Origin of the sequence: Streptomyces sp. NPDC050704 (assembly GCF_040654355.1) — a bacterium.
Lineage (GTDB): Bacteria > Actinomycetota > Actinomycetes > Streptomycetales > Streptomycetaceae > Streptomyces.
Genome location: NZ_JBFAHW010000081.1, coordinates 1 through 47284, shown reverse-complemented (window position 1 = coordinate 47284; position 47284 = coordinate 1). Strand labels below are relative to the sequence as shown.

Genomic DNA, 47284 nt, shown 5'->3' with positions numbered 1-47284 from the left:
CTTGTCCGGCCACAGGTCGGCCTCGTCGAGCAGCACCTTGCCGCCCTCGGCGACCAGCTTGGACGCGGTCGGCTCCGGCACCCAGGCGCCGTCGATGGAGCCGGACTTGAAGGCGTCCGGGGTCACCTTGTTGTCCGTACGGATGACCGAGACATCGCCTCCGCCGCTCTCCGCGTCGACCTTCCAGCCCTTCTCCGCGATCCAGTTGAGGAACGCCACGTCCTGGGTGTTGCCGAGCTGCGGAGTCGCGATCTTCTTGCCCTTGACGTCGTCCAGGGACTTGATCCTGTCCGGGTTGACGACGAGCTTCACGCCGCCGGAGGCGGACCCGCTGATGATGCGCAGGTTCTTGCCCGCGGACTTGGTGTAACCGTTGATGGCGGGGGACGGGCCGATCCATCCGATGTCGATGGAGCCGGCGTTCAGCGCCTCGATCTCGGAGGGCCCGGCGTTGAAGGTGGACGCCCTGATCGTGGTGCCGCCGAGCTCCTTCTGGAGCAGCCCCTCCTGGACGCCCACCAAGGCGGTGGCGTGCGTCAGGTTGGGGAAGTAGCCGATCTTCACCTCGTCGGCGGAGAGCTTCTTGGCGTCCGCCGCGACCCCGGTCTGCCTGTCGTCGTCGGTGGACTCGGCACCGTAGCCGCAGGCGGTCAGCAGGAAGGGAAGCGCTGCTATGACGGCGACGGTGCGCAGAGTGGTGAGCGGTCTTGCGGCAGACACGGAGGTGTCCTCTCGGAGAGTGGGTCGATCAGGGAGATGCGGAAAACGCGAGGCTGAAGCCCAGGGGGACGCGCCGGCACTCCACTCGCAGGCCCTCGGCGGCAGGAGTACTGCCGCGCGTTCGAGAGCGGAGGTGGCGCGGTGACGCGGTGACGTCGTGACGAGGAGGCGCGCATGGCGCTGCCGGCCGAAGGAAGTTCTACGGACGGTCTCAGGCAGGCCGACAGATGGCGCTGGACTTACGGCCGAGGTCGATGTGGCGACGCGAGGTCAGCAGGGGGAGTGACCGGTCTGCGCCGTTGAACGCTCTCATGGTCATCCGACACCCCGCAGATCCCTAGTTTTCCTACCTGGTTGATAGGGATCGTGGCAGAAGGTTTCACTCCCCCCAAGAGGGAGTTCACATGGTGGACGTGGCTATCTCGCTTTTTGGGATCTTCGGCCGACGGTCCAGCGTGTCAGGGGTTGACCCAGGCTCCCGGAGCGTCGGTCAGTGCGGATACGTCGGCGGGCAGTTGGGCCGATGCGACATCGGCGAGCGACACGCCCTCGAGGATCTCGCGCACATTGGACCGCAGCGCGATCCACAAGGGGAGCAGCGACTCGGCGGGGCCGGTGTAGGAGAGGTCCGGTGGGCGGACTCCGCGCACCGAGACCAGCGGTCCGTCCACCACGCGGATGACGTCGGCGATGCTGATGGACTCGGCGGGCTTGGCCAGCCGGTAGCCGCCGTTGCCGCCGCGCTGGCTGAGGACGAGACCGCCCCGGCGCATGTCGTTCAGGATGCCTTCGAGAAACTTGTGCGGGATGCCCTGGGCGTCGGCGATGGCCTCCGCCTTCAGTGGCCCGTCATCCCGTGACGCGGCGAGTTGCAGTGCGGCACGTACCGCGTAGTCCGCCCTGGCTGAGATCCGCATGCGTGCATTATCCCGTATGGCTTCGGTCGGTGTCCGCTTCGGGCGGGCCGCCGGGCAGGCGCAGGTGTCCCTTGCCCTGCCCGGCGGCCGCGAGGCTCAGGCCGCGGCGGCGGTGTAGTGGGAGGCGTCGTCTCCCTCGATGATGTGGCTGAGGGTGCCGTCGACAGCGGCGGGGACGTCGCCGGCGACGGTCACCCGGTGCAACAGGCGCGGCAGGTCGCCGTAGTCGTCGGGTGCGTAGTGCTGGGTGATGCGGTTGTCGAACAGAACGAGGTCGCCCGGCGTCCAGGCCACGCGAACGATGTTCTCCGGGCGGGTGACGTACGACTGGAAGATGCGCAGCAGGTCGCGGGAGTCGGAGGGGCCGAGGCCGACGATGCTCTGGGCGAAGCCGCCGATGAACAGCCCACGCTCCCCGGTCTCGGGATGGACGCGGACGACCGGGTGGGCGGTGCGGTACTCGCGGGAGACGAACCGGCTGCGGTACTCGGCCGCCTTCTCGCTCCTCGGGGCGGCGTAGGCGGCGTAGTCGAAGGTGTTCGTGTGCACAGCCCAGAGTTTGTCGGCCAGCTCGCGCAGCGGCTCGGGCAGGTCCCGGTAGGCGGCGGCCGAGTTGGCGATGAGGGTGTTGCCGCCGTAGGGCGGGACCACGATGCCGCGCAGCGTGGACGCCTTCGGGGGCGTACGGACGAACGTGACGTCCGTGTGCCATTGGTTGGCCCGGATGCCCTCGTCGCTGTCGACGGGCAGGATGTGGGGCTGGCCGTCGACAGAGGGGACGGTGGGGTGTGCGGTGGTGAGTTCGCCGAAGAGGGAGGCGAAGCGGAGCTGGCCGGCATCGTCGAGGTGCTGGTCGCGGAAGACGAGCGCCTTGTGTTTCAGGAGCGCGGAGTTGATCTCGGTGACGACGGCGGGGTCGAAGTCGGTGGAGAGATCCACACCGAGGATCTCGGCGCCGATACGGCCGCCGATCCTGCGGATGTCGAATCCGGTGCCGGTGGTCATGTGTGGGTGTTCCTTTCAGAAGGTGATCAGCAGGGAGGCCCATCAGGAAATGACCGGCGCTCGCATACTCCGGCGCCGTGGTCTTCTCGGTGGCTGTGCCGGTTGACGACGGTCTTGCCCCTGCGCCGCCATATGCACAGCAGTTCATCCTGCAGCGAATCCCGGAATGAACCAGGGATTCCTGCGAGGGGATTAGTGATTTACGGACAACAGCGGCATGGCCGTAGCAGTCGACCGTGAAATGGGGCGGGAGAGAGCAGCGCCCGTCAGCGGGTCCGGCGACCGGCGGAACAGATGGCGCTGGCCTGACGTCGCAGATCGACGTGCAGGCGCGCGGCGAGGTTCTCGGACTTGCTCACGTGCAAGAGAATTACAGCGGAATCCGGCCAAGTCAATGTCACGTGCGCGTCCGTCTCATGTTCTCAACGGGCCGAAAGGTGAGTGAAGTACGGCGTTCATAATTGCCTGTATATCGGCTGGCGTGGCGAGTTCCGCTCATGTCGAGCCGGTCGGGGAAGACGGCGTGCCCAATTCATTTGGGAGCATGCGCCTGCTCTTTCGCCGAACCACTGATGCTCCGGATCCTTACGGTCAGACAGGCAGGACGAACGGAGGATGCGCACCGTTGAGGAAGTAGTCCCCGACATCGCGGAGCCGGTGGGAGACGGGCTCGTACAAGGTGTGGGTCCGGGCATTGCGCCAGAAGCGGTCGAAGCCCAGCCGCGAGGACGTGGAGCGGGCGCCGATGATGTCGAGGGCGCGGGCGGTGGACTCCTGGGCAGCCTTGACGGCAGCGGCTTCGGACATCGCCACGAGGACGGAAATCTCCGCGTACTCGTCGTAAGTGAGGTCTTCACCTCGTGCCAGCCCGGCGTGCATGGCGCTCAGTGCTTGATCGGTGAGTGCGGACGCGGAGCGGGTGAGGACTGTGAGTTCTCCGTAGGCGGTCAGTACGTGTGGGTCCTGGGGAGAGCCGGCCGGCCAGGCGGGGTGCCAGGGCGAGTGGCCGGCCCTGCTGTACTCGCGGGCTTCGGCGAGCACTCCCTCGGCCATGCCGAGACAGAGCTGGACAGAGAGGAGACGCCCGACCGGCGACAGCAGAGAGGCCCGGGGGGACAGGTCGTCCTCGTCCACGGGCAGGGAGCCGAGTACGTCGTCGGCGGCGACCGGTACGGCGTCGAACTCCACACTCCCGCCGGCCGCGAGCCGCTGGCCGAAGGTGTCGGCGTCGCCGTCGACGCCCACGCCGTGACGGGCGGGATCGACGAGGACGGCGAGTGGTTCGCCGGTGTCGGCTCGTACGGCCCGCACGGCGAGGCGGTCGGCGACCAGGGCCCCGGTGGCGTAGCTCTGCCGGCCGTCCAGCACATATCCGTTGGTTGTCCTGGTTATGGTCAGCGGCGGTTCCCGGCGGGCGAAACCGCCACCCCAGCACCACTGCTCCGCTGCGGACTGCCGCTCGATCCGAGTGGCCGGCGCGGACTCGGTGAAGGACCGGGCGCTCCACGACAGGAAGTAGTGACAGCCGAGCAGTTGACCGATCGCGCCGTCCGCGCCGGCGATCTCCCGGACGACGGCATAGGCCGTGGGCCAGTCCGCGCCGCCTCCTCCGAGCTCGGCCGGTATGAGGAGCGACAGCAGTCCCGCCTCACGCAGCCGGGACACCTCGTCGAACGGGGCCTTGCCTGCCTGCTCCCTGGTCACCGCATCCGTGGCCAGGTCGTCCGCCGTCTCGCGGGCCACGCGCAGCCAGTGGGCACGGTCAGGCACGGTCCGGTCGGATTCCCAGGCGGGGCCGGACGGCGCAGTGGCAACGCCCATGGTGGTGGTCTCCTCAAGGTCGGCGGCAGGGTGCGGTGTTGGGGTTTTCCTGCTGGCCGGGCACGTACTTGTAGCCCACGCGCCTCACGGTGACGATCCGTTGCCGGTGAGCCCTGCCCAGCTTGCGGCGCAGCCGCGCGATGTGGACATCCACGGTGCGGCCGTCGCCGATGTGGTCGTAGCCCCAGATGCCGGCCATCAACTGCTCGCGCGAATGCACGTGGTGGGGATGCAGGACGAGATGGGCCAGCAACCCGAACTCCAGGTAGGTGAGGTCGAGTTCGCGTCCGTCCAGTTCTGCGACGTGTCGCGTGGGATCGATGCGGACGCCGCCGCCTCCCGTCTGCCGCGCGGGAGGTGAGTCGGTGTGGGCGACCGGTCGGATCTCCGGCAGTGTCACGTCCTTGGCGAAGAGCTGGGCGGGATCGGTGCCCTCGGGGACGAACACGAGATAGCCGACGAGGGGAGCGGAACCGTGTCCCTCATGGCCGCCCTGGGCGGTGTCGTCCACGAGGCGGAGACGGCGCATGCCGGGGAGAGGTGGATCCGATGGAGTGGCCTGGGCCGGAAGTGCGGTGGTCATGGCGGTCGTCCTTCAGAAGTACGTCGGGCCATCAGGCGCAGTGGGTGGGTTCGCCTGATCGCCTGGGATGCCTGGGATGAGAGAGAATGAGCGGAGCGGCACGCGCAATGTGTGAGCCGCGTGCCTACACGCGACAGCAGGCGGCGCTGACGACGTGACCAAAGTCGACATGCCGACGACGAACGAGTCGTTGCTGCGTGTGGGGCATGTGCTTCATCCTGCGCACCTGTTGGGGTGTCGTCAACAGTTTCCTAGTAAGTCGATAGGAAATGTAGGGAAGGCAACACCGAGGGCGGGCTCATCGGTCACCGTTGACCGCCGGGCGGGCGTCGGGAGCGGTTGCCCTGTTCAGCCGGGCACGAAGCGCGGCCGGCGCAATGGCGATGCCCGTGCCGGGAGAGACCTGGGAAGGCCCTCTTGACGTGGCGCGAAGGCCGCCTGACACTTCAAGTCAGAGATCCCTAGTGAATTAGTAGGAAATAATGGAGCGTCTGGACTCGCCCGCCGACCGTGCCGTGCTCGCGGTTCGGCCGTCCCTCCTCCTGACCTCCCGCCGCCACATCGATCTCCTGCGTGTCTGCAGCGCGGCGAGCCTTCTGCGCTGAACCCGAGGTGCCCACCGGCACCTCGTCCCCGCCGCGTACGGGTACGCGTCGATGCCGCCGCGCGCCCATCACCCCGTGTGCGCCGCCGCCGCACCTCGGAGAACCAGAAGCCGGATCCGGACCCAGGGAGACACATGCCCGCCGCACCCCTGACCACCGTCCCCTCCCTCTCCTCCCCGCCGTTGTTCCGGGGCAGGATCGGCTGTGACGCGAGCAGTGGCTACTACGCCGTGTCGCGCCGTTACCGCCTCCACCTCGCGCTGTCCTGCCCCCACTGTCTGCGGATCGCCATCACCCACAGCCTGCTCGGGCTGGAACAGGCCCTCCCAGTGGCCCTGTTGCCGGCCGTGCCCGAAAGCCCCGACGGTGGACACTCCGCTCTGCGCCCGTTGTACGAGGCCAGTTCGCACCGGCATCCCGGACCGGCCACCGCACCGGTGCTGAGTGACGACTGGACGGGACGGATCGTCAGCACGCACACCCCGGACATACTCCGGGACCTGGCCCGGCACTTCGGCGGTCACGGCTCCGACCGGCCCGTCCTCTACCCGCAGGGCGAGGAGGAGGAGATCGAGGCCGTCTCACGCCTCTGCGAGTACCGCATCAACGAAGCCGCACAGCGCGCAGGGCAGGCCGGCGCCGACGCCATGGTGCGTCAGGCCGCAGTTGGTTCCCTGCTCCGCACCCTGGGCTCACTGGAGTGGCGGCTCGCCACCCAGGACTTCATCCTCGGCGACGAAATGACCGCCGCCGACGTGCAGTTGTGGGTGACCCTGGTGCAACTCGACACCGTTCACCGCCTGCACCTGGACGCCGCCACGGTCCACCGCGTCGCCGACCATCCGCACCTGTGGGCCTACGCACGGCGACTGGCCGCCCACCCCGACTTCGGCCAACACCTCGACCTGGACGGCATTGCCGACCGGCACCACGCCCACTGCCGAGGGCTGGAGGCCGCAGGGGCGGCGGTGCAGATCCTGGACTGGGCGGCTCATGTCGCGGACGGGGCCACCGCCCAGCGGTCCCAGGAGGGTCCGGACACTTTCCCGGCACCGCAAGACGCGCTCCACCTCCGTCCGTCCACCTCCGTCCATCCAGCTCCGCCCAGCCTGCGGACGGCATGAGAAATGCCGTCTGACCCGTGGTTGTTCGCCGGTCCGTAGTCCCGGCAGGTCGGCGTCGGTGGCGAACTGCCCCGCCTGCCGGGTCCGCTCACTGAACGACGAACGGGCGGCGGCCGCCGGGATCCGGGCCTCGACGTAATCGGGAGGTGGTACGGGCGCGGGATGCGGAACACTTCGCCGGGTGATCGTGATGCAGCCCGTCCTGGAGATATACGCACCTGACGGCTTTGACCTCTGGCCTGTCGCCGAGATCAAGTCGTTCGACTTGCTGCCCCTCAGCGGTGAGCTCTCACCTGCTGAGGTCGGGACGGCCATGATGTGCATCGCCGGCTGCAATGACATTGACCCCGACGGCGATCGGCCGCCTCGGCCGGCCGCGGCACTTGACTCGTTCCTTCACGGGCTGCTGACCTTCGACAACCTCTTCGCGGCCGGCGGCCTGCGGGTCACCGACCACTCCACAGGGGTCACCTTCCTGCCAGGTTGCTGCGACGGGCTGGAGGACTGGCGCGACTGGCACCGGTTCGTCGACGACGGCAGCCTGCTCGGATTCGGCCATGACCCCGTGTCACCGATTGCGGAGCGCTTCGTCGACACCGTCCGGCTTACTGTCAACGCCGAGCAGAGCGACAGCCCGGTGATCGAACTGTGCGTAACCGAGCTCCGCCACCTGCTCACCGGTGCCGAGCGCGACTTGGCCGACTTCCTCACGCTGGCAACCGACTGGTCCTCCAAGCACCTGCCTGACCACTGCGCTCCCGTCACAGCCGCCCTCGCCCGCGTTCTCGACCTTCCAGCGCCGACCATGCCGCCGGAGCCGTAGGACGGCACGGGCTTCGCCGACCACGAAGGCGAGCCCCTGGACTGTCATCGTGTGCGACGCGGCGAAGACGTTCGTGTGTACCTGCCTGGGCAGGGCGGCCGGGTATGGCTGGTCTGGTGCTCCGGCAGCCGGCGTGGCGGCACGTTCCTGACGCGGATCATCCCCTCCACTGGTGAGGTGACGAGCTGGCCCAGCTCTGTACGGGATCCGGACGGATTTGCCGTGCGTGGCCATCGGGCAGTTCTGACCAAGCGCGTTCACAACCAACGGGCCACCGTAGTGGTCCTGGCTGAGCTGGTCGGCGATACGTGGAGTGTGACCGAGCGGCGCAAGGTACGAGTGCCCGGTCGGGTGGTCATGCGCTGTGGTCAGGGGCGTGATGGCTTTCTGTGGCTTCGAGCCGGTGACACCTGGCTTCGTATCGAAGCCTGACAGCCGCCCCTCACAGCGTCGAGGATCTCAGCGCGCTGCTGACCTCGGCGGGGGAGCGCTGAGGTCGAGACAGTTACCGCTTCCGGACTGCGTAGGTCAGGTGGGTCACCCGCTGTGTCGGTTCCGCGCGGACCGGCTCCAGGGCCACGCGGCCCGCGTCCACGCCTTCGAACAGGCGGATTCCGGAGCCGAACAGCACGGGGGAGAGCGCGATCGAGAACTCGTCGATCAGGCCGGCGTTCACGTACTCCAGGATCGTTGCGCCGCCGCCCGCGATGCGGACGTCCCGGTCGCCGGCAGCCTCGCGGGCCTGGTCGAGTGCGGCCTCGATGCCGTCGTTGACGAAGTGGAAAGTGGTCCCACCCGGCCGCTCCCAGGGGTCACGCTTGTCGTGCGTCACGACGAACACCGGCGTGTGGAACGGCGCCTCCTCCGGCCACGCCCGCTCGCCGAGGTCGAACATGCGCTTGCCCATCACGCTCGCGCCGGTGCGCTCGAACGTCTCCCGCGCGATGTCGTTGTCGCGCCCTTCCTCGCCGCCCTCGCCGAGCTTCAGGTTCTCCCGGAAGAACCGCAGCGGGAAGATCCACTGCTGCAGTTCCATCCACTGCGCCGCCCAGCGCTGGACTTGCGGGTCGTCCTGCCGCTCAGGCGAGATGACCCCCTCCAGCGACTCCGGCGCGATGAAGCCGTCCAGCGACATCGACACGCTGAAGAACACTTTCCCGGCCATCAGCCCTCAGCTCCCTTGCGGACGGTCTCGGTGACGTAGGCAGCCAGGTTGCTCAGGGTCTGCCGGCCGCCCTCGATCGCGTGGTACTTCTCGACCGCCTCGTCGCGCAGCTCCTTGGTGGGGAACACCGTGCGCATCTCGATCCGGGTCGCCGCGCCGTCGGGCGCGAACACGATGACCGACTCGAAGGCGTTCGGGTCGCCTCGGGACTCACCGTGCAGCAGCGCGATCCGCTCCGGCGGGGCGATCTCGGTCCAGGAGATCCACTCCTGGTAGTCCGTCCCATCCGGTCCGTGCAGCACGAAGTCCCACTCCCCGCCGACGCGGAACTCGAAGGACCGCGTGGTGGTGGTGAACCCCTCCGGTCCCCACCATCGCGACAGATGCCGGACTTCGGTGAACGCCTCGAACACCAGCTCCCGTGGGGCGTCGATCACCCGGGAGATCACGATCTCGCGGTCGGCCGTCGCGGATCGCGCCGGCGCTCCTCGTCCTGTCGCGCTCATCGGCTACTCCTCCTGCTTTGTCTGCTTGAGGTCCTGCACGTACGCGTCCAGCCGGTCGAAGCTCTCGTTCCAGAACTGCTCGAACCCGCCGGTCCACTCGTGGACCGGTCGCAGCCCGCGGGCGTCGAGGCCGTACAGGCGCTGCTTGCCTGCCTTGCGGTCCCGCACCAGCCCGACCTCCCGGAGCACCCGCAGGTGTTTGGATGCCCCCGGCTGGGTCATCCCCAGCTCCTGGGCCAACTCGGTCACCGGTCGCTCACCCGCCCGCAGCAGTACCAGGATCTCCCGGCGCTGCGGCTCGGCGATCGCGTTGAAGACGTCCGACGTCGTCGCTGCTCGTGCCATGGCAGCCATCGTATGCCCATATCGGCATGCGTCAAGTCGAGAGGAATCAGGGCCCGGGGATTGCACGGGTGACGGCGTCAGAAGGGCGAGGGGCGAGCAGTACGCCACCGACCGGTGGCCGACGCCACGGTCGGCGTCACGCCAACCCGATGTCGGGCCGCGACGCCCGGCGGCTCGTCGCGAGCGCGTCCGTGTTCCCCAAGGATGACCGTGGTGGCCCGCCCGCCTGCATGGATGCAGCAGGCCAAGAACCGCGACGATGTGCTGCGGGCCATCGCCCGCATCCACGCCTCACTGCTCCACGCCTTACCGGTTCGCGCCGTACCGCTCCCGCACCTGACGCAGGAACACTGGGCTTGTCGCCGCCGGCGTCGTCCCCGGCGCCGACTCCTTTGGTCCGACTGTCGCCCAGGGGCAGGCCCCGCGCAGGGCTCCCTCCCGCTCAGGCCAGCAGGACATCCTCGCCCGCCGTCACGGGAACGACGTGCTCGGCCGATGGCGCCTCGGCCTTCACCGGCGTCCCGAAGTCCGACAACGTCATCGTCGTCGTGGCCCTCATGCCGCCGAAGTAGGACAGCCGGGCCTGGACGGCGCGCCCTTTCCCGTCGACCCACACGTCCGCGTAGACGGGCACGTCGTCGCCCAGCTTCTCGCGCAGGTCGTTCAGCCCCTGTTTCGTCTTCGTCGTCATCCGGAGCGTCGCGGTGGCGTGGTCGATCGTGCCCCGGTAGTGCACCGCGGGGGCGTCGTTCACCTGCTCCTCGCCCTCGTTCGAGACCTGCCGCATCGCCTTCATCTGGCGGAGCAGGTGCTCGGGGTCGTTTAGCGGCGCCCGCAGGAAATAGCTGGTCAGGGCCTCACTCCGGACGGCCGAGGCCCACTTGCCCTCGCCCACCGCCCGCGAGCCCCGCACGTAAACGGTGTCGTCGACGAAGACCTCCTCGACGGGGTCCATGCCGCTGTCCTCAAGCTCCACCGTGAGCCGGCCCCTGTCACCCCCAAGGTCGAAGGCGCCGGCGATCGCGAACACGTACGTCGTGGGGCTGTCGGCGGACCGCAGCTCGATCTTCTCGTCCACGCGGGCGCTGTCCGCGCTCGTCCTCTCGATCGCGGCGCGCACGGCTGTCCCGTGATCCACGGCCTTCTCCGCACTCTCCCCCGACTCATTGTCCGGACCGCCGGAACAGGCGGTGCAGAGCAGGAGGACAGCAGCGGAGAGGAGATGGGCGCGGCGCATGGGCTCTCCGGGGAATCGTTACTGCGGCAGGGGGAGCTCGATAGGGCCTGTAGATCTTCGCACGAATCCAGTGACGGGGCCCGAGGGTTTCGGACGTGACGTCCTGTCCTTCAAGAGACTGATCAGGCGATGGGCAGCCCGGGGAGGTCGTAGGTCGAGACGGGGCGTGGATCGTGGCCGCCGGGCAGGTGGTCGACCTCCAGACGGATCAACGTGCCCTCGATGACGGGGAGTTCGCCGGTGTGGTTCAGACGAAGGCCGCTCCAGCGTCCGGCGAACGCCCAGGTGAGCGACCTGGGTCGAGGAGCATTTCGACTCATCGATAGCCTGCGTCATCATGACGCGCACTTGGATCTTGCCGATACTGCTTGTGTTCTGCGGCTCAGTCGTCGCGACCGGGATGGTATTCAGCGGGAGCCTCGGTGAAGCCGCGGCACTCCTGCTGGTGTTCGTGCTGCTCGCAGGCGTGAACTCGCCTCTGGTCTTCCCGAGATCAATCGGTGCGCTGGAGGCACAACGCCGCAGCGCGGTCGACGGCCGACCGGTCGTCTACTGGCGGTCAGGCTGCAAGTATTGCCTGCGGCTGCGCATCCGACTGGGCCGTAGCGCTCACCAGTTGCATTGGGTCAACATCTGGCGTGACCCGGCTGGAGCGGCAGCGGTGAGAGCGACCAACGATGGCAACGAGACGGTGCCGACCGTCGTCGTGGCGGGCCGGCCGCACACCAACCCCGATCCTGAATGGGTGCGCGAACAGCTCTCCCCTTCCGCGTGATCGGGAGCGGTGCCATATCGGCGAGGCGCCGGCACTCAGAACTAAGGCTGCCTGGGTGGGGTGTTGAGGAGGCCGGTACCGAGGGTGGTGGGGCTGTGGAGTGCCGTGTTGCGGTGCCCAACCGTGCGGATCAGTCCGGCTTCGTGCGGCGTGGTCGCGTGTTCGCCGGCGCTGGGAGGGACGAGGCCCGTGAGGGTGGCGAGTTCCTTGGTTGAGCAGCCGGGGTGCTCGGCGATGGTGTGGAGAACAGCGGCCCGGGTACGGCCCAGCCGCGAGGCCAGCGGTGAGCGGGGTCCGGGCGGGGCCGGAAGTGTTGGCAGGGCCAACAAGGGCACTGGACCTGAGACCTGATGGCTTGGCCGGCAGGGGCGAACATCCCGGGTGAGGTCCTGCGGGGCGCGGTGGCCAAGGTCGGAAGCGGTGCGGTCACCCTGCTCATCCTGTGATGGGAGACCCGCCACCGACGCCGACGGCGGGCCCAGCTCGGTGGGCCCGCCGCATCTTCGTCAACACGCCGTTCGTGGACGGCAATCGAGCAGACCGAGCTCCCCGATGGCAGCCGGCCATCCGCCTGGATCAGTCGACTGAATGCCCGCTGAAGGCCCTGGCCGGCTACCAGTTGATGAGCATGACGCCGCTGCTGGCACCGCTGGCCAAGCCGAAGACCGCTGTTTTCGTGCCTGGGTGCAGTCGGCCCTGTTCTCGGGCGAGGGCGAACTGGAGGGGGAGTGTCGCGGCGCCCATGTTGCCGGTGCGGTGGAAGGTGGGCATGACAGCCCCCGGCCGGACGCCCAGGCGTTCGCAGATCATGCGGACGAACGGGACCGACGGCTGGTGGACGCAGACCAGCGGAAGGTCGCCGGGATCGGTCTGCTGCTCCTTCAGCCACTGCCTGGCCTGAGTGTCCAGACCGAGGAAGGAGGCGAGCAGTTGCTCGGAGTCGATGTGGAGTCCGGTCGGCTGAGCCGGAGCCTGGTGGGGGTTGAACAGGGTTGCCGCGGACCAGCCCGCGGAGTTCGCCATGAAGGTGCTGGCGACGATCCCCGGCGTGGCGCCGGCCTCGACGAGCAGTGCGGCGCCCATGTCTCCGCCGGTCAGGGAGGCAAGTCCGGTACGCAGTTCGTGCGGACCGAGCGTCCAGCGGCTGAGCCGGCTCAGGGTCTCACCGCACGCGATGAGAACCCTCCGGTACCGGCCGCAACGGATGAAGGCGTCGGCGACCTCCAACGCGTTCAGGACGCTGTTGCAGGCGTTGGACACATCGAACACCGGGCAGGTGAGGCCGGTATCGGCCGCCACGACGTGACCGTTGGCGGGCTCTTGCACGTCGGCGCTGACAGCGGCGAACAACAGCAGGTCGACGTCGCCCGGCTCCACCTGCGCTTGCTTCAGAACGCGGTCGACGGCGCGTGAGGCCAGGGTGGACGGCAGGTCACCGTCATCGGCTACGACCCGCTCCTCAAGGCCGTAGAGCCGTCGCAGCAGCCCGGCCGGGATCCGCAAGTCCGGACTGTGCTCACGCAACCGGTCCTCGATGGCATGGGAGGTTTGCCGGCCGGCGGGCAGGTGGATGGCGACCTGCGTGATACGGCTGAAGGCACTCATGCCGTCACCCCGCTCAGCCCCGCCGGCCCCGACACCGCGCATGGCAGAGCATCGATCGCGTCGGTGAACCAGGGGGGTGGCATCGCCCCGCTCGCCGCCATCACCAATCGGTGCTGCGACAGGCGGTCTGTCAAAGTACTCACTAACGCCATGAGGCCCCCGCGATTTTCCAGCCGGCCGGCGTGCCCTGCGCACCACCAGCATCCATCGATCAACGACTGAGGCAGCCTGCAGTTGCGGCGCCCTCCCGCGCTTCGCCGACGGCGGCGGCCGGGATGCGACCCGGTCGGGCGAAGGCGCGCGGCTGCCGCCGAAGTGGCAGAGCCGCAAGGGCTCCGTCTATATCGGGCCCGTTCGACCGCGAGGACCCTTTGACTCGCCGATTCTCGATCACAAGGCGACCAAAGTCAGTCCTACAATGCCCACTTGCAGTCGCACGCTACCGACGTCGCATCGCGTTCCGGTCCGTGTGGTTGGAAACGGGGGGGGCGGTGGGGGAACGAGCGGTGCCTGCGGGCATGTTGCGGTTCATCGCGTTACGAGCGTGGGTGTATCGCGCGCTTGTCGGTGCCGTGCTGCTGACCGTGCTGTTGACCACGGCCGTGCTGGCCGCGCTCACCGCCTACTCGGGCGCGATAGGCGATGCGGCGCTGCGGCGGTCACTCGCGGAGCAGCGCACCGCTGCCGAGGCCGCTCTGGTACTCAAGGCCAAGGTGCCGGCCGACGAGCGGCAGGCGGCCGACGACGCCGTACGGGCGGGGGCCCGCACCATCTTCGCCGGGCTGCCCGTGCGGGTGCGGACCCTGCTGAGGTCCGGGCCTTACGCCCTGCCACTCGCGCTGCGGCCGCCTTCCGAGCGGAACGAGAACCCGAACCTCACCCACTTCGCGGCTCTGGATCACACACAGGTGCGGACCGTCGCCGGGCGGCTCCCCCGTGAGGCGGGGACCGCCGGGTCCATCGAGGCCGCACTGCCGCAACGGGCCGCCGAGCGGCTCGGGTTGGCTCCCGGCTCCCGGCTGACCGTCACCGACCGGCTGGACGGCCCGGCGGTGCGTGTGCTGATCACCGGCGTGTACCGGCCGGTGGACGTCCGGGCGCCCTACTGGCAGTTGGACGATCTGGGCGGTCGTGGCATGGAGGCGTCGAGCTTCACGACGTACGGTCCCCTGCTCACCGCTGCGGGCGTGCCGACGTCGGGCCGGGTGAGCGTCGGCGCGTCGGGCTGGCTGGCCTCGGCCGACTACTCCTCGCTGACCACGGAGCGGATCGGCGCGCTGCGCGAGGCTGCCCGCTCGGGGAGCGCGGAGCTGCGCAAGCGCCCCGCGCTCAGCAGTGCGACCACAGCGGACACCGGGTTGCCCGAGGTACTGGATCGCATCGAACGCTCCCTGCTCGTCACGCGTTCCAGCATGCTGATCGTCGCCGGTCAGCTCGGACTGCTCGCGGCCTGCGCCCTGTTGCTCGTCGCACGGTTGCTCAACTCCGACCGCATGGCCGAGACCCGGTTGCTGCGTGCGCGCGGTGCCACACGGGCACGGCTGGCGGGCCTGGCAGCGCTGGAGGCCCTGCTGATCTCCGGGCCGGCGGTGGTGGTGGCGCCGCTGTTGTCGGGGCCGTTGACACGGCTGCTGGCCGGGCAGGGTGCGCTGGGCCGGACCGGGCTGCGCGTCGACGTGCCGGTCGGGGGCCGACCCGAGGTGTGGGCGGTCGCCGCGGGCGTGGCCGCGTTGTGTGCGCTGGCGGTGGCTGCCCCGGCGTGGCGGGCGTCCTTCACGGACACCGCCGAGGTGCGGGCGGTGGCGCTGCCCGCGCCGCTGCGTGCCGGGGCGGATGTCGGGTTGCTGGCCGTGGCCGGTGTCGCCTTCTGGCTGCTCGGCAGCCAGGACTCCGGTGCTGTCACCGCCGACCGCGAAGGCGTCCTCGGCGTCGACCCGCTGCTGGTGGTGGCGCCCGCTCTGGTGCTGCTCGCCGGAACGGTTCTGGTGCTGCGGCTGCTGCCCCTGCTGGCGCGCGTCGGCGAGCGGCTGCTGGCCCGCGGGCCCGGACTGACCGCGGCCATGGTCGGCTGGCAGTTCAGCCGCCGACCGATGCGGGGAGCGGGTCCCGTACTACTGCTGGTCATCTCCGTGGCGCTGGGCGTGATGGCGATCGGGCAGGACGCCTCCTGGCACCGGTCCCAGGCCGACCAGGCCGACTTCCGCGCGGGCGCCGATATCCGCGTCCTGGCCTCCGGGGGCGGCGATGTGGGCCGTACGGACGTCTACGCGGACCTCCCGCACGTCGACGCGGTCGCCCCCGCGGCCCGTGGCACGGTTTCGCTCTCCGGCAGCCGAAACGCGACCGTCCTGGCCCTGAACACGACGGAGGCGGCACGGGCGATGTCGGCGCGGCGCGATCTGACGGACGGTCCGCTGCTCGCCGGGCTCGCGCCGCGCGGGGCACCTGCCGGCATCGAGGTACCGAAGGGCACCACCCGGCTCACCCTGACCGCCGCCCTGCACAGCACCATGCCGGGGCCGGACGCGGACGTCACGCTCACGGTGCGGGACCGTCACGGAACCTCCTACGAGATACCGTCCGGCGACCTCGCCGCCGACGGCCGCCCGCACCGACTGACCCCGGATCTGAACGGCGCCCGAGGCCCGCTGGCATTGACCGGGCTCCAACTGAGTACGCCGCAGCCGACCGACCGTCCCCACCGGCACCGCCTGGTCCTCAGCGCGCTCACGGCGACAACGGGCGACGGCGACGTCCGGCAGTTGACCCTGCCGACGAAGTGGACGACCGCGGTGGAGGCCGACTCGGCCGCCGCCCCACCCGACGACGACGCCCGGCCGACCCGCCCCCGGCTCACGTCGACGGCACCCGTCACCATCACGTACGGCACCGGGTACCAGCTGCCCGACATCTCGCCGCCCGCCCTGCCGCTGGAGGTCCGGCTCAAGGTCGCCCAACCCGCGACACCCGAGATCGTCGCGGTCGCCACCGACCAGTTCCTCATCGCGTCCGGTGCGCGCGAAGGGCAGCGCGTGGAGGTGACGTTCGACGGCCGTTCCATTCCCGTACGCATCGTCCGCACCGCGAGTGCCCTGCCCACGACGGAAGCCACCACGCAGGACGGCGGGGCCCTGCTGGTCGATCTCCGGGCCGTCAACCGGGTGCTACAGGCCCGCTACGGAACCGGCCTGAAGCCCACCGAGTGGTGGCTGAGCACGGCCGCGCCCGGTGCCACCGCAGCCGCCGTGCGGGCCCTGCCCGACGTCGATCCGGAGCAGGTGACGGTGCGCGACGAGATAGCGGCGAAGCTGCGCGACGACCCGTTCGGGGCAGCCCCGGAGGCAGCGCTGATCGCGGCGGCAGCGGTGACGGTGCTCTTCGCCTCGCTCGGCTTCGCGGTGAGCGCGGCAGGAGCGATGCGAACCCGGGACGGTGAGTTCGCCGTGCTGCGCGCCCTGGGGACACCGCGCCGTCGGCTGGCCCGGCTGGTCGCCGTGGAGCACGGCGTACTGGTGACCCTGGCGCTGCTGGTCGGCACGGCCCTGGGCACGGTGCTGACGCACGCGCTGGTTCCCCTCGTCGTCCTGACCGGGCAGGCCACCCGGCCGCTCCCACCGGTGCTGGTCGAACTCCCGCTCCCGCGGCTGGCCGTCCTGCTGGCGGCCCTCGCCGCGGGCCCCGCCCTCGTGACCATGGCCCTCGCCCTTCGGCGGGCGAAGCCCGTGATGGCTCTCAGGGGCGAGGTGACGCAGTGACCACGCAGCCGGTGCCCCCTCAGGACGGGGGGACGAGGGCGGTGCCGCCGCACGTACGGGCCGGGTTGCGGACCCGGCTGAGGGCCTTCGCCGGTACGTCCGTGGCCCTCGCGCTCCTGGTGGCCGTGACCGCGGCGCTGGCCGCCGCGTACCCGCGTGCCGTCGACCGGTACGGGGACGCGGGGCTGCGCCGGGCGGTCGAGCAGGCACTGCCCGACCAGACGACCGTGCAGGTGCAGGTCCCCCTGCCTTGGATGGACACGGTCAAGGAGACGGAGGCCGCCCTGCGTGTCGGTCCGCTGACCGCGGCGCGGGCCGAGGTTCTCGCCACCGCCAAGGAGCCGCTGGTTCCCGACCCCGCGCAGTCGTCGTACGGCGTGCGCACGACCGTCGCCCTGGAGGCGCCCGACCCCTGGCTTCCCCGGCCCGCCGGCCTGCCCGCCCAACTGGTGCTCGCCGCCCAGCAGGACCTGGCCTCCCACGCCCGGCTCAGCGCGGGCCGGTTGCCGCGCACCACGGGCGCACCGGTGACCGCGGCGACCGCGCAGGTCGAGGCGGCCGTCACCGTGGACACCGCCCGCAAGCTCGACATCCGGGTGGGCTCGGTGATCCACATACCAGGCTCGGCACGCGCCCCGCTCGCCGTCCGGGTCACCGGAATCGTCGTCCCGCGCGTCCCCGAGGGCGCCTACTGGTCGGCACTGCCGGTGCTGCGCACCCCCGTGCTGAGCCGCCGGCCCGACCGTCTGCCGACGGACGTCCACTGGCTCGGTGGCCTGCTTCTGGCCCCCGATGCCGGCCCGGCGCTCCTGGGCACCCCCGGCCGCCCGGACCGGTACTGGCATGTGGCCCCCGACGTCGCCACCCTGCGCGGCCACGATCTCGACCGGCTGGCGTCCGCCGTGGCCGCCCTTGAGTCGGGGCCGGGAGTGCAACGACTGCGGGCGGTCGTGGACGAGGGCCTGGCGGCCCAGACGAATCTCGACGAGGTCCTCGCGGACCATGCCCGACTACGGTCGGGGATCGGCCCGCTGCTTCTCCTCGCCGCCGTCGGGACCGGCAGCCTCGCCGTGATCGTCCTGGCCATGGCCGGCGGCGTGGCAGCCGATCGCCGGCGCGCGGAGCTGGCCCTGCTGCGTGCCCGCGGTGCCTCACTGCCCGGTCTGGCCGTTCGGCTGCTGGCGGAGACGGCGGTGGTGGCCGTGCCGGCCGGCGCCCTCGGACTGACCGCCGCACTGCTCGTCCTGCCCGGTGCCCGCACCGCGCCCGCGGTCGCCGCCGCCCTCGCCGTCACCCTGCTCGCCTGCGTCGCGTTCCCACTGCGCGCCGTGGTGGCGCACCGCACGGTACGGATGCACGACGGGCGGGAGGACCTCACCGCCGCCCGGCCGTCGCGGCGCCGTACGGTGGCGGAACTGACCGTGCTGGTGATCGCGTCGGGGGCGGTCGTCGTACTGCGCCGCCAGGGATCCGGCAGCACCGGTCTGGTGGCCGCCGCCCCGCTGCTGACGGGCGTGGTCGCGGCTCTGCTGCTGGCACGCCTGCACCCCCTGCCGCTGCGTGCGCTGAGCAGGGCGACCACTCGGATGCGCGGCCTGGTGGTTCCGCTGTCGCTGGCCCAGGTGGCCCGCGCCCCCGGCTTCGCCGTGCTGCCCCTGCTCGCCCTGCTCAGCGCCCTGACCACGGCCGCGTTCGGCGGCTCGGTCCTGGCAGGGGTCACGGCGGCCCGCGACCAGGCGGCCCTCCTCGAAGTGGGCGCTGACGGCCGCATCGAGACCATCACCGGTGAACTCCCTCGAACCTTGCCCGACCGCGTACGCCGACTGCCCGGTGTACGGGACATGACGGAAGCGAGCGTCACCTACGACGCGAAGCCGGCACAAAGCACTCAGCCGGTACCGCTGGCCGGTGTGGCCCCCGACGCGTATGCGCACCTGTCCCGCCACACGAGCCTGGGGCCGTTCGACGCGGCGAGCCTCGGGCAGGCGGACGCCGGTACGACGGGCGGCGCCGACCGGCCCCTGCCCGCGCTGGCCTCACCTCGCGTGGCCGAGGAGTACGGCACCGGCCCCTACTCCGTCCTGCTCCCGGACGGCACCTCCGTCACGGTCCGGATCGTCCTGGTCCGAGACCGCACCCCGGCCGTGTTCGGTGACGACTTCCTGATCGTGGACCGTGCCGGCCTTCCCCGCGGCGCGGCGCCCACGACGACGCTGCTGCTGACCGGTGACGCGCTGAACGGCCGGGCGCTGCGTTCGGCGGCGGACGGCACAGCGGCAGCCGTCCGGCTGCGCACCGAGGAACGCACGCGGCACGTCGACTCACCGCTGCAGTCCGGCGCGGAACGCCTGTACGGTGCCGCGGTCGCCGCGGGCGCCGGGTACGCGGTCCTCGCCCTCGTGCTGACCGTGCTGCGCACCGCGCCCGAACGCGGCGCCCTGCTCGCCCGGTTGCGCACCATGGGCATGACCCGGTCCCAGGGCCGCCGGCTGCTGATCCTCACGGCCCTCCCACAGGCGTTCCTGGCAGCGGCCGGCGGCGTGCTGACGGGCTGGGGCGGCATTCACCTGCTGTCGCCCGGTGTCGACGTCACGACCATCGCGCTGGCCTCCCCGTCCGGTCTCGAGGGGGCCGTGCTGCGCACCGATCCGCTCTCGCTGGCGGTGCCGGCGCTCACCGTGCTGCTCCTGGCCATCGCTGTGCCCGCCGGCCAGGCCTGGTGGGTCAGCCGACGTGGCTCGGTGCGCGAACTGAGGCTGGGTGACAGCTAGACAGTGAGCAGAACCTCGATATCAGGCCCCCTCCGGCACCGGCCCGTGCCTCTCCCACCGCCCAGGAGCAGCCGATGACCAGCAGCCCGACCTTCCACGAGCTCACCGACCGTGCCCTTGCCGCGCGCGACGCCGCTGCCTACGGCCATGACGCCCTGATCACCTGCGACCGGCTGGTACGGATCTTCTCCGCCGACGGCGTGGAGGTACAGGCACTGCAAGGCCTCGATCTCCTCGTGCGCAAGGGCGAACTCATGGCCCTGGTCGGCGCCTCCGGCAGCGGCAAGTCCACCCTCATGAACATCCTGGCCGGACTGGACAAACCCTCCGCCGGCGTGGCCCGCGTCGCCGGCCACGACCTGGTCACCATGTCCTCCAAGGACCGCCTCGCCTACCGTCGCAAGACCGTCGGCTTCGTCTGGCAGCAGACCTCCCGCAATCTCCTGCCCTATCTCACCGCCGCGCAGAACGTCGCCCTGCCCCTGCAGTTGGCCCGCGCGCGCGGTCCGCGCCGAACCAGGGCCGATCGAGCCATGGAACTCCTCGGCCTGCTGGACGTGGCCGAATGCCGCGACCGTCGGCCGCACCAGATGTCCGGCGGCCAGCAGCAGCGCGTCGCCCTTGCCGTCGCACTCGCCAACGATCCCGCGGTCCTGCTCGCCGACGAGCCCACCGGCGAACTCGACTCCCACACCGCTGAACAGGTCTTCGCCGCGTTCCGCACCGTCAACGAGGAGTTGGGGACCACCATCGTGATCGTCACCCACGATCAGTCCGTCGCCGGTGAGGTCCGCCGTACGGTCGCCATCCGGGACGGCCGCACGGCGACGGAGGTCCTGCGCCACAGCGAAGTCGACTCCGCCACCGGCCAGGAGAACCTGGTCGCCCGCGAATACGCCATGCTCGACCGGGCCGGCCGCCTCCAACTCCCCGCCGAGTACACCCGGGCCCTGGGGATGCGCGACCGCGTCGCCCTGGAACTGGAACCCGACCACATCGCCGTCCGCCCGGACGACGTCCGGAACGACCGTCACGGCCAGGGCCCAGCCGAGGAACAGCCGGGGCTCTGAAGTGCATACCGGACCCCGCGTCTGCGGTGTGATCCGGACGACTGGTGACGACTGGTACTAAGACTCGGTGATCTCGCCGTCCCTCAGCTCCAGCACACGATCGGCAAGGTCGAGGAGTGTCGTGTCATGGGTGGCCACAAGAGCCGTGATCTGTTCGCTGCGGACCACCGCGCGCAGCAGTTCCATCACGGAGTGCCCGGTTTCCGCGTCCAGTTGGCCGGTCGGCTCGTCGGCGATGAGAATCGAGGGACTGTTGGCCAGGGCGCGGGCGATGGCGACCCGCTGGCGCTGCCCGCCCGACAACTCGCCCGGGCGCTGCGCGGCATGGTCCGCGAGCCCCACGAGGGACAGCAGCAGTTCGACGCGCTCCTGCCGCTCGCGCGGGTCCGCCCTGCGCAACCGCAGTGGTACGCCCACGTTTTCGGCAGCCGTGAGGATGGGGATGAGCCCGAACGACTGGAAGACGAAGCCGATGCGCTCCCGGCGCAGCGCGAGGAGGGCGTCCTCACCCTGGTCCCGAAGGTGCAGCCCGTCGATGGTGACGCGTCCGCTGTCCGGTTCGTCCAGACCACCGACGATGTTGAGCAAAGTGGTCTTGCCCGAGCCCGAGCGTCCCTTGAGAGCAACGAGTTCCCCCCGAGGGACCTCGAAGGAAACGCCACCCAGGGCATGAACGGCGCCGGCGCCTCGACCGTACGACTTGTGTACATCAGCCACCTGCAGCATGGCTGCGGTCACCGCCTGGCCCATCACGCCCCCGTATGCTCCGCTGATTCCGCGGCGCGCCAGTATCGCACCCGGCAGAACACCGGCAAAGCATGATGCTGGTCTCTGCGACCCAGGCGCAACGCGCTTGGGCATTGTGCCAGGGCGAGTTGGGATACCCAGGACAGGGCTACGGACCGGCTGTCTCCGCCGGACCTTCGGTGAGAACCGGGCGGTGTTGTATGTCCCGCGTGTTTCCAGATGAGTCGGCCCATGGCTCCGGAATCCGGTGGAGGGTCCGGTCGGCTGCAATCACTGCCCCCGGTTGGGGTTCCGACGGACTGCCGGGCTCCGTGGGGTTGTTGGCGCGCAACCGGCTCACGGCTCGGCGCAGCGCCGCGACGAGCGGTGAGCTGTCGTCGGCGCGGGTGCACAGCGAGAGCGGACCTGGTTCGACGCCGGTGACCGGAACGAACGTGACCTCGGGATGGCTGTGGCAGCCGTTCACGAACGCGCCGGTGATCGCCACGGCCTGCCCGGTGGCGACGACCTCCAGCAACTCGTCGATGGTGCGGACCGACGGGCCGTAGCGGACGGGAGTACCGCTGGGGCGTGGATCGCAGGCCCACCAGCGCACCCACGCGGGATCGGCCTCGTCGTAGGTGACGTGGACCTCGCCGTCGAGGTCGGTGAGCGAGACCTCCGCGCGGGCCGCGAGACGGTGCGTAACGGGCAGTGCCACGACTCGGGCTTCGTGGCGCACCACATCCAGGCGCAGGCCGGCCGCTTCGGTGATCGGGGGCCGCACCAGCGCAGCGTCGACGACGCCCTCGCGTACGGCCGAGGCCTGCTGCGGCCAGGGGAGTTCCATCAACCGGACGGACACGTCGGGGACCTCGTTGCGCAACTCGTCGAGTATGCGCGGGGTGAAGGTGCCGGCGGCCCCCGTGATGAAACCGATACGGAGCGTGGAGGCCAGCTCGTGGCGGTGGGCCTCCAGGGCGGCGACAGCCCGGTCGGCCGCGGCGAGCGCGTCACGCGCCTCGGCCAGGAAACGTTCGCCGGCCGGGGTGGGCCGGACCGGGTGGGCGGAGCGGTCCACCAACTCGACGCCCAGTGCACGCTCCAGTTTGCGGACCTGCTGGCTGAGCGAGGGTGCGCTGATGTAGAGCCGTTCCGCCGCGCGGCCGAAGTGGCCCTCGTCGATGACCGCGGCGAGGTAGCGCACGAGATGCAGGTTGAGGTCCACGATGACTCCTACGCCGGCGGGCATACGGGAATTGTGGTGGCGCGGCTTGCCTGACGGCGGCGCGGTTCACGCGATGGTAGCGCGTTGATCAGCGGTGTTAGCCGATCGGTTCATGGAACCGGCGAAGTGCGTCATGGACCCCGGCCAGTGGTGCGTCCAAGGATGGAGCCCTCGGACCGACTCGATGAAGAACCATCGTGGAGCCAATGGGTGGCATCTCATCCGCAACGCTCCAGGTGGGTGGTCGCGAGCGCGCTGTGGCCATGAGGGCTGCGGTGCTGGACCAATCCTTTGCAGGGAGAGCTTTGATGACCAAGCACTTCAGTCGTCGTGCTGTGATGGCTGCCACTGGCGGAGCCGCTGCCGCTGTGACCACCTCGATGGCCACGTCCCGGACCGCTGCCGCAGCGTCCAAGGGCCGGTCGAAGGGGGAGCTGTTCATGCACGACAACTCCGCGCTGGTGTTCATCGACTACCAGCCGGAGATGGTCGCCGAGGTCATCTCCATGGACACCAAGCTGATGATGCTCAACGCACGAGTGCTGGCCCGCTTCGCGGTCAAGGCGGGGATCCCGGTCGTCCTGAGCACGGTCGGCGTCGAGTCGGGTGTCAACAGCCCCACGGTCCAGGAGCTGCGTCAGGAGATCCCGGACCTTCCCGAGATCGACCGCACCACGATGAACGCCTGGGACGACGACGCCTTCCGCCGGGCGGTCCTGAAGACCGGGCGCAAGCGTTTCGTCATGTGCGGTCTGTGGACCGAGATCTGCCTGTCTTTCCCCATCATGGACATGCAGGCCGAGGATCTCAGGACCGCGTTCATCGCCGACGCGGTGGGCGGGCAGACCAAGTACGCGCACGACATCGCGGTCGATCGCATGGCCCATGCCGGCAGCGTGCCCAACACGGCGCGCGCCACTCTGGCCGAGTGGTCCCCGGACTGGGCGTCCCCCCAGGGGCCGATCCTTGCCGAGGTCGGCGCGTGGTACGCGGCGGAACTGGCGAAGCTCAACGAGCGCTGACGCCGACCCCACTCCGTGCAACTTCCGCCGCCAAGGCGTTTCCGATGGCTCGTGGACGACGCTGCGGCGAAGGCACTGGACCCTGTCGAAGGCCGGCGACTGCACGCGGGCCTTGCCCTTCCGCCTGCGGTCGCCAGCCTTCGCGCCGGTTCGCACAACCGTCAGCTCGCCGAGGCGGCCAGGGCCGCCGCGTCCTGACGACGCCGGACGTGGTGGCGGGACAAGGACGCCACGTCACCGACGAACACCACATTCCCACCGGGCGCGATGCCGCCCGGGAGACCCCGTTTCAATCAAGCGCACCCCGAGACAGGAACGAGCCCCATGCACTCCTCCACCACGTTCTCCCCCGGCCGAGACACAGCACTCGCCGCGCGGAAAGACGGTCACAGCGTCACCCCCCACGCGTACGACGTCGGTCTTCTTCTGCTGCGGCTGGCCGTCGGCCTCACCATGGCGGCGCACGGCGCGCAGAAGCTGTTCGGATGGTTCGGCGGCGTGGGCCTGGAGGGCACTGGCCAGGCCCTCTCAATGAGCGGCTACCCGCAGGGCAGGATGATGGCCCTCGTGGCCGGGCTCAGTGAGACCCTCGGGGGGCTCGGTCTGGCGCTCGGCCTGCTGACGCCGCTCGCGGGGGCCGCTGTCGTCGGCACGATGATCAACGCGATGGCTGTGACCTGGAGCGGCGGCTTCTTCGTACCCGAGGGCATCGAGTACTCGCTGCTGATGGCCGCGGCCGGCGCCTCGCTGGCCCTGACCGGCCCGGGCCGCTGCGCCGCCGACCGCTTCCTCCCCTTCCTGCGCCACCACCGCCTCGCCTACGGCGTCGTCGCGGTGCTGTTCGCCGCAGTAGTAGCGGGTGTGACGCTGTCGCTCCGCAACTGATACGGCGTCTGAGTGTTCCGCGGTACGTACGGCGCGAAGAGCCGCGGTGCGCAACGCGGTCCAGCCATGGCTGGTCGCCCCCACGCGACCTGCTGACCGACCGTGAGGTTGTCGGTTACCACAACACTGGTGCCGGAGCCCGTGTCCGCCTGGAGGACGGCCGGACCGACGAGGCCCCGCTCGTCGTGTGGTCAGTCGGGCTGGGACTGAGTGCGGCGGGCGTAGGCGCGGGCGGCGCGGGCCCGGTCGCCGCAGCGCGTCGAGCACCAGTGACGGCGGCCGTGGCGCAGCAGGTAGCGGTTGCAGGGGGTGGAACCGCAGGCGGTGAGGCGCTCGGCGGCGGCGGAGGTGAGCAGGTTGGCGGCGTCGGCGGCGAGGGCCGCCAGGGCGTGGTCGACGATCTCGGTGGTGGGGTGCGGGGTCGCGCGGTAGGGGCCGTTCTTCTCGTCCCACTGCAGCAGCGGGGCTGTGGGGACGCGGGTCATCGCGTCGTTGATCGCGGTGACGGCGGCGGGGATCGCGGGAAGCGCGGCGACGCGGGAGGCGAGCAGCGTCCTGACCTGTTCCCGCAGTGAGCGCAGCTGTGCCGCGCACATCTCCCGCATGCCGGCGTCGGCCGGAGCGAGGTCGTGGTCGACGAGCCACTGGTTGGCCGCAGTCGGCGTGCCGAGCAGATCGATGAAGTGCCCGCCGGGCAGGGCGATGACGCTGTTGGCGAGGGCGAGGGCGGGGTACTGCTCCTCGCCCGGCGCGGGCGGCAGGGCGAGCCCGGCGGTCACGGTCTCCTTCATGATTCTCATGGTACGTCTTGCGGTCATCCGTGAGAAGCGGCTACATTCTTCTCACGGATAAATGTCTACCCATCCGTGAGGTGTCTGACATGGCTTCTACCGTCACATCCATCGAGCAGTTCCCCGTACGCGTCTTCGGCGGCCCGACCGCCCTCTTCGAGTACGGCGGCCTGCGCTTCCTGACCGACCCGACCTTCGACGCCCCCGGCGACTACCAAGTGCCGGGCGGCCTGCTCCTGTCCAAGACCACCCCTTCCTCCGGCAGCCCCGCCGGCCTCGGCCGCGTCGACGTGGTCCTGCTCTCCCACGACGAGCACCCCGACAACCTCGACCACTCAGGCCGGGCCCTGCTCGCCGACGTACCGCTCACCCTCACCACGCCCGACGGCGGACAGCGCCTCGGGGACAAGGCCAAGAGCCTCGCCGACTGGGAGACGATCAAGCTGGACCGGCCCGACGGCGGCACGATCACCGTCACCGGCGTCCCCGCCATCCACGGCCCCGGCCCCCGTGGGCAGGTCGAGCCCGTCTCCGGCCAGGTCGTCGGCTTCGTCCTGACCGGCGAGGGCCTCCCCACCGTCTACGTCAGCGGCGACAACGCGTCCCTCGACGCCGTCAAGGAGATCGCCGAACGCTTCGGTCCGGTCGACACCGCCCTCCTCTTCGCCGGCGCGCCTCGCATCTCCGTCATCTACGACGGTGCCTGCCTCGTCCTTGACAGCGCCCATGCCGCCGAGGCCGCCCGGATCCTCGGTGCCCGCCGGATCGTCCCCGTCCACTACGACAGCTGGTCCCACTTCACCGAGGGCCATCACGAGTTGGTGGCCGCATTCACCGCAGCCGGTCTGGCCGACCGCGTGGACTGGGGCCACCGGGGCTGATCCGCCGGGTCGACGCCTTTCGGTGGTGCGGCGACCGGCGGTCGGCGAAGCGCCGGTGGTGGTCGTGCCGGCGAAACCGGTGTGTGTTCGCCCGCTACCTGCTTCTGGTCGTCTGGCTACTTGTCGACCAGCGACATGTGGTGCTCGTTGTAGCGGTCTCCCTGCACGCCGACCCGGTCGGCGAGTTCGTCGAGGTCCGACAGTTCGTCGGCGGAGAGCGGCAGTTGAGTGGCGGCGGTGTTCTCCTCGATGCGCGCGATGCGCCGCGTTCCGGGAATGGGAACGATCCACGGATGCTGTGCAAGCAGCCAGGCGAGCGCGACCTGCCCCGGTGTGGCGTTCTTGGCCTGCGCGAGCGTGGCGATGTGCTCGACGAGGACCTGGTTGGCCGCTCGGTTCTCGGCCGTGAACCGCGGAATGGTTGTCCGGACGTCGTCGGCCGCGAACGACGTCGAAGTGTCCACCGCCCCGGTCAGGAACCCCTTGCCGAGCGGGCTGAAGGGCACGAACCCGATTCCGAGCGCCGCGCACGTCGGCAGGACCTGTGACTCGGGATCTCGGGTCCACAGCGAGTACTCGCTCTGCACTGCCGCGACCGGGTGGACCGAGTGGGCACGGCGGATGGTCTCCGCGCTGGCCTCCGACAGCCCGAAGCAGCGGACCTTGCCCTCCTGTACGAGCTCGGCCACCGTGCCGGCGACGTCTTCGATCGGCACCTGTGGATCAACGCGGTGCTGGTAGAACAGGTCGATCGTCTCCACCCCGAGCCGTTGGAGCGAGGCCGTGGCGACGGCACGGATCTGCTCGGGCCGGCTGTTGAGTCCGACTGACGCACCGTTCTCGATGCGGAATCCGAACTTCGTGGCGATCACCACTTGGTCGCGGACCGGAGCGAGGGCCTCTCCGACGAGTTCCTCGTTGACGTAAGGGCCGTACACCTCCGCGGTGTCGAAAAACGTGACCCCGCGGTCCACGGCCCCGCGGAGCACGGCGATCATGTCGTTTCGGTCACCGGGGTTCGGGCCGTAACTCTGGGACATTCCCATCGCGCCGAGACCGATGGCGGAAACCCGCAGGTCCTGTCCGAGTGTTCGGGTGTGCATCTTTTCTCCTTACTGCCGTCGACATCGGTGGCCGGGTGCCGGTCGCGAGGCGGTCGCCGCAGCATCCGGTGTCGTTCTTGGTGCTCAATATTGGATCGAGCGTGTACTCGACCCTCGACGCTTGACCGGCCGGAACAGGCGTTTGGCGTTCGCCGTCGTCAGGGAACGCCACGTGGTCCCCTCCATCGGTGACTCGGCCGCGTCGATCGCCGCGATGTGGGCGTCGGCCAGCGGGGGAGGCGTCCAGCAGTAGTCGCTGCCGAAGAGCACGCGGTCCGGGTCGACGAGTTTCAGCAGCGAGGGGACCTGGCGTGGGAAGGCTGTGCCCGCCATGTCGTAGTACAGGCCCCGTAGTTGCTGTACGGCATCGGGGGAGGGCGACTTCTCCGAAGGCAGGAACAGCCTCATGAACTCGTTGATGCGGTCGGCCAGGACGGGAACCGCGCCACCGCAGTGCGGAACGATCACCTGCATGTTCGGATGGCGCGTCAGGACGCCTGCCATCACCAGGTCCGTGACGGTACGGGCCGTGTCGAAGATGTACTCGACCATCGGCCGCGGTCTGCCGAGTGCCGACTGTTCCCAGCACACCGGTGAGGTGGGGTGCAGGAAGACCACGGCCCGGCGGCGGTCGAGTTCCGCGAAGACCGGGTCGAGGCGCTGGTCGCCCAGGTACACCCCGTGCGTGTGCGTCAGCAGGGCCACGCCGTCGGCGTCGAGTTCGTCGAAGGCGAATGCCATCTCCTCCAACGAGCCGTCCACGTCCGGCAGGGGAAGCGACACGAAGTTGCCGAAGCGGCCCGGGTGGTCGCGGGTCAGTTCGGCCGTGTACTCGTTGACGCGCCGGGCGAGGAGCCGGGCCGCCTTGTCGTCGCCGAAGTGCACGCCGGGGGACGACATGGACAGCATGCCGGTGTCGATGCCGTTGCGGTCCATCAGGTCCAGGTGCGCTTCCACGGACCAGGACGGCCAGCCGCCCATGCCGTCGGGGTGGGCGTGCCCCGCCGCTGTCGCCTGCTGGACGTAGAAGCCGGGCAGGAGGTGGGCATGGACGTCGATGAGGCCGGAGGACATGGCAGGAATCCTCTTCTGCTGGGGGATTGTCGGGTCTTGTGCCGAGGCCGGATGTCGGGCTCGGCTCACTCCACCTGCTCGCGTCCCGCCAGCCGTACCTCTTCGTTGTCCAGGGCGGCCTGGAGCTGACGCAGCACGGTGTCGTCGATCTCTCGCTCGTCGCGCAGTCGTACGACCGTTGCGCGTTTGTGGGCGATGAGGGCGAGGCGGAGGTCGGTGTAGTGGCGGTTGTGGAGGAGGGCGGGATGATCGTCGTCGGTGCCCGCGCCGCTGGCCCTTACGGTGGCCAGGTGGGCCTCGTACTCCTGGCGCAGCCACTCCATGACCTTCGGGGCGGTGCCCAGTTCGGCAGCGAGTTGCGGCAGGACCTCGATGGCCTCCTCGGTTGCCATGGTCTCCGCGAGTACGTGCTCCTCGTCGACGGACGTGTCGCGCGGCAGCCGGGCCCAGCGCACCACTCCCGGCAGCAGCAGTCCCTGCACCACGAGTGTCACCACGATGACGCCGGAGGTGACGAAGACGATGAAGGCGCGGTCGGGGAAGGGTTCACCCGAGTCGAGGGTCTCCGGCACCGAGAGAGCCACGGCGAGCGACACCGCGCCCCGGAAGCCCGCGAACCCGCTGACGGTGCGTGCCCGGTGACTGATTCTGCGCAGCCGCTGCTCAGGGCGCCGGTCGAGCACGCGGATCAGGTAGGCGGAGGAGAACAGGAACGCGAACCGGACAGCGATCAACACCACGCTGACCACTCCGACCGCGATCAGCGCGTCTTGGAGGTCGGACCGGTTCAAGTGGCGCAACGCGTACTGGAGTTCCACTCCGACCAGGACGAAGAGCGCGCCGTTGATGATGAAGGTGAGCAGCGGCCAGAAGGCCAGCGCCTGGCGACGGTGCTCGGCGCGGATGAGGCTCGGAGCCACCTGGGCCATGATCAGCCCACTGACGACGACCGCGAGGACACCTGAGGCGTGGATCAGCTCGGCGAGCAGATATGCCGTGAACGGCGCCAGGATCATGACGAGATTGCCCAGCAGGGGATCGTCCAGGCGGCGTCGCAGATTCATGTTGACCCAGGCGACCACCACGCCGATGGCGGCCCCGCCGCCGTAGGCCAGGAGGAACAGCGCGCCCACGTGCGGAAGGGTGAGGTGCTCCTCGCCGACGGTGAGACCGACCGCCAGACCGAAGATGACCAGTGCGGTGCCGTCGTTGATGAGGCTTTCGGCACGCAGCACGGTGACCTGACGGCGCGGCAGGGAGCGGGCCAGGACGCCGACGGCCGTCGCGTCGGTCGGAGCCACCGCGGCGCCCAGTGCCCACGCAGGTCCCCACGGCAGTCCGAGTGCGTGCCCGGCGACCGCCACGACCCACGCGGTGAGGATCACCAGGACCGTGCTGAGCAGGACGATGCCCCGCAGGTTCGAACGGATCTCCCGCATGGACGTGGTGAGGCTCTCCCAGTACAGCAACACCGGCAGGAAGAGCAGCAGTACTACTTCCGGCGGAAGTTGAGTCTGGCGTACGGCTGGAACCAGCCCCAGAAGAACGCCCACGACAAGCAGCGCGACGGGCGGTGCGACGCCGAAGCGCTGTGCGACTACCTGGCCGACCAGCACAGCCACGCCCAGCAGCACGACGAGTTCCAGACCGAGCATGGGGCCTACTCCTGTGTCGGGCGGACTATTGGCGGCAGTTCAGCGGCTCCCACCGGGAAGGTCTTGCTCATCTGGGCACCAGCCTCAGGGTGAGCAACGGCGGGCAGCGCGGACCTGTGGTCAGGGTCGCGGGTGCCGAAGGTCTCGAAGTACGCCTCGACGGTGGCGATCGTCTCGCTGGTCATGACGGTCGGTCCGTTCTGCTGGGCCGCGATGGCGGGTGCGGCTGCCGCTGGTCGGTGCCGGCGGTGGTGGGCGCCGCCGACCGGTGCCCACCACCGCCGGGGCTTCATGTCACGGACGCAGCAATGCCTTGATGGCGCGACGCTCGTCCATGGCCTTGTAACCTTCGGCGACCTCGTCCAAGGACAGAGTGAGGTCGAAGACCTTGCCCGGGTTGATACGGCCGCTGAGGACGCGCTCGATGAGGTCGGGAAGGTAGGCGCGTACGGGGGCGGGACCGCCGCGCAGACCGACGTGGGAGAAGAAGAGCTGCAGGCCGTCGATCTGCACGTCGTGCGGCATGCCGACGAAGCCGACGTTGCCACCCGGGCGGGTGGACTGCAGGGCCTGCTGCATCGACTGCTGGGTGCCGACGCACTCGAGGACCGAGTCGGCGCCGATGCCGTTCGTCAGTTCCTTGACGCGGGCGACGCCTTCCTCGCCCCGCTCGGTGACGAGGTCGGTGGCGCCGAACTCCAGGGCCAGCTTCTGCCGGGACTCGTGCCGGCTCATGGCGATGATGCGCTCGGCGCCCAGTTCCTTCGCGGCGATGACGCCGGACAGGCCCACCGCGCCGTCACCGACGACCACGGCCGTCGAACCGGGCTTGACCTCGGCCGCCTTGGCGGCGTACCAGCCGGTGCCCATGACGTCGGACAGGGCCAACAGGTCCGGGACCAGTTCCCCGGCCGGCTGTTCCGGGGTGCCGACCAGGGTGCCGTCGGCGAGGGGGACACGGACGTACTCGGCCTGGCAGCCGTTGACCCACTGCGCGTGCCGGCAGGAGGTGTGGTAGCCGGCCTGGCAGATCGGGCAGGTGTTGTCGGAGGCGACGAAGGAGCCGATGACGAACTGGCCCGCCTCGACGGTCGAGACGTCGCTGCCGACCTCCTCGACGATGCCGACGTACTCGTGGCCGATCGGCTGCGGCCCGGTGACCGGCAGGACACCCCGGTAGCTCCACAGATCGGAGCCGCACACGCAGGCGGCGACGGTGCGGATGACCGCGTCCGTCGGTGCCGTGATCTTCGGCTCCGGGGTGTTCTCCACCCGGATGTCACCGGGCGCGTGAATGATGGTTGCTCGCATGATGCCTTCCCAGCACTTGTCGGGTCTGTCGGGGCGTCACGGACGGGTACGGGTGCTGACCCGCGGGCCGTGGCACTCGTCGTCCGGGACATGCTCCAGCCAGGTGGTGTCGTCCGTCTCCCACAGAGCCCGGTGGATCATGAACTGGCCGGGTGCGGCACCGTGCCAGTCCGCACTTCCTTTCCCCGCCTCCTCCGCCTGCCGCCATGGAAATACCGGATATCGGTGACGTTCGGAAAACAATTACTACCCCGACCCTGCCATCATCGTGCGAACCCGCAAAGGGGAGAATTCCAGCCTGGGAATGACTTATCCAGGGGAGGAATCCTTACCCCCCCTCGCGAGGGCAGAGCGGTGCAAGGCTGAACTGGCTCTCGAGTGGGAGGAAACTCTCCCCCTCACTTTTCAGTTGAGTACTGGGACACTAAATGCTATGTACAGCAAAGCGCATTTGGTCGAACTGGGAGGATTCCTCAAGGTATGCCGGGCGCAACTCAGTCCGCGTACCGTGGGGCTGCCCGAGTCCGGGGCGCCCCGGCGAGTGCCGGGGCTGCGCCGGGAGGAGGTCGCGCAGCTCGCGGGGATCAGCACGGACCGCTACACGCGGTTGGAGCAGGGGCGTGCCTCCGTGCCGACGTCGGTGCTCGCCACGCTTGTCCGTGTCCTGCATCTCGACGATGACCAGCGTGACCACCTGTTCGGGCTGGCGGCGAGAGATGAGGACGAGTGCGCGCCGCGCCGCCGACCGGCACAGAAGGTCCAGCCGCAACTCAGACGTCTCCTGGACGAACTGACCACGACCCCCGCGCTCGTGATGGGTCGTCACATGGACATCCTGGCCTGGAACGCTCTGGCAGCCGCGCTGCTCACCGACTTCGGGCGGGTTCCGGAGAAGAAACTCAACTACGCCCGGCTGATCTTCACTGACCCCCGCTTCCGGGAGCTTTACCTCGACTGGCGGACGATCGCCCGGAGCTGCGTCGCCCAACTGCGCGTAGAGGCCGCCAAGTGCCCTGGCGACCCCGAGTTGACCGCACTCGTCGGTGAACTGTCGGTGGCCGACGCCGACTTCCGGCAGTGGTGGGCAGGCTGCCCGGTGCCCGGTCTACGGGTCGGCACGAAGAGGCTGCGCCACCCAGTCGCCGGTGACCTCACACTCGACTGGGACAGCCTGACCTGTACAGCCGACCCCGCACAGCAGCTGGTGGTCATGACGGCTGAGCCCGGGACCCCGTCCCATGACGGACTGCGCTTTCTCGCGTCGTGGGCTGCCGCCCCGCATCACCGGGCCCGGGACGCGACAGCCTGACCGAAACGAGGCAGGCGGCTCGCGTTGTCGTGCCCCGTCGTTCGTCCACTGGACGTGCCGGTCAGGGCATCGGATCCATCGGATCCGCACCCTCCCACGCGGCTCGCAACAGCCCTCGCAGGCTGTCGGCGGTCACTGGGCGAGGGTTGTCCGCCGGGACCACCGCCAGGATCGTGCGTACCGCGTCATCGATGTCGGCCTCGTCGAACCCGTGGTCGCGCAGCGCTTTCGGGGCGTCCACCGCAGCGCGCAGCCGCTGCAAGCCTTCGATGGCCGAAGCGGCCCCGAAGGCTGCCGCGATCCGGCGTTCGGCCTCCGGCGCCGCGGGTGCGTTGAACGCCAGCACATACGGCAGCACGACCGCGTGTGCCTGGGCGTGCGGCAGGCCGTACGCGCCGCCCAGCACGTGACAGATCTTGTGGTGCAGCCCTGAACCCGCCGAGGAGAACGCCACGGCCGACAGGTAGGCCCCGTACAGCGCCTGCTCGCGGCCCGCAAGCCCGGCCGGGTCGGCCACCACGGCGGGCAGCCCGGCCGCCAGCACGCGGATGCCCTCGCCTGCCAGTGCCTGATCCAGCGGGTCGGTGCGCGGCGCCCACATGGAGTCCACGCAGTGGGCGAGCGCGTTCAGTCCCGAGGCGACACTCATCGCCACCGGCAATGACAGCGTCAAGGTCGCGTCGTACACGATCGAACGCGGCAGAACCCGCGCGTCCACTCCGGTGGTCTTGCGTGCTCCTTCGGTCAGCCCCCAGACGCTGGTGGCCTCCGAGCCCGCGTACGTCGTGGGAACGGCGACGATCGGGAGGCCGCTGGTCAGCGCGACCGCCTTCGCCAGGCCGGTCGTCGAGCCCCCGCCGACGCTGACCACGAGGTCCACCTCATGAGCGGCTGCGGCGGCGCGCGCCCGCTCGGCCGATTCGACGGGAACGTGCATCACCACCTCGTCGTGGCGGAGGACGACCGGTACGTGGACGGTGACCCGCTCGGCCAGGTCGGCCGCGGATGCCGCCGCGATCACCATCACCCGCGCGCCGCCCAGCCGCTCCACCTCGGCGCGCACCGTTGCCGAAGCCTCACCGGGCGCGAAGCACACACGCTGGGCCAGGGTTTCATGCTCGAAACGCACCACACACACTCCTCGTCGTTCGCGGATGACTGACACCTGACTGACACTGTCACCCGGGTTGTGGAGAGAGCACGATGTCGAACCGCACGCTTGACCAGCTGCGCCCGGACAGGTCGCGCCCGTCGGGAGTGGGTGTGCCGGCGGGGCGTTGTTCGAACCGTTTGACGAGCGAATCCCTGACACCGAACACCGCGTCGGAGGCGAGCAGGTCGTCGCCCTCGACGAAGATGTGGGTGACGAGGGTGCGCAGGCCGGGTGCGGTGGCCATGAAGTGCAGGTGGGACGCGCGCATCGGTGAGCGTCCGGTCGCTTCGAGCAGAGCCCCGACCGGCCCGTCGTGGGGGATGGGGTACGGCGTGGGAGTCAGGCCCCAGAAGGCGTAGTCACCTTGGTCGTCGGTGAACAGGTGCGCCCGGCCGGCCAGGTGGTCATCGTCGTACTGCACGTCGTAGAGGCCGTCCTCGTCGGCCTCCCACACCTCAAGTCGCGCCCCCGGGACCGGGTTTCCGTCGGTGTCGGTGACGGTGCCCTCGACCCAGCAGGGTTGTCCCGGGGCGCCGTCGGCCATGTCACCCCGGAGGGGGATCTCGGGGGAGCCCTCGACGAAGAACGGGCCGACGACGGTGGCTTCGGTGGCGCTCGCGTCGGGCCCATGGTTGACGTTGATGGTCTGCATGGACGTGCCCAGGACGTCGGAGAGCAGTACGAACTCCTGTCGGCGGTCGGTGGTGATGTGGCCGGCCGCGGTGAGGAAGTCGACGGCGTGCTGCCATTCAGCTTCGGTCGGGCGGGCCTCACGGATGAAGGCGTGCAGGTGCCGCACCAGGGTCTGCATCAGCTCCTTGAGCCGCGGATCCGGGGTGTCCTGGAATGACGCGAGGACGGCCCGGACCAGCTCCTCCTCAATCTGACGTTGCCGGTCCGGTACCGCGGGAGTGGTGGCCATGCCGGCGTTCCCCCTGTCGCTGTCGTCGGCGTTGTTGTTCACGAGGTGGGTGCCTCCTCGGCGTCGTAGCCGTAGATCCAGCCGTTGCGCACCAGTGGATCGGATTCGGCGAGCGCGGCGTCGCGGGTCTGCTGCCCGTGCCCGTCGGGCAGATGGTTGATCTCCCTGCGGGCGTGACTGATCTCCTGCAGGCGTGTGGTGCGTTCGATCCGCGCCGCCTCGTACTGCTTCAGCGCCTGCTCGGGGTCGTTCGCGTACGCGGCCAGGCAGCGAGCCAGCACCGCGGCGTCCTCGACGGACTGGGCCGCGCCCTGGGCGAAGAAGGGGAACATGGGATGCGCGGCGTCACCGAGCAAGGTGATCCTGCCCCGGCTCCAACGCCGTAGGGGTGCCCGGTCCAGCATCGCCCAGCGCCCGGGTACACCGCCGGCGGTGATCAGGTCGGTCACCCGCGGGTCCCAGTCGGCGAACTCGGCATGGAACTCCTCGATCGTGGCGGTCGTACTCCAGGACTCGTCGGTGTGATCCCCGGCCGGGGCGAAGGCGACGACATTGACGGCCTGCCCACCGGCGACCGGATAGTGCACGAAGTGCCGTCCGGGCCCGAGCCAGAGGGTCTGGGCGCGGCGCAGGGCGAAGTCGGGCGCGGCTCGGGACGGCACGATCGTGCGGAAGGCGCAGATACCGGAGTACGTCGGCGGGGAGGGCTCGGTCACGGCGTCGCGGACGACGGAGTGCACGCCGTCGGCGCCGATGACGATGTCCGCCTCGACACGGCTGCCATCGGCGAAGTGCAGCAGTACGACGTCCTTGCGTGCGTCGACCGCCGTGCAGCGTGCGCCCAGGCGAAGCCACTCACCGGGCACAGCTGCCCTGAGCGAGTCCAACAGGTCGGCCCGGTGCACGACATAGGTGCGCTCGCCGTAGAGCCGCTCGCAGACACCGCTCAGCTTCTCGACCGAGAGCACCCTCCCGTCCGTCCAGCGGCGGAACTCCCAGCCCCAGTCCAGCGGTACGGCCCGGTGGAGGAACCGGTCCATGACACCGAGGCGCCGCAGCAGACGTACGGCGTTGGGAGCCATCACGAGTCCGGCGCCGACCTCGGTGAGTGCGGGCGCCTGCTCGTAAACGGTGGCCGTCAACCCCGCGCGGCGCAGGAAGGCACCGGCGGCCAGACCACCGATACCGCCCCCGACGATGGCAATGCGCGGACCCGGCATGGTGGCAGGCACTGATGGACTCCTCCGGCTCGTCGAGGGCAGTCGAGGGTAAACGAACTGGCCACCGCAGATCCTGACCGGCGCCGTGCGCCGCCGGAACGGCTGTGTTCATTGAATGGACGCCGCTTTCGAAGTCACCCTTAAGCTGAGCCGGCAAGACGAGCGGTACCGCACAGCGAGGAGCCGGTACATATGCCCCGGACCAGCGAGCCCGGCAGGACGGTGAGCTCCCGCCTGCTGGACGTACTGTTCGCGTTCCAGCCGGGGCACAGTGCGCTCAGCCTCGCCGATCTGGTGCGCAGGACGGGCATGCCGCACGCCACCGTGCGGAGACTGGCCATGGAACTCGCCGGCTTCGGAGCGCTGGACCGTCGGCCGGACGGCAGATTCACGGTGGGACTGCGTCTGTGGCAACTCGGGACCCTGGCCCCGCTCACCGAATCACTGCGCACGCTGGCCCAGCCGTTCCTCGAAGATCTCTACACAGCACTCCACCAGCACGTGCAACTGGCGGTCCTGGAAGGCCAGGAAGCAGTGATCATCGAGAGACTGTCAGCGCCGGCGGCGCCCGAACTCGTCTCCCAGGTGGGTGGGCGGCTGCCACTGCACTGCACGGGGGTGGGCAAGGTGCTGCTCAGCCATGGCGGTACGGAGCTGATCGAGACCGTGCTGTCGGGCGAGCTCCGGGAGTACTCGTCGCGAAGCATCGTGGCACCGGAGGTGCTGCGCAAGGAGATCGGCGACTGCCGTCGCACCGGGACGGCCACGGTGCGAGGAGAACTGACCCCCGGTGCCGATTCGGTGGCCACGCGCATCGTGAACGCCGAAGGCCGGGTCGTAGCGGCGCTGTCCGTGGTCGTGCGCACCGACTCGGTGAAGCATCAGGCGGTGCTTCCGTCGGTGATCGCGAGTGGTCTCGGCATCTCCCGTCTCCTCGGCTGGCGCCCTGGCGTCAAGGTCCGCAACAGCTGATCACCTGCTCGCTGTTCATTGAACGGACAGCGGCGTTGTGCGGGCCTGACGGCCTTCGGATACTCGCCTGGCAGTGCGAGCCGCAAGCCGCGGGCCGGCAGCCGACTGTCACGAGGAGACGCTGACGTGATCATCCAGGACGAACACCAGCTCACCGCGGCGGTACTCGCCGAGACGGAGCGGGCCGACGATCCGCGCGTCAAGGGGATCATCCAGGCACTGGTGCGACACCTGCACGATTTCGCCCGTGAAGTGCGGCTGACCGAGAGGGAGTTCGACACCGCCCTCGACATCATGACCAGGCTCGGCCGGCTCACCACGCCCAGCCACAACGAGGTCAGACTGATGGCGGGTTCACTGGGGCTGTCCACGCTGGTCGCCCTGATGAACAACGGCACCGAAGACAGGCCGACCTCGGCGAACCTGCTCGGACCGTTCTGGCGCCAGGGCAGCCCGACGATGAACAACGGCGAGTCGATCGTCCGCTCCCCGACCGAGGGACCGCCGCTGTTCTTCACGGGCCGGATCGTCGACACCGACGGAAACGCGGTCACGGGCGCGGAAGTCGACGTCTGGCACGCTTCGCCGGCCGGCCTCTACGAGAACCAGGACCCCGAGCAGGCCGAGTGGAACCTCCGTGGCAAGTTCTTCAGCGACGGGGAAGGAGTGTTCGCCTTCCGCAGTATCAAGCCCTCCGGTTACCCGATACCGATCGGCGGGCCGGTGGGAGAGCTCCTGGCCGCGCTCCAGCGCCGTCCCTTCCGGCCGGCCCATGTCCACGCGCTGATCCACAAGCCTGGCTACAAGACGATCGCGTCCCAGCTCTACAGCCACGACGACCCCGTCCTGGAGACCGACGCGCAGTTCGGCGTCGTGCGGAGCCTCGTCGGCACGTATGTGCGCCACGAGTACGAGTACGAGCCGGCGCCGGACCCGGATGTGACCGAGCCCTGGTACAGCATCGAGTTCACCTTCGTCGTCGAGCCGGGTGAGGCCTGGTTGCCGACCCCGCCCGTGTCGGCGAAGCGCGACACCGAGCCGGACAGCGTGTGACATGACGGGACGTCACCGCCGTGCGCAGCGCGGACGAGGGCGTCGACCGCGTTGACGGTCGCGGATCAGATGCCAGGGAAGGTTTACGCGACGGTGTCGGACGCCGTCCGCTTCTGGTCCGCGGCCCAGGAGGCCAGGAGGCGCAGCCCGTCGTGGGACGGGGAACCGGGTTCGGCGTTCCACACGATGATGTGCTGGTCGGGGTCCGTGCCACACGTGAGCGTGTTCCAGTCGAGTGTCAGCTCGCCCACCACCGGGTGACGGAGCTTCTTGACGCCCTTGCCCCGCATCGCGACGTCATGCGCCGTCCACCACTCCCGGAACTGTGCGTCACGGGCGGAAAGCTCCTCGACCAGCGCGGTGAGGCGCTGGTCGCCTGGGTAGCGCGCGCTCTCCATACGGAGTTGGGCGATGGCCAGCCGGGTGACCTCCTCCCAGTCGGCGTACAGCTCGCGCATCCAGGGTTCGGTGAACAGCAGCCGGACGAACACGCGCTCCTGTTCCGGGTAGCGCCCGAAATCGGCCCACAGGGCGGCGGCGAGCTGGTTCCAGCCCAGGATGTCCGTGCGCCGGCCGATGACGAAGGCCGGGGAGGCAGTGAGATCGTCCAGCATGCGCTGCAACTGCGTGTCCACCTGCTGACGGTCGCCTGACGCGGGCGGGCGCACCCGCTCTTTCGCCGCGAGGTCGAAGAGGTAGGTGCGCTGGTCGTCGTTCAGACGGAGCGACTGCGCGATTTCGTTCAGCAGGGGAGCCGAGGCCTGGAGACGGCCCTGCTCGATCCGCGTGTAGTACTCGGTGCTGATCGACGCGAGAAGGGCCACCTCCTCACGGCGCAGACCGCTCACACGCCGCCGTTGCCCGCCGCGGAGTCCGACCTCGGAAGGGCTGACCTCGGCACGGCGGGCCTTGAGGAACTCACCCAGCTCGTTCAGATGAGGCTTGCGATTCATGATTTGCAGCCTCGCACAAAAGCTCGGCGGTTGTGAGGGGGAAGGATCCGGCCCATGTCCGCTTGGCTCAGGTACGAAACGGCATCGGTTTCAGCCCGTATGGCAACAGGCGGGAGAGGGAGAGGGAGAGGGACAGGACTCGGCGGCCCGGAGTGTGTACCGGGGCCGCCAAGAGGTCACACGGCTGTGGCGTCAGCCCAGTGCCCCGTCAGCCCAGTGCCTTGACGAGCTCCTGGGCGAGCGGGACCGCCGAGCCCGGGTTCTGGCCGGTGTACAGGTTGCGGTCGGTCTCGACGTGCGGGGCGAACGGCTCGGCCTCGCGGTAGTCCGCACCGAGTTCGCCCACGAGACGGTCCTGCAGCAGCCACTTCGCGCGGTCCGCGAGGCCGTTCAGCTTCTCCTCGGCGTTGGAGAGGCCGGTCAGGCGGTAGCCGGCGAACGGGGACGTCCCGTCGGGGCCGATGGTGGCCAGCAGCGCCGCGGGGCCGTGGCACACCAGTGACACCGGCTTGCCCGAGGCGAGCCACTCGGTGAGCAGCCTGCCGGACTCGGCGTTGTCGGGCAGGTCCTCCATCGGGCCCCAGCCGCCGGGGTAGAAAACGGCCACGTAGTCGTCGATGTCCACGTCCTCGATGCGCATCGGGTGCGCCAGCTCGGTCGCCTCGCGCAGGGCGGTCCGCATGCGCTGCGCGCCTTCCTCGCCGCCGTTGAAATCCGCGGTGAGGCTGAGCGCGTCCGCCGTGGGCGGTACACCGCCGGGTGTCGCCGCCGCGATCTCGTATCCGGCCTCCTTGAAGACCTGGTACGGGCCGATGGCTTCCTCGGCCCAGAAGCCGGCCGGCTGCCGGGTTCCGTCTGCCAGCGTCCAGTGGTCGGACGCGGTGATCACGAAGAGGATCTTCGCCATGGGGGGTCTCCTGGTCGGGGGTCTCAGCCCTTGAGGGCTTCTTGGAGGACGTGGCTGTCGGCGACCTGCCGCATGCTGACGGCCTTGCCGTCACGGACGGTCCACAGGTGGATGAACCGGACGTCGGCCTTGGCACCGGCCCTGGTCTCGGCGTGGTAATGCCCGAACACGAAGACGTGGCCTTCGTCGTCCGCGTAGAACTCCTCGGGCCCCGCGCCGAACGACTCGTAGTTCGGCATCGTCCTGCCGAAGAAGTCCTTCGCCACGCTGTCCCAGCCGTGGTAGACGCCGCTGTTCGGAAAGCCCGGGGTGATGTCCCAGACGAAGTCGGGGGCCATGACCTCCTTGGTGACCTCGGGTGCCATTCGGGATTCGTAGACCCGGCGGATGAGGGCGAGGTCGGGGGAGTCGGACATGGTGCGCTCCTTGTAGGGATGGGGGGATGGGGGGGTGGGGAATCGGATACGGGAAAAGGAGGTCTGGTGATCAGGCGGGGAGGGCAGCCCGCCCGGCACGGAAAATCGCGGCTTGGCGCGCGACGCGCACACCCAGGCTGATCCGGTGCATGCCGTGCTGGGCGGCCAAGGTGGCGAAACAGCCCAGGGTGGGTGACTTGTCGCCGCTCTTGGCACCGGAGTTGGTGAAGCCCGCGGCGAGCTTGTCCACCCAGACATGGGAGAACCAGCGCCTGCTGCTGGCCTCGGCGAACCCGTGGAAGGCCGCGGAGGCGGTACCCATGTGCGCGGCGGCACCGAAGGTGATCGCGTCGGCGCCGGCCCCCGCTGCGCCACGCGCCACGGCTTCGGCGACGACGGCGGTGTGGCCGTAGCCCGAATGGAAGGCAATGGAGATTGTGGGGCGATCGGAATGGGACATGGTGATCGGGCTTCGAGCTCTGCTGGTCCCAGGTCTCGGTGGTACTAAAGGACAGCGAAGAACTCCACCATCTTGGTGACCGCTTGATCCATGTACTCGGGCACGTCGTACAAGGCGATATGAGTCGCGCCTTCGACGACGAACAACTCCTTCGGCCCCTTGGAAAGCTCGTAAGCCTGGTCGCTGAACACTTTTGTATCCGCCTTGCTCCCGGCGATGAGGAGCATCGGTTGGGTCAGCAGTTCTGGGATTTGGTCGAACGCCGAGAAGGCGAACATCTTGTCCATGCTGGTCAGCAGGAAGCGGCCCTTGGAATTGGGATGCTGCCCTCGGGACGTCCTGTAGTAGTCGTATCCTTCACGCAGGAGGTCCGGTGTGTTCTCGTCGATCTCCGCCAGTGTTTCCGGGACGAACGGGGCGTAGAGAGGTGCGTCTCCTCTTGCTTCCGCCGTGCGCTGCTTGGCAATCATTTCCAGCGTTCCGATCTGCTCGGCCACCGGGGACATGTGCCCCAGAAAACCTCTGGACCCTTCGCCCATGGGAGCTGCGCTGACGGTGGCTACTGCTTTGAAGCGACGTTCGGTCTGTGCCACGCTGATTGCATAGCCGCCCCCGGCGCAAATGCCAAAAACTCCCATGCGCTCGGGGTCGACGAACGGAAGAGTGGTCAGAAAGTCGGCTGCGCAGCGGGCGTCTTCCACCCTGGTCGTCGGGTCTTCCAGGAGGCGGGGTTCGCCGCCGCTTTCTCCCTGATATGAGGAGTCATACACCACGGTGACAAATCCCTGCGCAGCGAGCCTCTTGGCGTAGGCGCCGATGGTCTGTTCCTTTACTCCGCCGGCCGGATGAACACCGACGAGAGCCGGATACTGCTCGTCTTCCCTGAAGTTGTCCGGCAGATGAAGGTGTGCCGCAATCTCTACTGCCTTGTTCTTGAAGGAAACAGTTTTGACCATGGCTTCTGTCCTTTCTCGGCCTTGGTCCGCCACCGGCGGTTCTTCCGCCATGATTCGCCGAAGCCGAGATGATGTCCACTCATGGTGCGGGGGAAGAAATTTTCCCCTGGATATCAATCTCGGGGTAAGTGATTCGCCCTGTCGGTCCGACGCCTCAGCCGATACGCGTCGGCGTGTGCAGAACCCTCGCGTGTCCGACGCGGCGGGTCGGACCGGTGAGGTGGACGCTGCCGGTCAGCCGAATGTCGGTGCTGGCGGTGCCGAGCATGACGGTGATCTCGCCCGGTTCGACGATGCGGTGCAGTTCGGGTCCGGTGTAGGCGAGACGGTCGGCGTGCAGGCTGAAGGTCACCTTGCGCTGCTCGCCGGGGGCTAGGCGGACTCGGGCGAAGCCGGTCAACTGGGTTACTGGGCAGGGGAGTTGAGCGATCGGGTCCGCAGCGTAGAGCTGGACGACTTCGGAGTGCGCTCTCCCACGCCCCGTCCACCGACTCCCCGGCCCGCTCGACACCGACGACCGCGGGAACACCCGGCCGCCCGGCCCGTCTGCGCGGCACCAACCCCCTCGGTGCCTTCGGCGGTGTGCTCTGGCTGGTGGTCGTCCTCGTCCCGGTCTACTGGGTCGTCGTCACCAGCCTGCGCACCCGCGAGGGCTTCTTCGACGCCAACCCGCTCGCCGTGCCGACCAGTCCCACCCTGGAGAACCACCGCCTGGTCCTGGACAGCGGCTTCACCCACTACCTCCTCAACAGCACCCTGGTCACCGTCGGCGCGACGCTGCTGACCCTCGTGGTGTCGTTCCTGGCCGCGTACGCCATCGTCCGCGGCACCAGCCGGGCGCTGCGCTGGGCCTTCAGCGTCTTCCTGCTGGGACTCGCCATCCCGCTCCAGGTCACGATCATCCCGGTGTACTACCTGATCGCCAAGGCGCGGATGTACGACACCCTGCCCGCGATCGTGCTCCCCTCGGCGGCGTTCGCGATCCCGCTCACGGTGATCATCCTGGTCAACTTCCTGCGTGACATCCCCGACGAGTTGTACGAGTCCATGCGCGCGGACGGCGCCGGCCACTGGCGGATGCTCTGGAGCCTGGCCGTGCCGCTGTCGCGCCCCGCCTTGATCGCGGTCACCATCTACGACGCGCTGAACGTCTGGAACGGCTTCCTCTTCCCGCTGATCCTCACCCAGAGCCCCGACAAACGGGTCCTGCCGTTGTTCGTGTGGAGCTTCCAGGGCGAGTTCACCATCAACATCCCGGCGATTCTGGCCGCGGTGGTCCTCTCCACGCTCCCGATCCTCGCCACCTACATCCCCGGCCGCCGCCAGCTCATCAGCGGACTCACCGCCGGCTTCGGCAAGTGAGGGGTCCCTCCTGGTTCGCCGTTTGAGGCACCGGAGAGACTACGGCACCTTCATTGGCATCAAGCGTTTGACTGCTGGCAAGTTGCTGAATTATCATGCCGTCATGACCAGACCCCTTGCTCTGATAACAGGTGCTTCCTCCGGAATCGGCGCCGCCTACGCCCGTCTCCTCGCAGGAGACTCGGACTTCGTCCTGGTCGCCCGTCGCGCCGATCGGCTGCGGGATCTGGCGGAGGAACTGCGTAAGGCCGGTGCCGCGGTGGAGGTCCTGCCTGCCGACCTCGCCACCCGCGAGGGCATCGCCAAGGTGGGGGACCGACTGAGTGCCGGGGATGTCCGCCTCCTGATCAGCAACGCCGGTGTCGGCGGCTACGCCCCGCTCATCGACGTCGATCCGGCCAGGATCGACGATCTGCTCACCCTCAACGCCGAGGCGCACGTCCAGCTCGTCCGCGCCGCACTGCCCGGCATGCTCGCCGCAGATGAGGGCACCATCGTCACCGTCGCCTCGCTACTCGCCTTCAGCGCCGGACAGGCCGGCCCACGTCCGCCCCGCCGCACCCTGTACGCCGCGGCCAAGGCGGCCACCGTGGCCTTCACCCGCACCTTGGGCCATGAACTCGCGGACACCGGGGTCCGCACCCAGGTGGTCTGCCCCGGCCCGGTGGCAACCGAGTTCCATCAGGGCATCGGGCAGACCGTTCCCGTCGTCATGACCGCCGAGGATGTCGCGCGAGCCAGTCTCACCGGGCTCCGCCTGGGCGAGACGATCTGCGTCCCGGGCCTGGAGGACCAGTCCGCGGCACTCGACGCGCTGCTCGCCGCCGAGAGCGCCGTACTGTCCGGCGGCCGCCGTTCGGACCTCGCCTCCCGATACCGGCAGCCGCTGCCGCAGTGAGCCGACGTTCCGTGAACGTCGGAGCCAACCAACAAAACGGAGATCGGCATGGGCAGGTTCAACGCGCAGGAAGTCGCCTACCTGAGCGAACACATCCTTGGGAGGCTCGCCACGACGGGTAAGTCCGGCAAACCGCATGTGGTGCCCATCAGATACCACTTCGATCCGGAGCGCGAGGTCATCAAGATCGGGGGCCGGGTCCTGGAAGGGCGTGGACAGGAGCGGCTCTACATCCGTCACCTCACGGTCAACCCGCAAGCGGCACTGGTGGTCGACGACGTGGCGGACGGGCAGACCTGGCAGCCGCGCGGAATCCTCATCAAGGGGGCGGCGGTGCTGCACACGGAGGGTGGCGAGGTGCTGGGGCCGGGCTTCGGTCCGAACTGGGTCGAGGTGGTACCCAACTGGGTCACGTCTTGGAGCATCGACACCCCTGCATGACAGTCCACCGTTCGCGGCGGGCATGGCTGCTCAGCACCGCGCCGGACGACGCAAGCGACTGCGGTTGTGCGGGAATGAGTCCCTCGGAATTGAGTTGGTGACATGAGTGAAGTAGTAGTGGCGAGTGCGTACGGAAATCCCGAGGTGCTTTCGGTGATCGATGTCGCCGTCCCGGCCCCCGAGCCGGGCCAGGTGCGCATCGCGGTCCGTGCCGCCGGGGTGAACCCCTTCGACCACAAGATGTACAGCGGTGTCTTCGGGACCGATCCGGCGAATCTGCCGATGCGGCTCGGCGCCGAAGCGGCGGGTGTGGTGACCGCGGTGGGCGCCCACGCGACCGGCCTCGCAGGTCCGGTCGAGGTCGGCGACGAGGTGATCGCCTATCGTGCGCCCGGCGCGTACGCCGCCGAACTCGTCGTCCCGGCCTCGTCGGTGTTGCCGAAGCCCGCCGCGCTGTCCTGGGAGCAGGCCGGCGGCCTGATGGTCGTCGGCGTCACCGCCGCGCACGTTCTCGACGCGATCGGCCTGCGCAAGGACGAGTCGGTGCTGATCCATGGTGCCGCTGGAGGAGTCGGCCTGATGGCCGTGCAGTTGGCGGTGGCGGGCGGCGCCACCGTGGTGGGAACGGCAAGTCCCGGCAAGCACGACATGCTGCGCGAGCTGGGGGCGATTCCGATCGCGTACGGGCCCGGTCTGGCCGACCGGGTACGCGCGGCGGCGCCGGAGGGTGTCCACACGGCGGCCGACCTGGTGGGCACCGACGAGGCGGTGGACGTCTCCGTGGAACTCGTGGCGGACCGTTCCCGCATCGCGACCATCGCGGGGTTCGCGCGCGGGGCCCAGGCCGGCATCAAGCTCCTCGGCGGCGGGCCCGGCGCAGACCCGGGCACGGAGATCCGCGCCGCCGCCCGCCTGCGGCTCACCGAGGCCGCGGAGGCAGGGCGCCTGCGCGTCCTGATCGCCGGCAGATACCCGCTTCACGAAGCCGCTGCCGCCCATCGCCAGGTCATGACCGGTCACACCAGCGGGAAAGTCGTCCTGGTGCCCTGACCCGGCCAGGCCGTGCTGTCGGCCGACGACCTCACGGACGCCGAAGCGCCGGTCAGCAGACGGAGGCGGCTGTGTCCCCCTGCTGCACTTGAGTTCTAGTGGTCGTCGCAACACCCCAATTCAGGGGAGGCGATGGGCTTCGAAGTACGCAAAGAACGTCAGCGGCAGGGGTCGACCCGCTGAGCCGGCTGGTGCGGGGGCTGTCCGAGGTTCGCCTGTACAGGCCGCTGCACCAGGCCATGCACGACCGGGCTTACGCATCTTCAGGCTGCCCCTCCTCTGGGCGTGCGCGTTGTGCAGGATCACCGACAAGCCGCTGACCGGGCCGCCGCGTTGGCGCAGCGACTCCAGCAGAGCGACCAGGTCGTCCCGCTTGCCGACACCGGCAGCGCGAGCGATGCGTTCGATGGAGACATCAACCAGCGGAACGCCGGCCTCCACGAGTTTCATCACCCCCTCCAGGATGGCCTGTTCCACGGCTTCGCTGCGGACACCCCCGGTGTCCAGAGGGCCTGCTGCAGAGCGTTGTGCTGCGCCAAGGTGAGGTCCTCCGTGCGCAGCGCCCGTTCCAGTCGTCCGGCGATGATCTGGGAGAACGGATGCAACCGGTCGGGCAGGTAGGCGGTGGGCAGCGTGACACCACTCGTGCTGTTGCCGAAGGTGAAGAGGACCACGCCGGCCACCGACATCCCGGACGGGCTTCACTCCGCAGTCCATGGGCATCGCCGTCAACGCACGGGTGGGTCGCGGCCTGCTGGCGCGCCATCGGGAAACAAGTGACTTGGCTAATGTAAAGATGCTTGATGCAAGAACACTTGCTTGATTGGTGGCAGGGGTTAATGCTTGGCAGGTGTTTCGGGCGCCCCTGGCAACCACCTGTGTCACCGATGAGAGAGAGTGGACATGTCCACCGAACCTCCCTTCCAAGCTGTGACTCCCCCTGTCGAGTCCCCGACACCGCCCACCCGGCGTACCTTCATCGCCACGACCACAGCTGTCGGAGGAGCTGCCGCGGTCGGCGGCCTGGGCGCGGGACCGCCCGCGCTCGCCGCCGGGGAAGCGGCCGCTGCCGAGGCTCCGCCCGGCAGCCATGTCTCCTTGACCGTCAACGGTGTCCGCCGCGCCGTCACGGTCGACAACCGCACCTCGCTCCTTGACCTGCTGCGCGAGCACCTCGACCTGACCGGCTCCAAGAAGGGCTGCAACGCCGGAGCCTGCGGCGCCTGTACGGTCCTGGTCGACGGACAGCGAGTCAACTCCTGTCTGACGCTCGCGGTGCGCCTGGAGGGCGCCGAGGTCACCACCATCGAAGGCCTGGCAAAGGGCGACCGGCTCCATCCGTTGCAGCAGGCGTTCATCGACCAGGACGCCTTCCAGTGCGGCTTCTGCACACCGGGGCAGATCGTGTCCGGTGTCGGGTGCATCCAGGAAGGGCACACCGGCTCCGCGGACGAGATCCGGGAGTGGATGAGCGGCAACCTCTGCCGCTGCGGCTGCTACCTGAAGATCGAGCGCGCGGTCGAGCAGGCCGCCGGCCGGAAGGGCTGATCCCATGTATCCCTTCACCTACACCAAGGCCGCGGATACGCGTGAGGCCCTCAACGCCGGGCGGAACGGCGGGCGTTACATCGCCGGCGGCACCACCCTGGTCGACCTGATGCGGGAGACCGTCGAACGCCCCGAAACCTTGGTCGACATCACCGGCCTGC

50 protein-coding genes and 1 pseudogene are annotated in these 47284 nt (G+C 69.4%); 18 read left to right on the top strand and 33 right to left on the bottom strand.

Translation table 11 applies throughout. The annotated features are described in order from the left end of the window. The 7 genes from AB0I18_RS35795 to AB0I18_RS35765 form a co-directional block, all read right to left on the bottom strand. Positions 1-720, bottom strand: a 720-nt coding sequence (locus AB0I18_RS35795) for an ABC transporter substrate-binding protein (RefSeq protein ID WP_363109848.1), incomplete at its 3' end; no start/stop codon positions are given. A 211-nt stretch (positions 721-931) separates the two neighbouring features. Further along, positions 932-1033 carry a putative leader peptide gene (locus tag AB0I18_RS35790; RefSeq protein WP_363109847.1) on the bottom strand — a complete coding sequence of 34 codons (102 nt, stop codon included), beginning with the start codon at positions 1031-1033 and terminating at the stop codon, positions 932-934. A gap of 145 nt (positions 1034-1178) precedes the next feature. After that, on the bottom strand, positions 1179-1637 hold the full coding sequence (locus tag AB0I18_RS35785) for an Rrf2 family transcriptional regulator (RefSeq protein WP_363109846.1): 459 nt from the start codon (positions 1635-1637) through the stop codon (positions 1179-1181). A 96-nt stretch (positions 1638-1733) separates the two neighbouring features. Next, a complete protein-coding gene (locus AB0I18_RS35780; RefSeq protein ID WP_363109845.1) occupies positions 1734-2642 on the bottom strand; it encodes a TauD/TfdA family dioxygenase in 909 nt (302 codons plus the stop codon). 266 nt (positions 2643-2908) lie between these two features. Next, the gene (locus AB0I18_RS35775; protein ID WP_363109844.1) at positions 2909-3001 is read right to left on the bottom strand and encodes a putative leader peptide; all 93 of its coding nucleotides are present in this window, start codon (positions 2999-3001) and stop codon (positions 2909-2911) included. Between the two features lie 232 nt (positions 3002-3233). Beyond that, the gene (locus AB0I18_RS35770; protein WP_363109843.1) at positions 3234-4463 is read right to left on the bottom strand and encodes an acyl-CoA dehydrogenase family protein; all 1230 of its coding nucleotides are present in this window, start codon (positions 4461-4463) and stop codon (positions 3234-3236) included. Positions 4464-4476: 13 nt separating this feature from the next. Then, entirely contained in the window at positions 4477-5046 is a 570-nt protein-coding gene (locus AB0I18_RS35765) for a winged helix-turn-helix domain-containing protein (protein WP_363109842.1), read from the bottom strand. A 739-nt stretch (positions 5047-5785) separates the two neighbouring features. On the opposite strand from AB0I18_RS35765, the gene AB0I18_RS35760 reads away from it, so the two are divergent. Then, complete coding sequence (locus AB0I18_RS35760) at positions 5786-6775, top strand: glutathione S-transferase C-terminal domain-containing protein (RefSeq protein WP_363109841.1); 990 nt, start codon at positions 5786-5788, stop codon at positions 6773-6775. A 190-nt stretch (positions 6776-6965) separates the two neighbouring features. Next, on the top strand, positions 6966-7598 hold the full coding sequence (locus AB0I18_RS35755; RefSeq protein WP_363109853.1) for a hypothetical protein: 633 nt from the start codon (positions 6966-6968) through the stop codon (positions 7596-7598). Positions 7599-8103: 505 nt separating this feature from the next. Here AB0I18_RS35755 and AB0I18_RS35750 read toward each other — a convergent pair. From AB0I18_RS35750 to AB0I18_RS35730, 5 genes are all read right to left on the bottom strand, one after another. Beyond that, a complete protein-coding gene (locus AB0I18_RS35750; RefSeq protein ID WP_363109840.1) occupies positions 8104-8763 on the bottom strand; it encodes a dihydrofolate reductase family protein in 660 nt (219 codons plus the stop codon). Then, complete coding sequence (locus AB0I18_RS35745) at positions 8763-9269, bottom strand: SRPBCC family protein (protein WP_363109839.1); 507 nt, start codon at positions 9267-9269, stop codon at positions 8763-8765. Before AB0I18_RS35745 ends, AB0I18_RS35750 begins: the two co-directional genes overlap by 1 nt. A 3-nt stretch (positions 9270-9272) precedes the next feature. Beyond that, complete coding sequence (locus tag AB0I18_RS35740) at positions 9273-9614, bottom strand: metalloregulator ArsR/SmtB family transcription factor (RefSeq protein ID WP_363109838.1); 342 nt, start codon at positions 9612-9614, stop codon at positions 9273-9275. A gap of 442 nt (positions 9615-10056) precedes the next feature. After that, the gene (locus tag AB0I18_RS35735) at positions 10057-10851 is read right to left on the bottom strand and encodes a hypothetical protein (protein WP_363109837.1); all 795 of its coding nucleotides are present in this window, start codon (positions 10849-10851) and stop codon (positions 10057-10059) included. 122 nt (positions 10852-10973) lie between these two features. Further along, complete coding sequence (locus AB0I18_RS35730) at positions 10974-11171, bottom strand: hypothetical protein (RefSeq protein ID WP_363109855.1); 198 nt, start codon at positions 11169-11171, stop codon at positions 10974-10976. Positions 11172-11188: 17 nt separating this feature from the next. Here AB0I18_RS35730 and AB0I18_RS35725 point away from each other — a divergent pair, with 17 nt between their 5' ends. Further along, positions 11189-11626: a glutaredoxin domain-containing protein gene (locus tag AB0I18_RS35725; RefSeq protein WP_363109836.1), complete on the top strand. Its 438-nt coding sequence runs from the start codon at positions 11189-11191 to the stop codon at positions 11624-11626. A gap of 41 nt (positions 11627-11667) precedes the next feature. Here AB0I18_RS35725 and AB0I18_RS35720 read toward each other — a convergent pair whose 3' ends face one another. Beyond that, positions 11668-11952 carry a hypothetical protein gene (locus AB0I18_RS35720; RefSeq protein WP_363109835.1) on the bottom strand — a complete coding sequence of 95 codons (285 nt, stop codon included), beginning with the start codon at positions 11950-11952 and terminating at the stop codon, positions 11668-11670. A 286-nt stretch (positions 11953-12238) separates the two neighbouring features. Beyond that, the gene (locus tag AB0I18_RS35715) at positions 12239-13231 is read right to left on the bottom strand and encodes a 3-oxoacyl-[acyl-carrier-protein] synthase III C-terminal domain-containing protein (RefSeq protein ID WP_363109834.1); all 993 of its coding nucleotides are present in this window, start codon (positions 13229-13231) and stop codon (positions 12239-12241) included. A 518-nt stretch (positions 13232-13749) separates the two neighbouring features. Here AB0I18_RS35715 and AB0I18_RS35710 point away from each other — a divergent pair. From AB0I18_RS35710 to AB0I18_RS35700, 3 genes are all read left to right on the top strand, one after another. Next, entirely contained in the window at positions 13750-16986 is a 3237-nt protein-coding gene (locus AB0I18_RS35710) for an ABC transporter permease (RefSeq protein WP_363109852.1), read from the top strand. Continuing rightward, positions 16983-19757, top strand: coding sequence for an ABC transporter permease (locus AB0I18_RS35705; protein ID WP_363109833.1), 2775 nt, complete (start codon positions 16983-16985; stop codon positions 19755-19757). The genes AB0I18_RS35710 and AB0I18_RS35705 overlap by 4 nt, the downstream gene beginning before the upstream one ends. Before the next feature lie 74 nt (positions 19758-19831). After that, positions 19832-20827, top strand: coding sequence for an ABC transporter ATP-binding protein (locus AB0I18_RS35700; protein WP_363109832.1), 996 nt, complete (start codon positions 19832-19834; stop codon positions 20825-20827). A gap of 57 nt (positions 20828-20884) precedes the next feature. On the opposite strand, the gene AB0I18_RS35695 is transcribed toward AB0I18_RS35700, so the two are convergent. Together AB0I18_RS35695 and AB0I18_RS35690 are read right to left on the bottom strand one after the other, a co-directional pair. Beyond that, the gene (locus AB0I18_RS35695) at positions 20885-21577 is read right to left on the bottom strand and encodes an ABC transporter ATP-binding protein (RefSeq protein ID WP_363109831.1); all 693 of its coding nucleotides are present in this window, start codon (positions 21575-21577) and stop codon (positions 20885-20887) included. Positions 21578-21722: 145 nt separating this feature from the next. Then, positions 21723-22805, bottom strand: coding sequence for a LysR family transcriptional regulator (locus AB0I18_RS35690; RefSeq protein WP_363109830.1), 1083 nt, complete (start codon positions 22803-22805; stop codon positions 21723-21725). A 284-nt stretch (positions 22806-23089) separates the two neighbouring features. On the opposite strand from AB0I18_RS35690, the gene AB0I18_RS35685 reads away from it, so the two are divergent. Then, the gene (locus AB0I18_RS35685; RefSeq protein ID WP_363109829.1) at positions 23090-23803 is read left to right on the top strand and encodes an isochorismatase family protein; all 714 of its coding nucleotides are present in this window, start codon (positions 23090-23092) and stop codon (positions 23801-23803) included. Between the two features lie 324 nt (positions 23804-24127). Next, positions 24128-24688: a DoxX family membrane protein gene (locus AB0I18_RS35680; protein WP_363109828.1), complete on the top strand. Its 561-nt coding sequence runs from the start codon at positions 24128-24130 to the stop codon at positions 24686-24688. Positions 24689-24879: 191 nt separating this feature from the next. Here AB0I18_RS35680 and AB0I18_RS35675 read toward each other — a convergent pair whose 3' ends face one another. After that, complete coding sequence (locus tag AB0I18_RS35675) at positions 24880-25479, bottom strand: ABATE domain-containing protein (protein WP_363109827.1); 600 nt, start codon at positions 25477-25479, stop codon at positions 24880-24882. A gap of 89 nt (positions 25480-25568) precedes the next feature. On the opposite strand from AB0I18_RS35675, the gene AB0I18_RS35670 reads away from it, so the two are divergent. Then, positions 25569-26360 carry an MBL fold metallo-hydrolase gene (locus AB0I18_RS35670; RefSeq protein WP_363109826.1) on the top strand — a complete coding sequence of 264 codons (792 nt, stop codon included), beginning with the start codon at positions 25569-25571 and terminating at the stop codon, positions 26358-26360. 116 nt (positions 26361-26476) lie between these two features. Here AB0I18_RS35670 and AB0I18_RS35665 read toward each other — a convergent pair whose 3' ends face one another. The 5 genes from AB0I18_RS35665 to AB0I18_RS35645 form a co-directional block, all read right to left on the bottom strand. Continuing rightward, positions 26477-27463 carry an aldo/keto reductase gene (locus tag AB0I18_RS35665; RefSeq protein WP_363109825.1) on the bottom strand — a complete coding sequence of 329 codons (987 nt, stop codon included), beginning with the start codon at positions 27461-27463 and terminating at the stop codon, positions 26477-26479. Between the two features lie 84 nt (positions 27464-27547). After that, on the bottom strand, positions 27548-28537 hold the full coding sequence (locus AB0I18_RS35660; RefSeq protein ID WP_363109824.1) for an amidohydrolase family protein: 990 nt from the start codon (positions 28535-28537) through the stop codon (positions 27548-27550). 65 nt (positions 28538-28602) lie between these two features. Next, a complete protein-coding gene (locus tag AB0I18_RS35655) occupies positions 28603-30192 on the bottom strand; it encodes a Na+/H+ antiporter (protein ID WP_363109823.1) in 1590 nt (529 codons plus the stop codon). 5 nt (positions 30193-30197) lie between these two features. After that, positions 30198-30485, bottom strand: a complete 288-nt coding sequence (locus AB0I18_RS35650) for a hypothetical protein (protein ID WP_363109822.1) — start codon at positions 30483-30485, stop codon at positions 30198-30200. Between the two features lies 1 nt (position 30486). Next, the gene (locus AB0I18_RS35645) at positions 30487-31503 is read right to left on the bottom strand and encodes a zinc-dependent alcohol dehydrogenase family protein (RefSeq protein ID WP_363109821.1); all 1017 of its coding nucleotides are present in this window, start codon (positions 31501-31503) and stop codon (positions 30487-30489) included. A 433-nt stretch (positions 31504-31936) separates the two neighbouring features. Between AB0I18_RS35645 and AB0I18_RS35640 the strand changes: the two genes are divergently transcribed. Then, complete coding sequence (locus AB0I18_RS35640; protein WP_363109820.1) at positions 31937-32812, top strand: helix-turn-helix transcriptional regulator; 876 nt, start codon at positions 31937-31939, stop codon at positions 32810-32812. Between the two features lie 61 nt (positions 32813-32873). On the opposite strand, the gene AB0I18_RS35635 is transcribed toward AB0I18_RS35640, so the two are convergent. Genes AB0I18_RS35635 through AB0I18_RS35625 form a run of 3 tightly spaced genes read right to left on the bottom strand, consistent with a single transcriptional unit; the run spans position 32874 to position 36119 of the window. Beyond that, complete coding sequence (locus tag AB0I18_RS35635; RefSeq protein ID WP_363109819.1) at positions 32874-33941, bottom strand: maleylacetate reductase; 1068 nt, start codon at positions 33939-33941, stop codon at positions 32874-32876. Between the two features lie 49 nt (positions 33942-33990). After that, entirely contained in the window at positions 33991-34887 is an 897-nt protein-coding gene (locus AB0I18_RS35630; RefSeq protein WP_363109851.1) for a dioxygenase, read from the bottom strand. 38 nt (positions 34888-34925) lie between these two features. Continuing rightward, positions 34926-36119 carry an FAD-dependent monooxygenase gene (locus tag AB0I18_RS35625; protein WP_363109818.1) on the bottom strand — a complete coding sequence of 398 codons (1194 nt, stop codon included), beginning with the start codon at positions 36117-36119 and terminating at the stop codon, positions 34926-34928. 180 nt (positions 36120-36299) lie between these two features. On the opposite strand from AB0I18_RS35625, the gene AB0I18_RS35620 reads away from it, so the two are divergent. Then, positions 36300-37079, top strand: a complete 780-nt coding sequence (locus AB0I18_RS35620) for an IclR family transcriptional regulator (protein WP_363109816.1) — start codon at positions 36300-36302, stop codon at positions 37077-37079. A 126-nt stretch (positions 37080-37205) separates the two neighbouring features. Then, a complete protein-coding gene (locus AB0I18_RS35615; protein WP_363109815.1) occupies positions 37206-38132 on the top strand; it encodes a dioxygenase in 927 nt (308 codons plus the stop codon). An 83-nt stretch (positions 38133-38215) separates the two neighbouring features. On the opposite strand, the gene AB0I18_RS35610 is transcribed toward AB0I18_RS35615, so the two are convergent. From AB0I18_RS35610 to AB0I18_RS35585, 6 genes are all read right to left on the bottom strand, one after another. Beyond that, positions 38216-39085, bottom strand: a complete 870-nt coding sequence (locus AB0I18_RS35610) for a helix-turn-helix transcriptional regulator (protein ID WP_363109814.1) — start codon at positions 39083-39085, stop codon at positions 38216-38218. Positions 39086-39293: 208 nt separating this feature from the next. Then, positions 39294-39992 (bottom strand): type 1 glutamine amidotransferase domain-containing protein, encoded by a 699-nt coding sequence (locus AB0I18_RS35605; protein WP_363109813.1) that lies wholly within the window; start codon positions 39990-39992, stop codon positions 39294-39296. A gap of 23 nt (positions 39993-40015) precedes the next feature. Further along, on the bottom strand, positions 40016-40408 hold the full coding sequence (locus AB0I18_RS35600; protein WP_363109812.1) for a nuclear transport factor 2 family protein: 393 nt from the start codon (positions 40406-40408) through the stop codon (positions 40016-40018). Positions 40409-40478: 70 nt separating this feature from the next. Further along, on the bottom strand, positions 40479-40868 hold the full coding sequence (locus AB0I18_RS35595) for a hypothetical protein (RefSeq protein WP_363109811.1): 390 nt from the start codon (positions 40866-40868) through the stop codon (positions 40479-40481). Positions 40869-40912: 44 nt separating this feature from the next. Beyond that, positions 40913-41824 carry an alpha/beta hydrolase gene (locus AB0I18_RS35590; protein ID WP_363109810.1) on the bottom strand — a complete coding sequence of 304 codons (912 nt, stop codon included), beginning with the start codon at positions 41822-41824 and terminating at the stop codon, positions 40913-40915. Between the two features lie 154 nt (positions 41825-41978). Beyond that, complete coding sequence (locus AB0I18_RS35585; RefSeq protein WP_363109809.1) at positions 41979-42224, bottom strand: fibronectin type III-like domain-contianing protein; 246 nt, start codon at positions 42222-42224, stop codon at positions 41979-41981. A 182-nt stretch (positions 42225-42406) separates the two neighbouring features. On the opposite strand from AB0I18_RS35585, the gene AB0I18_RS35580 reads away from it, so the two are divergent. From AB0I18_RS35580 to AB0I18_RS35565, 4 genes are all read left to right on the top strand, one after another. After that, positions 42407-43186, top strand: a complete 780-nt coding sequence (locus tag AB0I18_RS35580; protein WP_363109808.1) for a carbohydrate ABC transporter permease — start codon at positions 42407-42409, stop codon at positions 43184-43186. Between the two features lie 103 nt (positions 43187-43289). Beyond that, positions 43290-44084, top strand: a complete 795-nt coding sequence (locus AB0I18_RS35575) for an SDR family NAD(P)-dependent oxidoreductase (protein ID WP_363109807.1) — start codon at positions 43290-43292, stop codon at positions 44082-44084. 48 nt (positions 44085-44132) lie between these two features. Continuing rightward, positions 44133-44525 carry a pyridoxamine 5'-phosphate oxidase family protein gene (locus AB0I18_RS35570; RefSeq protein ID WP_363109806.1) on the top strand — a complete coding sequence of 131 codons (393 nt, stop codon included), beginning with the start codon at positions 44133-44135 and terminating at the stop codon, positions 44523-44525. A gap of 117 nt (positions 44526-44642) precedes the next feature. Then, positions 44643-45575 (top strand): NADP-dependent oxidoreductase, encoded by a 933-nt coding sequence (locus AB0I18_RS35565; RefSeq protein ID WP_363109850.1) that lies wholly within the window; start codon positions 44643-44645, stop codon positions 45573-45575. A 258-nt stretch (positions 45576-45833) separates the two neighbouring features. Here AB0I18_RS35565 and AB0I18_RS35560 read toward each other — a convergent pair. Together AB0I18_RS35560 and AB0I18_RS35555 are read right to left on the bottom strand one after the other, a co-directional pair. Continuing rightward, positions 45834-46082, bottom strand: a pseudogene (locus AB0I18_RS35560) (TetR family transcriptional regulator); the annotation flags it as partial. Further along, positions 46025-46264 (bottom strand): hypothetical protein, encoded by a 240-nt coding sequence (locus AB0I18_RS35555; RefSeq protein WP_363109854.1) that lies wholly within the window; start codon positions 46262-46264, stop codon positions 46025-46027. The gene AB0I18_RS35555 and the pseudogene AB0I18_RS35560, both read right to left, overlap by 58 nt. Positions 46265-46478: 214 nt before the next feature. Here AB0I18_RS35555 and AB0I18_RS35550 point away from each other — a divergent pair, with 214 nt between their 5' ends. After that, positions 46479-47123, top strand: a complete 645-nt coding sequence (locus AB0I18_RS35550; protein WP_363109805.1) for a (2Fe-2S)-binding protein — start codon at positions 46479-46481, stop codon at positions 47121-47123. A gap of 4 nt (positions 47124-47127) precedes the next feature. Next, positions 47128-47284, top strand: a 157-nt coding sequence (locus AB0I18_RS35545; RefSeq protein WP_363109849.1) for an FAD binding domain-containing protein, incomplete at its 3' end; no start/stop codon positions are given.

Coding starts and splice junctions, on each gene's coding strand:
- AB0I18_RS35675 (WP_363109827.1), bottom strand. CDS start 25,479: ATGAAGGAGACCGTGACCGCCGGGCTCGCCCTGCCGCCCGCGCCGGGC.
- AB0I18_RS35765 (WP_363109842.1), bottom strand. CDS start 5,046: ATGACCACCGCACTTCCGGCCCAGGCCACTCCATCGGATCCACCTCTC.
- AB0I18_RS35760 (WP_363109841.1), top strand. CDS start 5,786: ATGCCCGCCGCACCCCTGACCACCGTCCCCTCCCTCTCCTCCCCGCCG.
- AB0I18_RS35595 (WP_363109811.1), bottom strand. CDS start 40,868: ATGTCCCATTCCGATCGCCCCACAATCTCCATTGCCTTCCATTCGGGC.
- AB0I18_RS35590 (WP_363109810.1), bottom strand. CDS start 41,824: ATGGTCAAAACTGTTTCCTTCAAGAACAAGGCAGTAGAGATTGCGGCA.
- AB0I18_RS35650 (WP_363109822.1), bottom strand. CDS start 30,485: ATGAAGCCCCGGCGGTGGTGGGCACCGGTCGGCGGCGCCCACCACCGC.
- AB0I18_RS35740 (WP_363109838.1), bottom strand. CDS start 9,614: ATGGCACGAGCAGCGACGACGTCGGACGTCTTCAACGCGATCGCCGAG.
- AB0I18_RS35600 (WP_363109812.1), bottom strand. CDS start 40,408: ATGTCCGACTCCCCCGACCTCGCCCTCATCCGCCGGGTCTACGAATCC.
- AB0I18_RS35745 (WP_363109839.1), bottom strand. CDS start 9,269: ATGAGCGCGACAGGACGAGGAGCGCCGGCGCGATCCGCGACGGCCGAC.
- AB0I18_RS35735 (WP_363109837.1), bottom strand. CDS start 10,851: ATGCGCCGCGCCCATCTCCTCTCCGCTGCTGTCCTCCTGCTCTGCACC.
- AB0I18_RS35725 (WP_363109836.1), top strand. CDS start 11,189: ATGACGCGCACTTGGATCTTGCCGATACTGCTTGTGTTCTGCGGCTCA.
- AB0I18_RS35605 (WP_363109813.1), bottom strand. CDS start 39,992: ATGGCGAAGATCCTCTTCGTGATCACCGCGTCCGACCACTGGACGCTG.
- AB0I18_RS35550 (WP_363109805.1), top strand. CDS start 46,479: ATGTCCACCGAACCTCCCTTCCAAGCTGTGACTCCCCCTGTCGAGTCC.
- AB0I18_RS35555 (WP_363109854.1), bottom strand. CDS start 46,264: ATGTCGGTGGCCGGCGTGGTCCTCTTCACCTTCGGCAACAGCACGAGT.
- AB0I18_RS35715 (WP_363109834.1), bottom strand. CDS start 13,231: ATGAGTGCCTTCAGCCGTATCACGCAGGTCGCCATCCACCTGCCCGCC.
- AB0I18_RS35685 (WP_363109829.1), top strand. CDS start 23,090: ATGACCAAGCACTTCAGTCGTCGTGCTGTGATGGCTGCCACTGGCGGA.
- AB0I18_RS35770 (WP_363109843.1), bottom strand. CDS start 4,463: ATGGGCGTTGCCACTGCGCCGTCCGGCCCCGCCTGGGAATCCGACCGG.
- AB0I18_RS35785 (WP_363109846.1), bottom strand. CDS start 1,637: ATGCGGATCTCAGCCAGGGCGGACTACGCGGTACGTGCCGCACTGCAA.
- AB0I18_RS35700 (WP_363109832.1), top strand. CDS start 19,832: ATGACCAGCAGCCCGACCTTCCACGAGCTCACCGACCGTGCCCTTGCC.
- AB0I18_RS35660 (WP_363109824.1), bottom strand. CDS start 28,537: ATGTCCTCCGGCCTCATCGACGTCCATGCCCACCTCCTGCCCGGCTTC.
- AB0I18_RS35645 (WP_363109821.1), bottom strand. CDS start 31,503: ATGCGAGCAACCATCATTCACGCGCCCGGTGACATCCGGGTGGAGAAC.
- AB0I18_RS35780 (WP_363109845.1), bottom strand. CDS start 2,642: ATGACCACCGGCACCGGATTCGACATCCGCAGGATCGGCGGCCGTATC.
- AB0I18_RS35710 (WP_363109852.1), top strand. CDS start 13,750: ATGTTGCGGTTCATCGCGTTACGAGCGTGGGTGTATCGCGCGCTTGTC.
- AB0I18_RS35690 (WP_363109830.1), bottom strand. CDS start 22,805: ATGCCCGCCGGCGTAGGAGTCATCGTGGACCTCAACCTGCATCTCGTG.
- AB0I18_RS35640 (WP_363109820.1), top strand. CDS start 31,937: ATGTACAGCAAAGCGCATTTGGTCGAACTGGGAGGATTCCTCAAGGTA.
- AB0I18_RS35730 (WP_363109855.1), bottom strand. CDS start 11,171: ATGAGTCGAAATGCTCCTCGACCCAGGTCGCTCACCTGGGCGTTCGCC.
- AB0I18_RS35790 (WP_363109847.1), bottom strand. CDS start 1,033: ATGAGAGCGTTCAACGGCGCAGACCGGTCACTCCCCCTGCTGACCTCG.
- AB0I18_RS35755 (WP_363109853.1), top strand. CDS start 6,966: ATGCAGCCCGTCCTGGAGATATACGCACCTGACGGCTTTGACCTCTGG.
- AB0I18_RS35695 (WP_363109831.1), bottom strand. CDS start 21,577: ATGGGCCAGGCGGTGACCGCAGCCATGCTGCAGGTGGCTGATGTACAC.
- AB0I18_RS35575 (WP_363109807.1), top strand. CDS start 43,290: ATGACCAGACCCCTTGCTCTGATAACAGGTGCTTCCTCCGGAATCGGC.
- AB0I18_RS35670 (WP_363109826.1), top strand. CDS start 25,569: ATGGCTTCTACCGTCACATCCATCGAGCAGTTCCCCGTACGCGTCTTC.
- AB0I18_RS35680 (WP_363109828.1), top strand. CDS start 24,128: ATGCACTCCTCCACCACGTTCTCCCCCGGCCGAGACACAGCACTCGCC.
- AB0I18_RS35630 (WP_363109851.1), bottom strand. CDS start 34,887: ATGGCCACCACTCCCGCGGTACCGGACCGGCAACGTCAGATTGAGGAG.
- AB0I18_RS35610 (WP_363109814.1), bottom strand. CDS start 39,085: ATGAATCGCAAGCCTCATCTGAACGAGCTGGGTGAGTTCCTCAAGGCC.
- AB0I18_RS35620 (WP_363109816.1), top strand. CDS start 36,300: ATGCCCCGGACCAGCGAGCCCGGCAGGACGGTGAGCTCCCGCCTGCTG.
- AB0I18_RS35570 (WP_363109806.1), top strand. CDS start 44,133: ATGGGCAGGTTCAACGCGCAGGAAGTCGCCTACCTGAGCGAACACATC.
- AB0I18_RS35750 (WP_363109840.1), bottom strand. CDS start 8,763: ATGGCCGGGAAAGTGTTCTTCAGCGTGTCGATGTCGCTGGACGGCTTC.
- AB0I18_RS35665 (WP_363109825.1), bottom strand. CDS start 27,463: ATGCACACCCGAACACTCGGACAGGACCTGCGGGTTTCCGCCATCGGT.
- AB0I18_RS35655 (WP_363109823.1), bottom strand. CDS start 30,192: ATGCTCGGTCTGGAACTCGTCGTGCTGCTGGGCGTGGCTGTGCTGGTC.